This window comes from Mesorhizobium sp. LSHC420B00, from assembly GCF_000503055.1.
Classification (GTDB): domain Bacteria; phylum Pseudomonadota; class Alphaproteobacteria; order Rhizobiales; family Rhizobiaceae; genus Mesorhizobium.
Map to the genome: position 1 here is coordinate 1 of NZ_AYVY01000005.1, position 55747 is coordinate 55747.

Genomic DNA, 55747 nt, shown 5'->3' on the forward strand with positions numbered 1-55747 from the left:
GTTTCCGGTGCGCGCGCCGCCGACGCCGTCGTCGTCGCCGAGCCGGAACCCGCTGAATACGTCAAGATTTGCGACGTCTACGGCGCTGGCTACTTCTACATCCCAGGCACCGAAACCTGCCTGCGCATCGGTGGCTATGTCCGCTATGACATCGGCATCGGCGACGTCGGCTCCTTCGACGGTGCGAAGACCACGGACCAGATGGACGGCGGCTCGCAGGATACCTACTACAAGCACGCCCGATTCACGTTGAAGACCTGGACCGGCCAGGAAACCGAGCTCGGCACCTTGAAGACCTACACCGAGACCCGTTTCAACTGGGGTAACCACAACGATTATCTTGATGACAACTTTAACGGCGGTACGAGTGTTTCGCTGAACTTTGCCTGGGTCCAACTCGGTGGTTTGCGCGTCGGCAAAGACGAATCGGCCTTCGACACGTTCATCGGCTACGCCGGCAACGTCATCCAGGATACGCTAGTCCCCTATGGCGGCTTCGACACCAATGTCGTCCAGTACTACTTCGACGCCGGCAACGGCTTCTCGGCCGTGGCTTCGTTGGAAACCGGTTCGGGCAGTGCCGATGCGGATCCTGGCATTTTCCAAGACAGCAACAGCGGCAATGATTCGATCGACAGCTATGTTCCGTATGTGGTCGGCGGTATTAAATACACGCAGGGTTGGGGCTCGATCACCGGTGTTGCCGCCTATGACAGCACTTGGGAAGAGTGGGCCGGCAAGGTTCGCGTCGACGTTACGCCGATACAGAACCTGACACTGTTCGTCATGGCCGGTTACGGTTCGGACGACAACATCGACCGCAACTTCTATAAGCAGTGGGGCGGCAACTGGGCAGTTTGGGGTGGTGGCACCTACACCATCAACGAGAAGACCTCGTTCAACCTCCAAGCATCGGTTGACGACGACAAGAACTACGGCGTCGCCGCGAACATCGCCTACGATATCGTTCCCGGCTTCACGATCACTGCCGAAGTCGATTGGGCTCGCGACGGTCAGTTTGATAAAGCCTACGATCGCAACTGGACCAATGCCGACGACAAGGACAGCGTCGGCGGGATGCTGCGCTTCCAGCGCTCATTCTAACAATCCGAACCTGATTGAGATCGAACCCGGCGGGCCAACCGCCGGGTTTTTCGTATCGGGCGACGCAGCTAACAACTCTCGGTGCATGAATACAGGCTGCCACTGAATACCTATCGCAGGGCTGAGCTGGTCAATTGTAATGCTCGCCGCGCCCGCTTGTCCGAACGTGCAAAAAATGAAGATCTTGGCACGATCTGAAGGGCTGGCCTACAGGATCAACGGATCTCGACAGCAAGTCACCGTCGACCTCGGCCTGCCGAACGCCACCCACTCGTTCAAAGTTCGGCTAGATCTCCCAAGGCGTGAATCAGCGGCTGAATTGTGCTCTCATATTTTTTCCAGCGCTTGACCGATGATGTATAGATCGGCTGCCGCACCTGCCAGCGGCTGGGGGTATTGACCGACCTGTCCTTCTCGAAAAAGCGCAGGCAGGAATCGTCCCAAGGCAAGCCGAGATGATCGATGAGACGGCGCGACTGCGCCTCCTGATCCGCAATCAGCGTCTCGTAGCGGCTTTCGAAAATACGTCCGGGAAAGACCTTATTCCAATGCCGCATCAAGCGATCATATTCACGGTAGTATAGGCCGAGTGTCTCAAGGTCGGCGTTGTAGCCGTGGTCCTTGGTGAAATGCAAGACGAAGCAGGACACGCAATTGTCGATGGCATCGCGCCGGCAATGAATGATGCGCGCGTGGGGAAAAAGAATTCCAATCACTCCGATAAACTCGAAATTGTGCGGCATCTTGTCGACTATGCGGAGCGCGGCAGGCGCGTGCTGGCGCAGATAAGACAGGTATTCTTCGGCCAGCGCCCTCGACTGATCCCTCGTCATCGACATGATCGAACTGCGCAGGTCCTCATCCGATTGTGTTCTAAAGCCCATCGAGTTCGCGATTCGGCGCAGCTTCGTAAGCTCCCCGGCGCCATGGACGTCCGGATGGCTCGCGCAGATCTGCTCGGTCAGCGTCGTCCCCGACCGGGGCATGCCCAGCACAAACACAGGCACTTCGGATGGACTGCCGTGGCCAGCCTTGGCTTCCAATAGTGACGGGCTGAATATCTCGATCATGGAATCGACACTTCGGCGGTAGTACTCCAGGTCGAAATCGTGACCAGCGGCCTTTTTTGCCTTCTGGAAGTGATCCATCGCCTCATCGTAGCGCTCGAGATCGTTCAGCACTTTGCCTGCAGCGTGATGGAGCTGGGATGCAGCAACCGGTTCGAGCCTGGGATTGGAGAGTTCGCGCAGGATAGAGTCGAGCTCGGCAGGTTTTTCGGTGAACTTTTGCGTGTCGACCAGGTAGTTGTAGGCTGCCCCAACATCGACGCGACGTTCTATTGCCTGATTGAGATAGGCTCTGGCTTCGTCCATGCGACCGAGGCTGGCGAGCGCACCAGCCAGACCAATTCGGACCATGGGATGGTCGCCGTTGATCTTCAGTGCCTTCTCGTAAAGGGGCAAAGCCATCTCGGCCTTGTCGAAGTTGACGTAGGCACGCGCCAGTCCGCAAAGCGCTTCCACCAGATCGGGCTTCAATTCGCAGGCGCGCTGCAGGTGCCTGATCGCAAGCAAGCTGTCGCCAAGCTTCAGACCGGCCTCTCCCAGGCTAAGGTGGAAATACGGATTTTGAGGCGTCTGGCTTACTGCTCGTGCAAAATATTTGAGAGCCAACTCATCGTCGATACCGAGCCCCAGCGTGCCGAGGATGTACAGCGAAAGCGGGTGGTTTGGCGTGCGGGCGAGAACGCGATGGCATAACTCCTCGGCCTCTGGAAGCCGCTTGGCTTGCTGGAGTTCGAGCGCCTGTCGCAACAGCATGTCGTCAGCTTGCGCGCGCGACGGCGGTTTCGCTTTCGGCGGCTGCACTTTCGGCGCCGGGCGGGACTTTATGTGTTTGGACCAAGCGGGCGGCAGTCGGTTGCTCATCATGTCTCGCTAGCAAAATGATCTGGGAGAATCCAGCCTGACGTGCCCGCCCGCCGCAGAACTTGGCAGCCAGGCCGGCAGCTTAGTCTAGCAACCGGTGCCCCGCCGCAATTGCAGCCCCAGCCCACAAACCTGGCGATTCAGATCTCGTGGCCCACACAAATGCAAATTGCCGACTGCAATTCCCGAGTCAAATCTCGGCGAGATCACCGAGCGACTGGATCAGCGGCTGGATTGCGCTCTCATAGTTTTTCCAGCGCTTGACAGATGAACTGTAGATCGGTTGCCGAACCTGCCAGCGACTGGCCGTGTTGACCGATCCCTCCTTGTCGAAGAAGCGCAGGCAGGTATCGTCCCAGGGCAATCCAAGATGATCGATCAGACGGCGCGATTGTGCCTCCTGATCCGCAACCAGCGTCTCGTAGCGACTTTCGAAGATGCGTCCGGGAAAAACCTTGTCCCAATGTCGCATCAGGCGATCATATTCACGGTAGTACAGCCCGAGTGTCTGCAGGTCGGCGATGTAGCTGTGTCCCTTGGAGAAATTCTGGAAAAAACACGAGAGGCAATTGTCGATGGCATCGCGACGACAGTGAATAATCCGCACATTGGGGAAGAGAAGCCCTATGAGACCGATCAGTTCGAAATTCCGGGGCATCTTGTCGACGATGCGAAGCGCGGTCGGCGCACGCTCACGAAGATAGGACAGGTGCTCCTCGGCCAGCATTTTGGATAGGTCGGGGGTGATCGGAACGATCGATTGGTCCAAGGTCCGTGCCGAAACCTTCGTGAGGCCGATAGCATTTGCGGCTCGCCTTATCTTTTTCAGCTCTCCGGCGCCATGAACATTCGGGTGGCTCGCGCAAATCTGCTCGGTCAGGGTGGTGCCCGATCGGGGCATGCCCAATACAAACACGGGCACTTCCGACGGGCTTCCATAACCCGCCTTGGCGGCCAACATGTCCGGGTTGAAGAACTCAATCGTGGAGTCGATCCAGCGGCGATAGGTCTCCAGATCGAACTTATAGCCGGCGGCCCGCTTGCCTTTCTTGAAATGATCTATCGCGTCTTCGTAGCGCCCAAGGTCGTTCAGCACTTTGCCGGCAGCGTGATGAAGTGTCGTCACACTGTCCGGGTCAAGCTTTGGCTCACCAAGCTCGCGCAGGATGGACCTAAGTTCGGCCGGCTCCTCGGTGAACTTGCGCGTACGCACAAGCTCATTATAGGCGGCGGGCATAGCGATGCGACGTTCGATCGCCTCCTTCAGATAGATTTTGGCTTCATCCATGCGACCAAGACCGGTGAGTGCGCTGGCAAGCCCCGTCCGAACGCGGGGATGATCGCGGTTGATCTTGAGCGCTCTCTCGTAAACCGGCACAGCCATGTCAGCCTTGTCGAATTCGACGTAGGCGCGCCCCAATGCGCAAAGCGCCTCCACCAAATCGGGCTTCAACTCCAGAGCGTGCTGGATGTGCGTGATTGCGGGCGAATATTCGCTTACCCTCAGATAAGCTTCACCCAGACTAAGGTGATAATAGGGGTTTCGGGGCTCCACGCCGACGGCTCGCGCCAAATATCGCAGGGCCATTTCATCGTCGAGCCCGATGAATAGCGTGCCCATGATATACAAAGCCAAGGGATGGTTGGGCGTGCGCTCCAGCACGCGACGGCACAGTTCCCGAGCCTCGGCCAACCGCTTGGCCTGCTGCAAGCCATACGCCTGTTTCAGCAGCGCATCGTCGGCCTGCACGCGCGTCAATGGTTTCGCCTTCGGCGGTTCCACTTTCGGCGCCGGGTGGGACTTTATATGCTTGGACCAGGCGGGCGGCAGTCGGTTCCTCATCATGTCTCGCTAGCAAAATGATCCGCGAGAATCCAGCCTGACCGTCGCCGCCGTTCGTGGAACTTGCGCAGGCCCAGCCGGCAGGCTAGCAAAGAAGGCCCTTTTTGAACGAGCCTTTGCCATGCGCCCTCCCCTTACGCCGCTCATCGACGCGCTTCCCTCTACGGTGCCGTTTGTCGGCCCTGAGGCGCAGGAGCGTGATCGCGGCCGCGGCTTTCGCGCCCGCATCGGCGCCAATGAGAGCAGCTTTGGCCCCTCGCCGCGGGTCGTTGCCCGCATGGCCGAGATTGCCGGCGACATGTGGATGTATTGCGACCCCGACAATCACGATTTGAAGGTAGCCGTGGCCCGACATCTCGGTGTCGGCGCCGAAAACGTCGTCGTCGGCGAAGGCATAGACGGGCTGCTCAGCCTGGTGGCGCGCATGTATGTGGCGCCCGGCGACGCGGTGGTGACCTCGCTCGGCGCCTACCCGACCTTCAACTTTCACGTCGCCGGCGTCGGCGGCCGGCTGGTCGCAGTGCCCTACGAGAACGACCGAGAAAACCTCGACGGCCTGCTGGCGGCAGTGGCCAGGGACAAGGCGCCGCTGGTCTATCTGTCCAACCCGGACAATCCGATGGGCAGTTGGTGGGAAGCGGCCGAGCTCAGCCGCTTCCTCGAGGCCTTGCCGGAGACCACAATGCTGGTGCTCGACGAGGCGTATGGCGAATTAGGGCCAGCCTCAGCGATGCCGCCGATCGATGTGGCGCGGCCGAACGTCATCCGCATGCGCACCTTCTCCAAGGCCTATGGGCTAGCCGGCATACGCTGCGGCTACGCGGTGGCCGAAGCCCAGGTGATTCGCGACTTTGAGAAGATACGCAACCATTACGGCGTCAGCCGCATGGCGCAGATCGCCGGCGTCGAGGCGCTTGCCGATCAGGCATGGCTGGAGAGCGTGGTGGCGCGGGTCGCCGCCGGCCGCCGGCGCATCGCCGGAATAGCCGAGGCGAACGGGCTGAAGCCGCTGGCTTCGGCGACCAATTTCGTCACCATCGAGTGCGGCCGCGACGGCGCTTTCGCGCTGAAGGTGCTGCAGGCGCTGTTGTCGCGCGACGTGTTCATCCGCAAGCCGATGGTGCCAGTGCTCGATCGCTGCATCCGGGTCAGCGTCGGCCTCGATCACGAGCTCGACATTTTTGCCGAGGAACTGCCGGGCGCACTGGCCGCAGCGCGGGGGAATTGAGGCGCCAAAAGGGGCGACGGAGCACCACGACCTCCAGTACCGCCGCTACTTCTCCCCACCACCAAGCAGGCGCGTGACCCGTTTCAAGGCGTCCGATAATTCGGCAGCCGCGTCATCGGCGAGGCTGGCCGTCAGCCGGGCGAGATCGCGATCCGTCGCAGCCTGAAGCCTGGCGAGTTCCGCACTTCCGCGAGCGGTTAGCGACAGGATGCGTCTGCGCCGATCGGCTGGGTCAGTGCGTATCTCGGTCAGGCCAGCGGCGGCGAATCTCCTCAGTATGCGTGTGACATAGGCCGGATCGAGCCGGAGTTCGGCGGCGATTTCGGAGGCTGCCGGTCCGAGACCGAGGTGGAACGCCCGTGCCAGAAACCCAGCCTCACCGCCGCTATTGGCGGCAGCGCGGAATCGGTCGCCCAATTCGAACAGCAGCCGCGCCTCGCCCAGCGTATAGGCGCTGTGCGTCAAGGTCAGGTCGAGCAGCCCGATCAGGCGCGTGTAGAAGCGATTGAAGCAACGTATCTCCGCGACAAGGGCATTCCGATCGGCCGGCATGTCGACCTCCTTCGGGGGAAGACCGCTCCCGTCGAACTATGATCGCCTATTATTTGACTTACTCAATCATTTGATGGAGCACGCCGCCTGTCTCGCAATGCGAAGCTGGCGAACCGCGACCGGGAGAGACCTTCGATCCACGCTGCGCGGTTGAATTTGCATGGCGATGCGCCAGACTCGACTCAAAGGATGGAGAGCGCGATGAACGACCGGACGGTGCAGGTACGCATATATGGCAAGGTGCAAGGCGTCAGCTATCGGGTCTGGGCGCGGCGCGAGGCGTCTGGACTTGGCCTTGCCGGTTGGGTGCGCAACGAAATTGACGGCTCGGTGACAGCCTTGATTGCAGGGGCCGATGCGGCGGTCTCGACAATGATCGAACGGCTTCGGCAAGGGCCGCCAGGGGCAGCGGTTTCGAAAGTTGACGTCGAGGAGATCGAGGCACGCGACATGTCCGCGGGTTTCAGGATTGTTGCCTAGAAAGGCATGATCCTGCTCATTCGCTTCCATCGCACAAAATCTCCAGGGTGCAGATAGAGCAAACCTGAAGCCATTGCCTTACCCGAACACACTCCTTGAATTAATTGAACGTTTGTTTTATTGTTCTGAAAAGGCGGCTTGTCATGGCGCGTACGACCGGTTCCGACGGAGAGAAGACCGAAGCTGCGGTCCGCGAGGCGGCGGTCAGCCTGATTGCGCGTCTCGGCTACGAGGCGATGTCGATGCGCCAGCTGGCGGCCGAGGTCGGCGTCCAGGCAGCGGCGCTTTACCGCTATTTCCCGACCAAGCAGGACCTTCTGTTCACGCTGATGCGCGAGCATATGGAAGGCCTGATCGAGGCGTGGCGCACAACACGCCCTGTCGGCGCCGATCCGGCAGCGCGGCTCGCCGCCTATGTCGAAAACCACATCGCTTTCCACGTCGAACGCCGCCATTCCACCCATGTCTCGAACATGGAGCTGCGCAGCCTGTCGCACGAAAGACTCACGCAGATCCTGCGCATGCGCACCGCTTACGAGAAGGAGCTGCGCGCCATTCTGCGCGACGGCGTCGAAGCGGGCTTGTTCAGCGTCGAGGACACCGGGCTCACCGCCATGGCGCTGATCCAGATGATGACCGGCGTCATCGTGTGGTTCCGGCCGGGCGAACGGCTGTCGATCGCCGAAGTCACCGCTACATATCTAGCAATGACAATGCGCCTTGCTGGAGCAAAGAGCGATGGCGCGAGGACGAGCCACGGCACCGTGCGTCCATTCGAGCGCGCAAAGGACGCTGTAGCACTTTGATTTCGCGCATGATCCCGATTTCGGGGTCGTGCGCCGGGAGGAACGGCATGTACACGCAGACGCTCAACTTCGGGCTTGACGAAGACATCGAGGCGCTGCGCGATCTGGTGCGGCGCTTCGCCCAGGAGAAAATCGCGCCGATAGCCGCCGAGATCGACCGCTCGAACGAATTCCCGGCACATCTGTGGGCGGAGCTCGGCGGGCTCGGCCTGCTCGGCATCACCGCCGATCCCGATTTCGGCGGCAGCGGCATGGGCTACCTCGCCCATGTCGTGGCGATGGAGGAGATTTCGCGCGCCTCGGCCTCGGTCGGCCTCTCTTACGGCGCCCATTCCAACCTCTGCGTCAATCAGATCAACCGCTGGGCGACGCAGGCGCAGAAAGAAAAATATCTGCCTTCGCTCTGCAGCGGCGAAAAGGTCGGGGCACTGGCGATGTCGGAATCGGGTGCCGGCTCAGATGTCGTGTCGCTGCGCCTGCGCGCCGAAAAGCGCAATGATCGCTACGTGCTCAACGGCACCAAAATGTGGATCACCAACGGGCCGGATGCCGAGACGCTGGTCGTCTACGCCAAGACCGATCCGGAACTCCATTCGCGCGGCATCACCGCTTTCATCGTCGAAAAGGCTTTTGCCGGTTTTTCCGTTGCGCAAAAGCTCGACAAGCTCGGCATGCGCGGCTCGAACACCGGCGAGCTGGTGTTCGAGGATGTCGAAGTGCCGTTCGACAATGTGCTGCACGAGGAAGGGCGCGGCGTCGAGGTGCTGATGTCGGGCCTCGACTACGAACGCGCCGTGCTGGCCGGCGGCCCGATCGGGCTGATGGCTGCGTGCCTCGACGTGGCGATACCTTACGTGCACGAACGCAAGCAGTTCGGCCAGCCGATCGGCGAATTCCAGCTGGTGCAAGGCAAGCTCGCCGACATGTATGCGACGATGAATGCGGCGCGTGCTTACGTCTATGCCGTAGCCGCCGCCTGCGATCGCGGTGAGACGACGCGCAAGGACGCCGCCGGGTGCGTGCTGTTCGCCGCCGAAAAGGCGACGCTGATGGCGCTCGACGCCATCCAGCTTTTGGGCGGCAACGGCTACATCAACGATTACCCTACCGGCCGGCTGCTGCGCGACGCCAAGCTCTACGAGATCGGCGCCGGCACCAGCGAAATCCGTCGCTGGCTGATCGGGCGGGAAATCATGGCGGAGGGCGCCTAATGGCATTCTTTTGAGATTTGCCAGAAGCCGCACGATATGGCATACTTCTGGACATATGCCATAAATACAAGCGAGACGGACCATGGCGGGCAGAACGGGAAAGTCCGGATTTGATGAAGATCCGCAAGCACAGTTCGATGCTGGCGCTCGCAAAACGCGGCTTCGGGTTCCGGCGAAACGCGAGCGCGTCAAGCTTGGCGAGGGCGGGCGCTTCGTCATCCCTGCTGCGATGCGCGAGGAGATGGGCGTGAAGCCTGGCGAGGACATGATCCTTCATGTCGAAAACGGCGAGTTGCGGGTAAGATCGTGGCTGCAGAATCTGCGACGCGTTCAGGCCGAATTGTCGGCGCTGAAACAGCCCGGTGAAAGCGTCGTCGACGAATTTCTGAAGGAGCGGCGGGAAGAGCAGCGTCGAAGCGACAAGCGTCTCGACCGGCTTCACGCCGAAGGGACGACAGGAAAGCGGGTGAAATGAAGCCCTACGTCATGGACAGTTCGGCGGCGCTCGCAATCCTGCTCAACGAGCAAGGCACCGAGAATGCTTTGGGGTTCGCGCCGGATGCACAATGCAGTTCAGTCAATGCGGCCGAGATCATTGCCAAGCTGATCGACAAGGGACGCAGCTTGGAACAGGCTGCCGACGACCTCGGAAGTCTCGGCATGCCGATCGCCGTTTTCGACCAAGCGATGGGCATCGCCGCCGGCCAGCTTCGCCAACTGACGCGGCATCGCGGCTTGTCGCTGGGCGATCGGGCCTGCCTGGCGCTGGCGATTCGCGAGAACGCCATTGCCGTCACCGCCGATCGCGACTGGGGCGACCTGGATGTCGGCTGCAAGATCGAGCTGATCCGGTAGCGCCATGGCCCCCCTCACCTCGCAGATCTCGCCCGTCTCCGATATTTTCCGCGCCAATGCCGAGCGCATGCGGGCGCTGGTCGCCGATATTGCGGAAAAGGCTGCTACGGTCGAACACGGCGGCTCGGAGGAAGCGCGTGAGCGGCATGTTTCGCGCGGCAAGCTCCTGCCGCGGCAACGTCTTGCCCAATTGCTCGATACCGGCTCGCCCTTCCTCGAGATCGGCCAGTTCGCGGCGTGGTCGATGTATGGCGAGGACATCTCCTCGGCCGGCCTCATCGCCGGCGTCGGCCGCGTCGAAGGCACCGAAGTCATGGTCGTCGTCAATGACGCCACGGTGAAGGGCGGCACCTATTATCCACTGACGGTGAAGAAGCATCTGCGTGCACAGGAGATCGCATTGCAGAACAATCTGCCTTGCGTCTATCTGGTCGACAGCGGCGGCGCCAATCTGCCCAATCAGGACGAGGTGTTTCCCGACCGCGATCATTTCGGCCGCATCTTCTACAACCAGGCCAACATGTCGGCCGCCGGCATTCCGCAGATCGCCTGCGTCATGGGTTCATGCACGGCCGGCGGCGCCTATGTGCCTGCGATGTCGGACGAGACAATCATGGTGCGCAACCAGGCGACCATCTTTCTCGGCGGGCCGCCGCTGGTGAAAGCGGCCACCGGCGAGGACGTCACCGCCGAGGACCTCGGTGGTGCCGACGTGCACACAAGGCTTTCCGGCGTTGCCGATCACTATGCGCTCGACGACGAGCATGCGCTGGCAATATGCCGGCGTATCGTCAAAAACCTGAATCGGAACAAGACTGTAAGCCTGGCCCTGAAGAAATCGATCCCACCGCTTCACGATCCACATGAACTCTACGGCATCGTACCGACGGATCTGCGCCAGCCTTACGACGTGCGCGAGGTGATCGCCCGCATCGTCGACGGCTCCGAGTTCGATGAGTTCAAGCAGAATTACGGCACCACGCTGGTCACCGGTTTTGCCCATCTCAACGGCATGCCGGTCGGCATCGTCGCCAACAATGGCGTGCTGTTTTCGGAAAGCGCGCTGAAGGGCGCGCACTTCATCGAACTGTGCTGCCAGCGCAAGATCCCGCTGGTCTTCCTGCAAAACATCACCGGTTTCATGGTCGGGCGAAAATACGAGGCCGGCGGCATCGCCAAGGATGGCGCCAAGCTGGTCATGGCGGTCGCAACGGCCAAGGTGCCGAAGGTGACCGTGATCATCGGCGGCTCGTTCGGCGCCGGCAATTACGGTATGTGCGGACGCGCCTATTCGCCACGCTTCCTGTGGATGTGGCCGAATGCCCGCATCTCGGTGATGGGCGGCGAACAGGCAGCAACGGTGCTGGCCGTGGTCAAGCGCGAAGGCATCGAGCGCAAGGGTGGCGAGTGGAGCGCCGAAGAGGAAGCAAAATTCAAGAAGCCGATCCTGATGAAGTACGAGCATGAAGGTCACCCGTTCTATTCGTCGGCAAGGCTCTGGGACGACGGCATCATCGATCCGGCGAAGACCCGCGAGGTGCTGGCGCTAAGCCTGTCGGCCGCGCTGAACGCCGGGATCGAGGAGACCCGGTTCGGCGTGTTCAGGATGTGAGATGAGCGAAATCGACCAGAGGATTCGCGTTCACACCGGCGACATCACGAAGCTGGCGGTCGATGCAATCGTCAACGCCGCCAACACCTCGCTTCTCGGCGGCGGCGGCGTGGACGGCGCCATCCACCGGGCGGCCGGCCCCGAGCTTGAGTTCGAATGCCGGATGCTGAATGGCTGCAAGGTTGGCGAGGCAAAACTCACCAAGGGCTACAGGCTGCCGGCACACTACATCATCCACACGGTCGGACCGGTCTGGCAAGGCGGCAGCAAAGGAGAGGCCGAGCTGCTCGCCTCCTGCTATCGCCGGTCACTCGAAATCGCCGCCGCAAAGGACTGCCGGACGGTGGCGTTTCCAGCGATCTCGACCGGTGTCTACCGCTATCCTAAGGATCAGGCGACGCAAATTGCTGTCGGTGCCGTGAGTGCCTTCATCGGCCAGAACATCGTTCCGGAAACCGTCATTTTCTGCTGCTTCGACGAGCCGACGGCCGAACTGTATCAGCGGGTCGTTGCTGCACTCGGCAGGGTGTGACCCTGCGCGGGCGACGAACCCGTCCACACCTCCAGACCATTTTTTTGCTTCTTCATCTGGCCAGCCGAAAGAATTACGGCTATTGGTCATCGCAAATACCAATGGGGATTGGGCGAAGATGAAACGGCGGCTTTTCAAGGAAACAACTGCGTCTATACTTGCGGGGTTGCTTATATTAGCGACGCCTGGCGTCAGTGCAGCGGCGTCGCTGGCTGGGAAAGTCGGCGACAAGCGTTCCTTCGTGTATCTCCCTCAGCAAGGCTCGGAAGGCAATTGCAGGCAGGCCTACAACGCCTATGTGGCTGCGGCCGGTCATTCCGCCTACGCATCGACCATCACCGGAGCAAGGGTCCTGTATTTCGTCTGCGGCGTGCACATTAACGCACCGTCCCAGAAGGCTGCCGAAGCGCTCGCGCTTAAGTCATGCGAATCCGGTCGCAAGAAGTTCAAAGTGGACATGGTCGGCGGCTGCGGCGTAGTCGCTTCCAAGTAGCTTTCGGCATCAAAGGGCCAGATAGCAATGGGGGATAGGGCGAAGATGAGACTTCAGCTTTTTCAGAAAACAACTGTATCCATATTTGCAGGGTTGCTCGTGTTGGGGGCGCCCGGTATCGGAGCAGCGGAGTCGCTGGCGGGAAGCAAGGGCGACAGCCGCTATCCCGTCTATTTCGCACCTGGCTCGACGGGAGGCTGTCAGAAGGCATACAGGGCCTATGTGGCGACCGGCAGCCATTCCGCTTATGCGTCGACTCCATTCAATTGGGCGACCGAGTTCATGATTTGCGCGCGTGCAAATGCAACGTCGCAAAAGGCTGCAGAGGCGCAGGCGCTGAAATCCTGCCAGTCAGCCAAGAGGAGCTACAAGGTCACAACCGCGGGAGCTTGCAGCATCGCTGCCTCCAAGTAGGAGATGCTGTTGGCGTTCGCTCTTCCAGGGGGAAAAATGACACCGAGACACGTCAAAAGTACAATCGCTTCGATACTTGCCGGCTTTCTTGTATTCACGGCACCTGGCATAGGAACGGCGGAATCGCTGGCGGGAAGCAAGGGCGAGACCCGTTTCTACCCCTATTTGCCGAAGAATCCGAAGGATCCATGCACCATGGCTTACAAGGCCTATGTAGCGGCCGGTGGCCATTCGGCCTATGCAAGCACTCCGTATTCCCGGGTGCGTTCGCTGTACATCATATGCGGCTCGCGCTTGAATGCACCATCACAGCAAGCTGCCGAAGAGTTGGCGTTAAAATCCTGTCAGGCCACCCGCAACAGTTATAAGGTTACGACAGGCGGAGGCTGCGAAATAGCCGCCTCCAAATAGCTGAATATCTGCCAGTCTTGGGTTTTTCAAATGGGTTGGGCAATGAAATCTTTATCCATCAGGCGAGCAACCATATTGGTACTTGCACTGTTCGTGGCCTCTGCACCGAATATTGGCGCCGCCGAATCGCTAGCTGGAAGCAAGGGCGACGTCCGTTTCTACCCGTATTTGCCGGCAACCGCGGATCGGCCGTGTACCAAGGCATATAAGGCGTATGTGGCGGCCAGCGGCCATTCAGCCTATGCGACCACTCCGTATTCCAGAGTGCGTTCGTTGTACATCATGTGCGGCTCGCGCTTGAATGCGCCCTCGCAAAAGGCTGCCGAGGATATGGCTATGAAATCCTGCCAGGCCACCCGCAGCCATTACAAGGTCACGACCGGTGGAGCTTGCGAAATCGCGGCCTCCAAGTAGGCAGGCCTCGCTTGCCTATCCTTTGACGGCCAGATTACAAAGCGGGGTATTGCCGCAGCTCGCGTGAAGAGAATTCGCGCCGTTGGCGGCGAGCTCTGCCTGTGGAGGCCCGATGTTCGCCAAGATCCTGATCGCCAACCGTGGCGAGATCGCCTGCCGGGTGGTCCGCACGGCACGCAGGATGGGTGTGCGCAGCGTCGCCGTCTATTCTGACGCCGACGCTCGCGCCTTGCATGTCGAGACGGCGGACGAGGCGGTGCATATCGGTCCCTCGCCTGCCGGCGAAAGCTATCTGCGGGGTAACAAGATCATCGCGGCGGCCTTGGCCACGGGTGCCGAGGCCATTCATCCGGGCTACGGCTTTCTCTCGGAAAATCCCGACTTCGTCGACCAGGTGGTCGCGGCGGGGCTGATCTTCATCGGGCCGTCGGCGGCCTCGATCCGCGCCATGGGATTGAAGGACGCGGCTAAGCGGCTGATGGAAAAGGCCGGCGTGCCGGTGGTGCCGGGCTATCATGGCGAGGCGCAGGAGATCGTGTTGCTCGCCTCCAAGGCGCGCGAGATCGGCTACCCCGTATTGATCAAGGCGCGCGCCGGTGGCGGCGGCAAGGGCATGCGGCGCGTCGAGCATCCCGATGATTTTTCGGAAGCACTGTCTGGCGCGCGGCGCGAGGCGAAGGCCGCCTTCGGTGACGACCGCGTTTTGGTGGAAAAATATGTCGACAAGCCGCGCCACATCGAAGTGCAGATATTCGGCGACAGTTTCGGCAATGTCGTGCACCTCTACGAGCGCGACTGCTCGGCGCAACGCCGCCACCAGAAGGTGATCGAGGAGGCGCCTGCCCCCGGCATGACGCCGGCGTTGCGCAAGGCGATGACCGAGGCGGCGGTGAAGGCCGCCAAGGCAATCCACTATTCCGGCGCCGGCACCATCGAGTTCATCGTCGATGCCTCGCAAGGTCTGAAGGCCGACCGTTTCTGGTTCATGGAAATGAACACCCGCCTGCAGGTCGAGCACCCGGTCACCGAAATGGTCACCGGCATCGACCTGGTCGAGTGGCAGTTGCGGGTGGCCTCCGGCGAAAAACTGCCGAAGACGCAGAGCGAGGTCGCGCTCTCCGGCCACGCCTTCGAGGCGCGCATCTATGCCGAGGACGCAGCAAGAGGGTTTTTGCCGGCGACCGGCACCTTGCACCATTTAAAATTTCCGCAACCGGCGCCCGAAGGTGCGAGCATGCGCATCGAAACCGGTGTGCGCGCCGGCGATGCGATCTCGCCGTTTTACGATCCGATGATCGCCAAGCTGGTCATCCATGGCAAGGACAGGCGGACGGCGCTCACGGCACTCGGCGCGGCGCTGTCGCAGACCGAAATCGCCGGCTCGACGGTCAACACCGCCTTTCTTGCCGCGCTGGCCGCTGATGCGGATTTTGCGGCGGGCGATGTCGATACCGACCTGATCGCCAGGCATCAGCAGGCGCTGACGGCGGTTCCGCCGCCGAGCGGTGAGACGATTGCCGCTGCGGCACTTGCCGCGTCTGGTGCGGGCGACTTGCCGTCCTCCGACGATCCCTGGTCGTCACTGGCCGGCTATGCGCATTTCCACGCGGTGGCGCGGCGCACGCTGCTGAGATTTGGCGAGCAGGGGATCGTCGCGCGCGTATCGGTGCGGCCGGACGGGCGGTTCGAGGTGGCGCTGGATGCCCCCTATGACAGCGCCAATTCGCATGATCTCCGCGCCGCGCCTCGCCTCGCCCGCTGGCCGGGCCACGTCACGGTCTTCGAAGGCGCCATCGGCTACGGTTTTGCCGTGCCGGATCCGCTGGCGCGGGCCGACGAAGCCGCAGCCGCTTCCGGCAGCCTGCGCGCGCCAATGCCGGGACTGGTCAAATTGGTTCGTGCTGGCAAAGGCGAGGCCGTGATCAAGGGGCAGCCGCTGCTGATCCTGGAGGCGATGAAGATGGAGCACACCATTGCCGCCCCCCATGACGGGGTAATCGCCGAAATCGCTGCCGAAGGCGCGCAGGTCACCGACGGAACCGTGCTGGTTCGCTTTGCCGAGGAACCACAGCTGACTGCTGTTTCCCTATCCACGAAGTGACCTCGAACGCGTCACAAAGGCATCGCCAAGAACAACATGGCCGGGTTTGACCCCGGCCATGTTCGATTACACCAGCGCAGCTTGCGGCGCCGCGGCCATTACGGCTGGATCGGGGCGTATTTGCCGTCGTGCCACTGGTTGATGTCGTAGCTGGCGTTCTTGAGGTCGCCTTTCTCGTCGAAGGTGACCGGACCGACAACCGTGCTGATCGGCTGGCCGTTCTTCAACGCTTCAGCGACCTTGGCCGGGTCGTCGCTGCCGGCGCGCTTGATGCCTTCGGCGAAGGCCTGGATCACCGCATAGGAAAACAGCGTGAAGCCCTCCGGCACGAAGCCGCCGGCCTTGATCTTGGCGATGGCTTCCCTGGCTTCGGGCTTCGCCTGCGGATCCGATGGGAAGACGAACATGGTGCCTTCACCGGCCGGACCGGCAACCTGCCAGAATTCCGGCGAAGCGATCGAGTCCGGCATGATCAGCTGGAACTTGAGGTTCTGCTCCGCCGACTGGCGCAGGATGAGGCCCGCTTCGGGATGATAGCCGCCGAAATAGACGACATCAGCTTTCAGCTCCTTGAGCTTGGTAACAAGCGCGGAGTAGTCCTTCTCGCCGGCGTTGATGCCCTCGTAGAGGATCTCCTTGAGACCGTTCTGGTTCATCGTTGCCTTGACGGCATCGGCCACACCCTGCCCATAGGCGCTCTTGTCGTGCATGATGACGACGTTCTTGCCGGCATATTTCTTGGCGATCCATGGACCGATGAAAGCGCCCTGCGCATCGTCGCGCGTATAGAGGCGCATGATCGTCGGCCAGCCGGCCTTCGCCGCTGCGTCGGTCAGCACCGGGTTCGAGGAAGCCGGACTCATCATCAGCGCACCGGCTTCGGCGTAGACAGCGGAGGCCGGGATGCTGGAGCCCGAGCAGGCATGGCCATCGATGAACTTGACACCATTGGCGATGATGCGGTTCGCGACCGAAACTGCCTGCTTCGGATCGCACTGGTCATCCTCGATGTCGAGCTTGATCTGGCGGCCGTCGACGCCGCCCGCCGCGTTGATCGCGTCGGTGGCGGCTTGCGCGCCCTGCTTGAACTGGTCGCCGATGGTGGCAAGCTGACCGGTCATCGGTCCGACCACCGAAAAGGTGATGTCGTCGGCGAAGGCGACCGGCGCGGTCATCATCAGGCCAAATATGGCGGCGCTCAAAATACTGAATTTCTTCATGGTGACACAACTCCTCCACTCTCGCGCGACCGTCCCGGCCGCGCCTCTTCCAGAGTGGCGGGAGAATTTCATCCTTCACCGGAGCTGTCTAGGCGCATCGTCGGCACTCGATTGGGCCTGCAACACGCGGTCCCAAAGACAAAGCCGCGCCAGCCTTGTTCCGGCCGGTCGCGGCTTTTGCCATCGAGCTTCCCAACGCATCGGCGCCAGGAACCGCTCGCCTTCCCTGTCTATTGCACAGCTCGCTGCCGTGTTCTTGATCTTGTTAGCCCAGCCGTCTTGCGCGGCCTTGATTTTTCGGGCCTAACCGTCTGCGCGGCTTTGACCCGAAGCGTCCCTGTCGTGAACTCAGTACCCCGTGAAGTCGACGTTGACGAATTCAGTGCATCGTCATCCATTCGCGGGCTTCGCGGAGCGCCTTGGCGATCTCGACCTTCGACATGGCGGCCGACAATTCAGAGCGCAGTTCCGCGGCGCGGGCCGAACCCTTGATCGCGGCGATATTGAACCATTTGTGGGCGGCGACGACATCGGTCTCGCAATCGCGGCCGGTCGCATACATCATGCCCAACTCGAAAAGAATATCGGCCTGGGCAGTTGCCCCCATGGCGCCGAAGCCGGCTTCAAGCATTTCAAAACGTGCCATTTCAAATCCCCTGTTCTGGCTCCCGAGAGGTGTCTCCGTCTGTCCCTCGGTGTCCTTGACTACCTTCGGGGCGGCTCTCTTTCGATGCTTTCGAGAATGCCGCGGAGGCTTGAATCCGTCGTTAAATGGCGTGCTTAATTTGAGGAAAACAAAGCTAAAACAAGAGGTAAACGCGAAAATTCGTTAAGGATACAAAGCCAGCAATCGCGCCGGTTTGCACAAAATTTGAAGAAAACTTGCGAGGCGCGGATCAAGACTCCGCTAACCACGGAACACAAAGACGTGTGCGGCCCGTTTCATTTTTCGCCGGCGCGGCCGTTCGGGAGCGGGCAAAAACCCGCAACCCTTCCGTCGCGGCACCGCTTTTGTTTTTCCGAGAGCTGGACTAGCTTACGTTTGCGTAAGGGGCAGACGGCCGGGGCGGAGCCCGATTGACTTGCCTGAGGGAGGAGAGACATGTTTCGACAAGTGAGCCTGGCCCTCGCGGCCGCAATAACGATGACCGGCGCGGCATGGGCCGATCCGATCGAAGGCAATTGGAAAACGCAAGCCGGATCGACTGCCGCCATTTCGGGTGGCGGCGGGGCATTTTCGATTACGCTCAAATCCGGCAAATTTGCCGGCAAGAACATCGGTTCACTGAAGGTGGCCGGCGACAACAAATATGCCGGCACGATAACCGACCCGGAAACCGACAAGACCTATTCGGGCAAGGCGTCGCTTTCCGGCAGTTCGCTCAAGATGAGCGGCTGCGTGCTCGGCGGGCTGATCTGCAAGAGCCAGACCTGGCACAAGCTCTGATCGTGCCCTTCCTGCCGTGGTGAGCGGGACCAGTCGGCCCCGTTTTCATTTTATCGGTCTCGCAGCCACGGCGTCGCCATCGGTCGCTGCTTTTCAAGGCAGCCCGCCCAGAGATCATCAACCATTTTGAACCCCAGATGAACGCCGGCATCAGAGCCGGTTCAGCCGGGGCAAGGCATTGTCATGCGTGTTGAAGGAGACACCGCGCAATGCTTGCCCGCCGCTTCACCATCGTCTGCCTGCTGATGAGCCTGTTCGGCATGTTGTTCGCTGTCCTTGTCGCCGAAGCCGGCCGTCCGGCCCGCGCCTGGGATGTCGCCATCTCCTGCCGGCTCGGTTGCCCGAACCAGCTTCGCCACTGAACCCGACAGCGAGAATCTAGAAAACCACGCCATGACCCACCTCACCGCCAACTTCCTCAAGACCCTTCGGCTTCTGCCGCGGACGGCGCTCATCCTGATGCTTCTGGCGGCCCCGGTCCTGGCCGTGCCGACGATGCGCGCCGATGCCGGTTCGACCATCGAGGCGCCTGCGCTGAGGAAGTCCGGCGTCGGCTTTGTGCTGCTGGTCAGCCTGCGGCGCGGTTAAATCGCTGGAAAGAAAACGCCAACAGGCGTTCTGAGATCGCCTTACCCCCTCCCAACTGCGCGCCCAACTCTCTATATTGGGTCATGGAAAAGCGAATCTATCCCCAAGCCATTGAATCGGTCGTCACGCCGGAGCCGTTTGGCCGACAGAGCTTCAACGACGCCAGGAAGGCGGTCGCCGCCCTGCAGGTGCTTTACGACCGCAATACCAAGTTCCTGCGCGATTCATTTGCCGCGCTCGCCGCGGGCGGCGACAACAACAAACGCTACCGGGCCTTCTATCCGGAGATCGGCGTCACCACGAGTTCGTTCACCCAGATCGACTCGCGGCAGGCCTATGGCCACATGCCGACGCCGGGGCATTTCTCGACCACCGTCACCCAGCCTGCCCTTTTCGAAAGCTATCTCACCGAACAGCTTCGGCTGATCATGCGCAACCACGGCGTTCCGGTCACGGTTTCGGAATCGACCACTCCCGTCCCGCTGCATTTCGCCTTTCTCGAAGGCACGCATGTCGACGGCACTGCTGCCGAGCGCATTAAACGGCCGATCCGTGACCTGTTCGACGTGCCGGATCTCGACGGCACCGACGACCAGATCGCCAACGGCACGTTCGAAGTGGCATTGGGCGAGGCACGGCCGCTGGCACCGTTCACCGCGCAACGGATCGACTATTCGCTGCATCGGATGTCGCATTACACCGCGACCAGTCCCCAGCATTTCCAGAACTTCGTGCTGTTCACCAATTACCAGTTCTATATCGACGAATTCGTCGCCCGTGCACGCGATTTGATGGCCAATGGCGGTGACGGATACGTCGAGTTCGTCGAGCCGGGCAATATTGTGACCAAAGTCGGGGACAGCGCGCCCGGTGAGGGTGCCGCGCCGCCTCGCCTGCCGCAGATGCCGGCCTATCATCTGAAGAAGCCGAACCATGGCGGCATCACCATGGTCAATATTGGCGTTGGCCCTTCCAACGCCAAGACGATCACCGACCATATCGCGGTGCTCCGGCCGCATGCCTGGGTGATGCTCGGCCATTGCGCCGGTCTGCGCAACACGCAGGCGCTGGGGGATTATGTGCTGGCGCATGCGTATGTACGGGAAGACCATGTCCTCGACGACGACCTTCCGGTCTGGGTGCCGATTCCGCCGTTGGCTGAAATCCAGGTGGCGCTGCAGGAAGCGGTCGCCGAGGTCACCGGGCTTTCCGGCTACGACCTCAAGCGCATCATGCGCACCGGCACCGTCGCCACCATCGACAACCGCAATTGGGAGCTGCGCGACCAGCGCGGGCCGGTGCAGCGGCTGTCGCAGTCGCGGGCGATCGCGCTCGATATGGAATCGGCGACGATCGCCGCCAACGGCTTTCGCTTCCGGGTGCCCTATGGCACGCTGCTTTGCGTCTCCGACAAGCCCCTGCATGGCGAATTGAAGCTGCCTGGCATGGCGACCGAATTCTACAAGCGGCAAGTGGCGCAGCATTTGACCATCGGCATCAGGGCGATGGAGAAGCTGGCCGAAATGCCGATGGAGCGGCTGCATTCGCGCAAGCTCAGGAGCTTTTCGGAAACTGCCTTCCAGTAGCTGCCGATCGCATGTGTCGGTCCACGGCAGGACGTTTCGTCATCTTGATTGAGCCGCATTTCTGCCGATAGACAAAGCGATGGCACGTGTTCGAGACATGACGGTTGCACTGGCGTTCGTCGCAATGCTTGCACTCTCGGTCGCGCTGGTGGCCGGGTTCTTCGGATCGCTGCATCCGGCCTTCGATTCTTTTGCTCATTTCCGCGTTCATTTTGCCTTCTTGATGGCGCTTTGCGCGCTGCCGCTGCTCGCCACCTCGTTTCGCCTGCAGGCCGCCGCCGGATTGCTGTTTGCGGTGGCCGCCTTTGCCACCACGTCGAATGCCTTGCCGCTTTCGCGGCTATGGCAGGTGCAGGCCGCCTACGACGCCAGGCCCGGCGGCGAGGCGGTCTACCGCCTGCTGCAGATAAACCTCAGGTTCAACAATCCAACGCCTGAGAAGGTGCTGTCGCTGATCGGCCGGACCCAGCCTGATGTGATCACCCTCGATGAGGTGTCCGAAATGTGGAAGGCAAAGCTTGGGCTGCTGTCCGGCGCTTATCCCTACCGGATCCTCTGCCCGTATCCCAATGGCGTGTTCGGCGTTGCGCTGCTGTCCAGACGACCGTTTGCCGCGGGCACAGAGCCGCACTGCGACAGCCGCGGCGCGATGGCAATCGCTACGGTCGATTTCGGCGGAACCGACGTCGATGTCGCCGCCATCCACCTCACCTGGCCATGGCCGCACAACCAATCACGGCAGATTGACGGACTGTCGAACGAAATCGTCTCGCTTGGCGAGACGTCGATCCTGGCGGGCGACTGCAACGCAGCGCCATGGAGCGCCGCTGTCCGGCGCGTCGCATCGCTTGGCAAGCTGACTGTAATGCCATCGGTCGGGCCGACCTGGCTCTACAGAAAGCTGCCGGATTTCCTGCGCTTCGCCGGACTGCCGATCGACCAGGTTTTCAGCAAGGGCGCTATCGCCATCCGTTCGGCGTCGACCCTTGGGGACACCGGCTCAGACCATCTGCCGGTGCTGGTGGAATTTTCGCTGCGCTCGGGTGGACAAGAGCCGCTCGACGAGCACCAGACGGCGACCGCATTTGCGGCGCTGCCTGGCGGGGCCCGAAGCTGAAAATCCGCAGTCCAATCTCTACCCTGGCTTATTATTGGCCCACAAAAGCGCGGATGAGGTGCTCGACGGGGCCGCCGTCGCGATGCTCGCGCGCATCGAAGGCCTTCTGCTTTGCTTCATATTCGGCATAGATGGCATTGATCCGGCGCTTTGCCTCGCGACGTGCCTCGAAACAGTGCGGGTCATCACCGACTGTCGACCCTCGAACCGACTTTTCGGTGGCCCGCATCATCTGTCTGGCGATGCGGCCATGGGTCTCTTCATGGGCGCGGACGCCAGCGAAGAACCGCTTCCACCGCTTCTGCAGTGCCGGCGACGTGGCTGAGGCTAGTTTGGGATAGGTATAGAAGAGATTGAGCGTCCCGTTGGCCTGGCGCAGGCGGCAGACGCCGTTTTCCGTATAGGCGTCGAAGGTCCAATCATCGACGCTGTAGCCGGTCTGCGCGATGGCGTGGGTCATGAAGCCGTGCTTCGGCCCACTGCGATCCATGGCCTCGATCAGGGCCGCGCCGGTGGTTCCGGCAATGTTATAAGTTCGTGTCTTGACCAATACTTTAGTGTCGGCCAAGGCTAAAGGGGTGCACAACGCCCCGATCGCCACAGCGCTCGTCAGAACTGCCAGACGCATTTTCCTTCCTCCCTGTCGTCACAGAAAGGAAACACAGGCAGGCGGTCTATTCAACAATCCTATGGTTGCGCTGCTCCTCATCTTGTTTGGTCCGGAGCAAACCTTGTGACTTACATGTTCTGGTAGACCGGGCCCTCGCCGCCCTGTGGCGGCACCCAATTTATGTTCTGGTTCGGGTCCTTGATATCGCAAGTCTTGCAGTGCACACAGTTCTGCGCGTTGATGACGAAGCGCACATCCTTGGCCGCAGGATCGGCGGCGGCATTGCCGTCCTTGTCGACCCATTCGTAGACGCTAGCCGGGCAGTAACGCGTCGAGGGCCCGGCATAGACGTCATGTTCGGAGCGCTTCTGCAGGTCCATGTCGGCGACGAGCAGATGCACCGGCTCGTTTTCCTCGTGGTTGGTGTTGGACAGGAACACCGACGACAGCCGGTCGAAGGTCAGCACCCCGTCCGGCTTCGGATAGGCGATCTTCTGGTGCGCGGCGGCCGGTTCCAGCGTCGCGTAGTCGGCCTTGCCGTGCTTNTCGGCATCGTCACCTCACTCATTGGCATCCCGTTCTTCATCTAGTCGGCCTTGCCGTGCTTCATCGTGCCGAAGGGCGAGAAGCCGAACAGCGTGTTCAGCCACATGTCGAGCCCGCCAAGGCCGACGCCGACAATGGTGCCGAAGCGCGTCCATAGCGGCTTGACGTTGCGCACTTTCTTCAGATCCTTGCCGATGTCGGTGGCGCGCCAGGCGGCCTCGTAGGAGGCCAGCTCGTCATTGGCGCGGCCGGCGGCTATCGCATCACAGACATGCTCGGCGGCCAGCATTCCGGAGAGCACGGCATTGTGCGAGCCCTTGATGCGCGGCACGTTGACGAAGCCGGCCGCGCAGCCGATCAGCGCACCGCCGGGGAAGGACAGTTTCGGCACCGACTGCCAGCCACCTTCGGTGATGGCGCGGGCACCATAGCCCAGCCGCTTGGCGCCCTCGAAGGTGCCGCGGATCGCCGGATGGGTCTTGAAGCGTTGGAACTCGTCAAAGGGCGACAGATAGGGGTTCTTGTAGTTCAGGTGAACGACGAAGCCGACTGCCACCTGATTGTCCTCGAGATGGTAGAGAAAGGAGCCGCCGCCGGTCTTCATATCGAGCGGCCAGCCGAAGGAATGCTGGACAAGGCCCGGCCGGTGGTTTTCCGGTTTGACCTGCCAGAGTTCCTTGAGGCCGATGCCGTATTTTCCGGGCTCACGACCGTCGGAAAGGTGATATTTGGCGATCAGTTGCTTGGCCAGCGAGCCGCGCGCGCCCTCGCCGATCAAGACATATTTGCCCATCAGCGCCATGCCCGGCGCAAAGCCCGGGCCGTGCGTGCCGTCCTTCTCGACGCCCATGTCGCCGGTGACGACGCCGGTGACCGCACCGGCCTCGTTGTAGAGCAGGCCGACCGCGGCAAAGCCCGGATAGATCTCGACGCCCAGCGCCTCGGCCTTTGTCGCCAGCCAGCGGCAGACATTGCCGAGCGAGACGACATAGTTGCCGTGATTGTTCATCAGCGGCGGCATCAGGATATTGGGCAGACGGAACGAACCGGCGGGGCCGAGAACCAAGAAATGGTCGTCGGTGACCGGTGTCCTGAAGGGATGACCCTCCTCTTCGCGCCAACCCGGCAACAGCCGGTCGATGCCGATCGGATCGACGACGGCGCCGGACAGGATGTGCGCGCCGACTTCGCCGCCCTTTTCCAGCACGACAACGGAAAGCTCGGGATTGACCTGCTTGAGACGGATCGCGGCGGCGAGGCCGGCCGGGCCGGCGCCGACGATGACCACGTCGAATTCCATGCTTTCGCGTTCGATATCGCTCATCGACCCCTCACTGGCTCGCTATTCCCGGCATCTTGCTGGCTCACGCGCTGCATAGCGCATCAAATAGCGACGGGAAACCGGCGCGGACGTGACAATACCGATTTCGTCAAAAAGTCGCGTCCTGCCGCACAGATTCGCGGTGGCGAGCACCAATCTTCAATCCTATTCCGTTTGTAGAGATATGTCGCACTGATGTTTTTAATTGTTCGACGGCTTGCTTATCGGCCATACTTCCCGCCATGCGCATATTCGGGCCGGCTGGCTTTTCATCGACGCGCTTTTTTTTCACGCCCGGCCGGATTTGCCGTGCGGCGTTCTTGGCGCTTCTGCCGCTGGCGGCCGTTGATGCCCGCGCCGACCCACGACTGGTCTGGGCGACCGGCGCCTACTCCTTTTCCGACGAGCGCGGCGGCTTCCGCATCACCGGGGCTTCGGGCGTCGGCACGAAGGAGGATCCGCTCGTCATCACCGAAGAGCTGAATTCAGCGACGCCGGTAACGCTAGCCATTCGCACGACCAAGCCGATCCAGCCGTTCGGCAAGGCTGGAGACTTCGCCAATGGGCTGATGTACATGCGCATCGACGTGCTCAACAATAGCGGCCAGGCCTGGGTCGAGTTCCAGTTCGAACTCCAGGAGATCCTCGACCAGCCGAGCGTGTTCGGCGACGGCCTGTCGTTCGACCAGCGCAACAAAACGCCCGAAAATATCTGGTCGAGCAGCTACGCCGATTTCGACCGCAATTTCGAACCGTATGACCGCCTGCTGTTCAAGAACGGCAAGATCGACCCGCTGAAGACCGCCAGCTTCTATTTCCTGATCACCGACTACACGCCGCGCTGGACGTTCTATCTGGTGCAGGATCCGCGCATACCGTCGAGCTGAACTTGCAAATTCAAGCTCCGCGGCCGAATGTGAAACCATGACTGCCGCCCCCCACAATAACCGAGCCGATCTCGCCGAGCTGCTGGCCTTCTACGCCAGCGCTGGCGTCGATGAGGCACTTGAAGAACAGCCGGTAAACAGGTTTGCAGAAGCCAGGCCGCCGGAGCGGGTACCCGCGGCGGCCGCTCTGCCGGCCGGTGAAAATGCGGCGCCGCAACGCTCGACGAGCGTGTCGCGCGCCGAAATGGGCGAGAGACCGAACACGGCACCGGTAGTGCGAACGCCTCCGGCCACCGCAACGGTGCCCGACGAGGCGCAGGCGGCGTTGGCGCGGCAACTGGCGAGGTCGGCGGCAAACCTCGACGAGCTTCGCCAGCACATGGCGGCATTCGACGGCTGCAATCTCAAATTCACGGCCAAGAACCTGGTGTTCGCCGACGGCAATCCGACTGCCGAGGTGATGCTGGTCGGCGAAGCGCCGGGCCGCGACGAGGACATAGAGGGCCTGCCGTTCGTCGGCCGCTCTGGCCGGCTGCTCGACCACATCCTGGCCGCGATCGGTCTTGATCGAAATTCAGTCTACATCGCCAATGTCATTCCCTGGCGGCCACCGGGCAATCGCACGCCGACGCCGCACGAGACCGAGATATGCCGGCCGTTCATCGAACGGCAGATCGAGTTGGTTGCTCCGAAAGTGCTGGTCAATCTCGGCGGCCCGTCGGCAAAGACCCTGCTCAACACCTCCGAAGGCATATTGCGGCTGCGCGGCAACTGGCGCGTCCACACGACCCCATCCGGCGTCGCAATTCCCGCCATGCCGACCCTGCATCCGGCCTATCTCCTGAGGACGCCGGCGCACAAGAAGCTGGCGTGGCGGGATTTCCTCGAAGTGAAGGCGAAGTTGCGGGCGCTGAGTTGAGGTTCGCGCGCCTCTTCCTTCTCTCTGTGGTGGAGAAGGGAAAGACAGTGCCGATGACTTCCCAGGTAATTGAAATCCCTCTCCCACCGGCCTAGTCATCTCGTCATGACAGCAGTCCAGATTTCCGCCGGCAGTCTCATTCGCGAATGGCGTACACGCCGGCGCATGAGCCAGCTCGACCTCGCCATGGAGGCCGAGATCTCGCAGCGGCATCTGAGCTTCGTCGAAAGCGGCCGCGCCGCACCCTCGCGCGATATGGTGCTGCATCTGGCCGAGCAGCTTTCGATCCCGCTCAGGCAGCGCAACCAGCTGCTGCTGGCCGCCGGCTTTGCCCCGAGCTTCAGTGAGCGGCCGCTTGACGATGCCTCGATGGCGCCGGCGATGGCGGCGGTCGAGACCGTGCTCAAGGCGCACGAGCCGTTCCCGGCGCTTGCCGTCGACCGGCACTGGAACCTGGTGTCGGCGAACGCCGCCATAGGCCCGTTCCTCCGCAATGTCGCCGATGCCTCATTGCTGACGCCGCCGGTCAACGTGCTGCGCCTCAGCCTGCATCCCGGCGGCATCGCGCCGCGCATCGTCAACCTTGCGGAATGGCGGACGCATCTTCTGGAGCGGCTGAAGCAGCAGAACGATGCTACCGCCGATCCGGTGCTGGTCGAGCTCGAGCGCGAGCTTCGGGCCTATCCGTCCGGCCTCAAAGGCAGCCGGCCGGCGCCGGTCGAACCGAATGCGATTGTCCATCCGCTCAAGCTTGCCCATGGCGACGCGATGCTGTCGTTCATCAGCACCATCACCGTATTCGGCACGCCGCTCGACGTGACGTTGTCGGAGCTGGCGATCGAATCCTTTTTCCCGGCCGACGAGCAGACGCGGGCGGTGCTGGTGCGGCTGGCGAAAGGGCGGGCCGACGCGGCGAAAGGCTGATCACCCCTGTGGCGCGATCGCCTTGCGCGTGCGGGTGCGTTCGAGGCCGAGCTGGCGCTCACGCCAGATAATGAAAATGCCCGCTGCGACGACGATAATGCCGCCGACCAGCATGTTGATCGTGGCGACGTCGCCAAAGACCAGATAGCCGACCACGACGCCGAGGATCATCGAGGTGTATTCGAACGGTGCCACGACCGAAGCTTCGGCATGGCGATAGGCCGAGGTCATCAGGATCTGGCCGAGCCCGCCGCAAAAACCCGCGGCAATCAGAAGCCCCGCCTGCACTGGCGTCAGCGCCTGCCAGCCGAATGGCAGCGAAAGCAGCGCCATGACGCTCGCCGTCACAGAGAACCACAGCACGATGGTCGCCGTCCGCTCGCTCTGGACGAGGTTGCGCACCAGGAGCATGGCGATGGCCGAGATCGCCGCGGCCATGAGGGCGGCGATGACGCCGAGCACCTCCTGGTCGCCAAGGGCAGCGCCCGAGCCCAGCAGCGTCAGTTCCGGCCACGAGATGATCAGCACCCCGACCAGGCCGACGGCAACCGCGCTCCAGCGATAGATGCGGATGGCTTCGCCGAGGAAGATCGAACTGAACACCGCGACCAGCAGCGGCTGCGCGTAGTTCAGCGTAATCGCCTCGGGCAGCGGCAGCCGCGTCAGCGCGAAGAAGCCGAGCCCCATGGCGCAAACCCCGACAACACCGCGCGCAATGTGGTTGAGCGGGCGCTTTGTCGAAAAGGCGGTGCCGAGTTTCCCCTGGAAGGCGAGGAAGGCGATGATCGGAAAGATGGCAAAGAAGGAGCGGAAAAAGACGATCTGGCCCGCCGGCACCGTGCCTGCCGCCTTGATGCAGGACGACATGCCGACGAAGACCGCCACCGATACGATCTTGAGCACGATCCCGGTTAGCGTGCTGTGGTCGCCGGCAGCAAGCACTGGCAAGTCCCGTTCGGCTGTCACGCCCCTTTTGCTTCCTGGATCGCCGCCAAAATGCGCGCCGGCGTTGCGGGCATGTCGATATGTCTGATGCCGTAGGCGCTATAGAGAGCGTCGGTCACCTCATTGAGCGCGGCACGCGTCGACCCGATCGTACTCGCCTCCCCGGCGCCCTTGAAGGCCTCGCGACGCAGCACCGAGGCGCCCATCCCGAATTTCGGCGTGACGACGGTCATGGAAGCCTCGCGATGATGCTTGGGAAATGATCGCCTGAAATAGACGTCGCTGCAGTTTTGTCGAGGGAGTGTTTCGTGTAAAGAGCGCAGACTTCAATTTATTTGGACCAGCGGACCCGCCCGCCACTCCCGGATCGACAGGAAAAATCAAGGAATGCGCACCGATACCGGCCAGGTCTTCAAGCTCGAAGACTATCGCCCCAGCGATTATCTCATTCCGGAAACCAGCCTGACTTTCCGCCTTTCACCTGAAGCAACGCATGTCACCGCCGTGCTGGCGGTCGAACGCCGCGACGGGATTGCGGCATCAGTGCCGCTGGTGCTCGATGGCGACGGGCTGACGCTCAGCAGCATCGCCATCGACGGCCAGGAAACGAGCCCTGCGGATTTTCTCGCCACGCCCGATCAACTGACAATCGTCAGCCCCCCTGCGGCAAGGCGCTTCCAACTGAGAATCGAAACCGTGCTGGCGCCGGCGCGGAACGAAGCGCTTATGGGCCTCTATCGCTCCAGCGACGTCTATTGCACGCAGTGCGAGGCCGAAGGCTTTCGCCGCATCACTTATTTCCTCGACCGCCCCGACATCCTGTCGGTCTATACGGTGCGCATCGAAGCTCAGCGCCGTGAGGCGCCGCTGCTTTTGTCCAACGGCAACCCGGCCGGCAGCGGCGAACTTGCCGGCGGCAGGCACTATGCGGTCTGGCACGACCCGTTCCCCAAGCCGTCCTATTTGTTTGCGCTGGTGGCGGGCGACCTCGGCAAGATCTCGGACAGTTTCGTTACCCTGTCTGGCCGCAACGTCGAGCTCGGAATCTATGTCGAACCGGGCAAGGAGAGGCTCGCCGGCTACGCCATGGATGCCTTGAAACGCTCGATGAAATGGGACGAGGAGGCGTTCGGCCGCGAATACGACCTCGATGTCTTCAACATCGTCGCCGTATCCGACTTCAATATGGGCGCGATGGAGAACAAGGGTCTCAACATCTTCAACGACAAGTATGTGCTGGCCGACCAGGAAACCGCGACGGACGCCGATTTCGCCAATATCGAAGCCATCATTGCCCATGAGTATTTCCACAATTGGACAGGTAACAGAATCACTTGCCGCGACTGGTTCCAGCTTTGCCTGAAGGAAGGCCTGACCGTTTTCCGCGACCACGAATTCTCCGCCGATCAGCGCTCGCGCGCCGTCAAGCGCATCGCCGAGGTGCGTACGCTGCGCGCCCATCAGTTTCCCGAGGACCAGGGGCCGCTGGCGCATCCCGTGCGGCCGCGCCGCTACCGCGAGATCAACAATTTCTACACGGCGACGGTCTACGAAAAGGGCTCGGAAGTCGTGCGCATGATCCATACCATCCTCGGCGCCGAGACGTTCCGCGCCGGCATGGACCTGTACTTCGAACGTCACGACGGCCAGGCGGCGACGATGGAAGACTTCATCAAGGTGTTCGAAGACGTCTCCGGTCGCGACCTGTCGCAGTTTTCGCTGTGGTACCATCAGGCCGGTACGCCGAACCTGACCGTCAGTTCAGCATATAATCCGGCGGCGCGAGAATTCACGCTCGAAATCGAGCAGTCGGTGCCGCCAACACCGGCGGAAAGCCGCAAGCGGCTGATGCACATTCCGCTTGCCTTCGGCCTGGTTGGCGCCGGTGGCGAGGCGATAGCGCATAGCGGCGTCGAAGGGGCGAACGTCGAGGACAGTGTCATCCATATCCGCAAACGTCGCCATGTCGTCAGGTTTTCCGGGATTGCCGAGCGTCCGGCCATGTCGCTCAACCGTGGCTTTTCGGCGCCGGTGACGCTTTCGGTCGAGCAACGGCCCGACGACCAGTTTTTTCTGGCTGGCCATGACAGCGACGCCTTCTCGCGCTGGCAGGCGTTCAACACGCTTTTGACCGATGCCCTGATTGCAGCCTTCCGTCAGATCCTGGACCACAGGCAACCCGAGTTCAGCGCCCGGCTGACCGAGCTTGCGGGCAAGATAGCCGGCGACGAAGCACTCGAACCCGCCTATCGGGCATTGGCGCTGGCGCTGCCCGGCGAGGCCGATATCGCCCGCGACATTGGCAAGAACATCGACCCCGACGCCATTTTCGCGGCGCGCGAGGCGCTAGTGGTTGCGATCGCCGAGACCAACAGCGAGATATTCTCCAAACTTTACGATCGGCTCGCCGACAATGGTCCGTTCAGCCCGGATGCGACCAGTGCCGGGCGGCGTGCACTGCGCAATGTCCTGCTGGATTATCTCTGCTTGCTGCCGGGAGGCGCGGAACTCGCTGCCCGGCACTTCCAGTCGGCGACCAACATGACCGACCGGGCCGCGGCGTTGACCGTGCTTGCGCACCGTCACCACGGCTCACCGGAGGCGACCAAGGCGCTGGCCGATTTCGAGGCGAGATATGCAACCGATGCGCTGGTCATGGACAAATGGTTCCAGATCCAGGCCAGTGTGCCCGGCCCGCAAACCGTCGATGCGGTGCGCGCTTTGACCGGCCACCCGACGTTCTCGATGGCCAACCCGAACCGGGTGCGCTCACTCATCGGTACGTTTTCCAGCGCCAACCAGACCGGCTTCCATAGCGCCGACGGCGAGGGCTACCGGCTTTTCGTCGAAACGGTGCTGCAGGTGGAAAAGCGCAACCCGCAGGTGGCCGCCAGGCTGGCGACGGCGCTCAGGTCTTGGCGGTCGCTCGAACCGGTGCGGCAGGCCAAGGCAAGGGAGGCGCTGCTTTCGATCGCCAATGCAGAGAAGCTGTCGGCCGATTTGCGAGACATCGTCGAGCGCACGCTGGCCTGACAACGCGCCGGCTCACCACCACAATGGCGTCTCGCCCGAAAACCGCATTATTTTAGTCGATTTTTAATCTTTTTTCGCCGCGCCTCTGGACAAGGCGAATCACCTTTGATTCTTTACAGACGATTCGGAAGTGCGGCGTTGCCGGATCGTCAAGCAGATTGAAAATCGGGGAGTGCCATTTATGGCGAAGGCGGACGCGTGGGGCGCGCCCGGTGGGACGGCTTTTGAGCGACGCGAGGCGCGAAGCGACGGTCTCGCCGGCAATACGCGGCTCATCGCCGAACCTGCCTACCGACGGCTGCTGGCAGCCGAGCCGCTGTTGCGGCGATCGATACCGGCCCTCATCATCATCTTTCTGTTGATCATTGCAGTATTGCGCTTTCTGTCGCTGATGAACGAGCGCGACGAGATCGAGCGCGACGCCAAGGCGATCCTTGCGCTGGCCGCGGGCCAACTGGCCAGTTCGATCGCTGCCGACGCGACCATGGTTTCGACGCCCGGCGCGATCCAGGACCTGCTGGAGGGAACCGGCCGTCAGGGCGCGATGGGCCGAAGCCACGTACTGGCGATCACCGACAGCGCCTTCAAGATCATTGCCGTATCGCCGCAGTCGACGCACTGGGAGGGGCGATCGCTCGATGGCGTCGTGCAGGGCGGGCAGCCGCTGTTCATGTTCGGCGACCGCGCCGGGGTGATGGAGGTCAGCATCGGCGGACAGGACTGGTACGCGGCGGTGAGCCTGGCGAATGGCCGAAGGGGTGCCGCGGCAGCCTTTGTGCCGCAGGAGGCAGTTTTTGACACCTGGCGCAAGACGGTCTCGCTCAACGTCACGCTGTTTGTGCTGACGGCCGGCGTGCTGATCATCATCCTCTACGCCTATTTCGGCCAGGCGGCGCGCGCCCAGGCCGCCGACCGCATCTATCTCGAAGCCCACCAGCGCATCGACATGGCGCTGGTGCGCGGCCGCTGCGGCCTGTGGGACTGGGACATGGTGCGCGGCAAGATGTACTGGTCGCGCTCGATGTACGACATGCTGGGCTACGAGCCTTGCGACACGATGCTGTCGTTCGGCGAAGTCGACGAAATCATCCATCCCGAGGACGGCGATTTGTTTGAACTCGCCAACAGGATCGTCGGGCGCGAGATCGACCACATCGACCAGGTGTTCCGGATGCGTCATGCCGACGGGCAATGGGTCTGGATGCGGGCAAGAGCACAGGTTATCGACCCGGAAGCCCCGGAGATCCAGCTGATCGGCATCGCCGTCGACGTCACCGAGCAGCGGCACCTGGCGCTGCGCTCCGAAGCCGCGGACCTGCGCCTGAGGACAGCCATCGAAAACATCAACGAATCCTTCGTGCTGTGGGATTCGTCCGAGCGCCTGATCATGTGCAATTCCAAATACCAGCAGGATAACGGCCTGTCGGATCGCGACGTGATGCCGGGCGCCCCGCGCGCCGTGCTGGATGAACGCATGTTGGCGTTCGCCTCGGAGCGGCGGCTTGCGAATACCAACGGACCGCAGGGGGGCGTGACCTTCGAGCGCCAGCTTGCCGACGGCCGCTGGCTTCAGGTGAACGAATTGCGGACAAGGGACGGCGGCACCGTCTCGGTCGGCTCCGACATCACCCAGATCAAGCTGCACCAGGAGAAGCTGGTCGACAGCGAGCGCCGTTTGATGGCAACGATCCACGACCTCAGCCTTGCCCGTCGGGCGGAAGAAGAACGGGCCCGCGAACTCGTCGAGCTCAATCGCAAATACATGAAGGAAACCGAGCGGGCGGAAGCGGCGAACCGGGCCAAATCTGAATTCCTGGCCAATATGTCGCACGAGTTGCGCACGCCGCTCAACGCGATCATCGGCTTTTCGGAACTGATGGAACGGGGCCTGTTCGGGCCGCTGGGTTCGCCGCGCTACGAAGAGTATGCCACCGACATCAACGGCAGCGGCAAATATCTTCTCGGCGTCATCAACGATATCCTCGACATGTCGAAGATCGAGGCCGGCCAGTTCGCGCTGGATCAGGAACAAATCGATCTCTGCCCGCTGATCAGGGAAACGGTTCGCGTCGTTTCGCTGCAGGCGGCCGAAAAATCGATCACCGTCGAAACCCGCATCGCCGATTCGCTGACGCTGTTCGCCGACCGCAGGGCGATCAAGCAGATCCTCATCAATTTGTTATCGAATGCCGTGAAGTTCACCGGGCAAGGCGGCCACATCTCGGTCAGGGCCCGCAGCATTTCCAGCGCGCTGATCCTGACGATCGAGGACAATGGCTGCGGCATCCCGAAGGCGGCGCTGAGCAAGCTCGGGCGGCCGTTCGAACAGGTGCAAAACCAGTTCTCCAAGAGCCATGCCGGCTCCGGCCTCGGCCTCGCCATCTCGCGCTCGCTGGCCGAGCTTCAGGGTGGCGCGTTGAAGATCCGCTCGACCGAAAGCGTCGGCACGATCGTCTCGGTACGCATCCCGATCAAGAAAGCCACGCAGGCGGTCAAGGCCGCTGCCTGAAACGACAAAATAAGTCTCCGGCGGCTCGCGCCGCCGGAGAGGTTATTAATTCTCACTGCATGCCGTCATTGCCGTCGCCGCCCCATGGGTGGTGACGGCCGGGACCCTTCGGCAGTTCGTTCTTCTCGATCTTGCCGTCATTGTCGCGGTCGAGCATGGCGAACACCTTCTTCTGGCGGCTGGTGATGTCGTCGGCGGTCAGCGTGCCGTCGCCCTTGGTGTCGTAGCGGGCGATGATGCGCCTGGCCATCTGCTCGAAGCGTGCCTTCTCCAGCGCGTCGGCGAGCTGTGCCACGGTCAGCTTGCCGCCATTGTCGGCGACCATCTTCTTCAGCCGCGCGTTCATGGCGTCGGAGAACTGGTCGAAGGTGATGGTGCCGTCATTGTCCTTCATGACCTTACCGAGGCGCATCATCATGCCCTCGCGCGGCCCGGCGCCGGAGTGCTCGTCTGCATAGGCAGCGGTGCCGACGGCGCCGGCCAGGGCTGCGAAAACGAGTGCAAGTCTGGTCGTCTTTCTCATGGTCTTCTCCTGTTGCATCGTCACCCCCGATGCTAGAGCGGCAGATCTTCAATCCCCGCTCTATCTCCTTGTTTGAGCATCGGAAGCTCCCAAAGCAGGCCGCCACTTTTGGCTCCGATGCTCTCGCCCGTTCGGCCGATTGCCGTCACGGTTGTTTCGCACGAAGCAAAAGGTCAAAATCCTTTCTGACCTTCTGCGACGTCTCCTTGAGGTGCGCTTCAAGCACACCGAAATCCGGCAGGTCGGTGACCGCCAGAAGCAGATCCGAAAGCCCTGGCGGAACGTCGTCGCGTTCGAACGCGCCGGTAAGGCAAAGCCGTATTATCTGGGTCAGCGCCAGATAGAGCGAATAGGCATCCACCAGTTCCTGCCTGACCTGGGCGCTGGCGAAATCCGGCGCCAGGCGCGACAGGATGTCAGCCGTGCCGGTGGCCCTGCGGCCTGCCTCGATCTTTCCGGTAATCACCGCAACCTGGGCGATGAATTCGAGATCGATGAGGCCGCCCGGGATCAGCTTGATGTCCCAGGTATCGCGCGGCGGCTTCTCCTTGTCGACCATGGCGCGCATCTCGGATGCCTCGGCCATCACCTTGACTGGATCGCGCGGCAGAGCGAGCACTGCGGCAACTTCCCCTTCGACCTCGCGGCAGAGCTCGGCATCGCCGCCGATCGCGCGGGCTCGCGCCAGCGCCATGTGCTCCCATGTCCAGGCGTCCTGGCGCTGATACTTCTTGAAGGCGTCGACATGCGTGGCCACCGGCCCCTTGTTGCCGGACGGCCGAAGGCGAAGGTCGAGCTCGTAGAGCACGCCCTCGGCGGTCGGCGCGGAAACGGCGGCGATCAGCCGCTGCGTCAGCCGGCTGTAGTAATGCGACGGGGCAAGCGGCTTGTCGCCGTCGGACTCCTCGGCATCGGCGTCGTGATCGTAGAGCAGGATGAGGTCGACGTCGGAACCTGCCGTCAGTTCGCGGCTGCCGAGCTTGCCCATGCCGAGCAGTGCGACCCTGCCGCCGGCAATATAGCCATGACGCAGCGCGAATTCGGCCATCACCGCCTGCAATGCCGCTTCGATAGTCAGATCGGCGAGATCGGAAAAAGCGCGGCCGGCGCGCGGCGGATCGATCGACCCGGCAAGCAGCCTGACGCCGATCAGGAACTTTTGCTCCGAAGCAAAGATGCGCAGTCGGTCGAGCACGTCCTCATAGGCCCTGTCGCCTTCGAGGAAGGCGGCAAGACGCGCCGACAGATAGGCACGGTTGGGCAGTTCACTGAGCAGCGCCGGATCGAGCAGGCCGTCGAAGACATGTGGCCGGCGCGTGATGATGGCGGCCAGCCGCGGTGCCGCGCCCATGATCGTCGCCATCAGCTTCAGCAAAGCCGGGTTCGACTGCAGCAGGGAAAACAGCTGGATGCCGGCAGGCAGGCCGGCAAGGAATTCGTCGAAGCGGATCACTGCCTCGTCCGCCCGCCGCGTCTGGCCGAAGGCTTGCAGCAGCGCCGGCGTCAGTTCGGTCAGCCGCTCGCGCGCTTCCGCCGACCGGGTGACGCGATACCGGCCGAAGTGCCAGCCGCGGATAACCCGGCAGATGTCGCTCGGCCGCTGGAAGCCGAGCCGCTTCAGGGTCTGCAAGGTGTCGGGATCGTCGACGTCGCCGGTAAAGACCAGATTGCCGATGCCTGCCGAAAGCTCCGGCGCGGTTTCGAACAGCGCTGCATAGTGGCGCTCGACCTGGTGCAGGGCCGCGCGAAACGCTTCGGCAAAGCCTGCCGCATCGGCAAAGCCCAGCATGCGGGCGACGCGCTCCAGCCCCTCTTCGTCCTCCGGCAGGATGTGCGTCTGCTGGTCGGCAACCATCTGGATGGCGTGCTCGACGCGGCGCAGGAACCAGTATTGCCTGGTGAGCGCATCGCGCGCATCGGCAGTGATCCAGCCACGCGCGGAGAGTTCGCCAAGCATCGGCACGGTCTCGCGGCCGCGCAGTTCGGGAAAGCGACCGCCGGCGATGAGCTGCTGGGTCTGGACGAAGAACTCGATCTCGCGGATGCCGCCGCGGCCGAGCTTGACGTTGTGGCCCTTGACCGCGACCTCGCCATGGCCCTTGTGGGCGTGGATCTGGCGCTTGATCGAATGGACGTCGGCGATCGCCGCATAGTCCATGTATTTGCGCCAGATATAGGGCTGCAGTTCCTTCAGGAACGCGGCGCCGGCGGCAAGATCGCCAGCCACCGGGCGCGCCTTGATCATGGCGGCGCGCTCCCAGTTCTGGCCGCGCGCCTCATAGTAGCGCAGCGCCGCCTCGACCGGGATCGCCAGCGGCGTCGAGCCGGGGTCGGGACGAAGCCTGAGATCGGTGCGGAAGACGTAACCGTGCTCGGTGCGGTCCTGGAGAATGCGGACCAGCCGGCGGGTCAGGCGCGAAAACAGCTCGGTGGCATCGAGCGGATCGACGACGGCAGGCGCATCGGGGTCGAAGAAGACGACGAGGTCGATGTCGGAGGAGAAGTTCAGCTCATGCGCACCGAGCTTGCCCATGCCGAGCAGGATCCAGCCCGAGCGTTGCGCCGGATTTTTCGGATCCGGCAAACTGAGCTTGCCTTGCTCATGCGCGTCGCGGAGCAGGAAATCGACGGCTGCACGCGTGCAGGCGTCGGCAAGGTCGCTCAGTCGCCGCACCGTCAGCGAAGTCTCGGCCTCGCCGGCGAGATCGGCCAAGGCGATCAGGAAATGCGCCTCCGCCTTGCATCGGCGCAGCTCCATCATCAGGCTGCCTTCGGAGACGGCCTCTGCGCGCGCTGCCTTGTCGACCGCGGCGCCGATCGATGACAGCCGCGCCTCGATGATCTCGTCAAAAAGCGCATCGAGGATTCGCGGCCGGCGGCGCGCGGTATCGCGCAGGAACGGCGACAGGTCGAAAACGGCGGCGAGGAAATCCTGGACGACCCCCTTGCCGGCGAGAAATTTCGCCAGTCGCGGCAGTTCTTCCTGCCGCGCGGCGTCGGCGATCTCCGCCAATTCCTGCCTGGCGCGGCTTGCATCCAGCGGAACGAGCTTTACCGCCGGCTTCAAAAGCCAGTCCGTCTCGCGGCGTCGCGCTGCCATCCTCGCCACCATCAGCGATCCTCCCGCCCGGGAAAACTCATGACGACGGACAATCCGGGATTGCCGGGCAGAAGCGCAAGCCGTCCATTGTGGAACGTCATGATCGCCTTGGCGAGGCTCAAGCCAAGGCCGGAACCCGGCTGCGAGCGGCTCTTTTCCAGCCGCACGAAACGCTCGGTCACCCTGGCGCGGTCGACATCGTCGGGAATGCCCTGGCCGTTGTCGGAAACAGCAAGCCTGATCTCGCCATCGATACGCTCCAGCGTCACGCGAACCGTAGGCCTGGAGGTCGAGTCGGTCGAATATTTGATCGCGTTGTCGACGATATTGGACAGCGCCTGGCCGATCAGCTCGCGATTGCCGTTGACGGCGAAGGCACCCTGTACCGAGGTTTCGAGCGTCACACCCGCCTCTTCCGCCACAGGCTCGTAGAGTTCGACGACGTCGTGCACGGCAGCGGCCAGGTCGACCCTGGTGGTGCTTTCGGAGGAATAGCCGGCCTCCAGCCGTGAGATCATCAGGATGGCGTTGAAGGTCTTTATCAGCTGATCGGATTCGGCGATCGTTCCTTCCAGCGCCTGTCGGTAGTCGCTGGTGTTGTGCTTGCCGGAAAGCGTCGCTTCGGCGCGATTGCGCAGCCTGGTCAGCGGCGTTTTCAGGTCGTGGGCGATGTTGTCGGAGACCTGCTTCAGTCCCTCGTTCAGCGTGGCGATCCTGGCCAGCATGGAATTGAGGTTTTCCGACAGCCGGTCGAACTCGTCGCCGGCGCCGGTGACCGGCAGCCGGCCGGAAAGATCGCCGCCCATGATGCGGCGGCTCGCCTCCGACACACTGTCGATGCGCTTCAGCGCAGCGCGCCCGACGAAGAACCAGATCAGCAGCCCGCCGACGCCCATCATGCCGAGCGCCAGCATCAAGGCGCGGCGAATGACGGCGCGGAAGCGCTCCGGCTCGCCGAGGTCGCGGCCAACCAGCATGATCATCTGGTTGGGCAGGCGCAGCACCAGGGCGATGGCGTTGTGGCCTTTCTCGCCTTCGGCCTGGACCTCGTTCTGCGCGGGCTCGTTCGGGTCGGAGACCGGGTTGCGCTGCCGCTCGAGCTCGCCCTCGCCGAAGCGGCGGTAGGAGAACGGTTCGGTGGTCCAGCCCTCGGCCTCAATCACGCCCGGCTCCAGGCTCTGCACGTTGCCGGTCAGGATCTGGCCGTTGGCATCGGCGATCAGATAGAGATTGGCGCCGGGCTGGCGGGAGCGCTGCTCGACGACGCGGACCAGCACCGGTAGGCCGCCGCGCTGATAGGCGCGGGCAAGGCCGAGTACCTCGTCGTTGATCGTCTCCTGCGTCTGGGCAGTCAGCATGCGCGCCGAGAGCGAGGTCATGTACAAGACCAGCAGCACAGCGCACAGCGCAAAAAGCAGAAGATAAAGCGCTGAAAGCCGCGCTGCCGTCGTCCTCATGATGGCCGGCACGGAAAGGGCCATGGGGTTCTAGCCGCTTTTCAGCATATAGCCGGCGCCGCGAACCGTGTGCAGGATCGGCTTGTCGAAGCCCTTCTCAATCTTGCCGCGCAGCCGCGAGATATGAACGTCGATGACGTTGGTCTGCGGATCGAAATGGTAGTCCCAGACGTTCTCGAGCAGCATGGTGCGCGTCACTACCTGGCCGGCGTGTCGCATCAAATATTCGAGCAGGCGGAACTCGCGCGGCTGCAGCGTCATCTCGCGCCCGGCGCGCCGCACCGAATGCGACAGCCGGTCGAGTTCGAGATCACCGACCCGGTAGACGGTTTCTGCCTCCCTGGCGCTGGCGCGGCGGTTCAGCACCTCGACGCGGGCGAGCAGTTCGGAAAACGCGTAGGGCTTGGTCAGATAGTCGTCGCCGCCGGCACGCAGACCGGTGACCCGGTCGTCGACTTCGCCGAGCGCCGACAGGATCAGCACGGGCGTCGTATTGCCTCTGGACCTGAGCCCGGCAATGACGGACAGGCCGTCGCGGCGCGGCATCATGCGGTCGACGACCATGACGTCATAGTCGCCGGAATCAGCGAGTGCGAAGCCGGTTTCGCCGTCTCCGGCGACATGGGCGGTATGGCCGGCCTCGGCGAACGCCTTCTGCAGGTAGTCGGCCGCCTCGCGATCGTCTTCTATGACGAGAATCTTCATAGAACCGTTATACGCGATTTCGCTGGAAGATTGAGTGGCCGGCATATGCATCGTGGCCGTCTCCATGGCGTATCGCGAACAAAGTGATTCAGGAATACGCGGTAAGTCTTTGTTTTAGCATGTCGTAGCCTAAAACCGCTTCACGCTTTGACCGACACGTTCGAGCGGCAGCGGGCGATCGGAAGCCCGCTGCCGCTGGGGCGGAACACGATGACTGACTAACGTATTCAGGCCCCGTGCTTTCCCGTGCGGCGGCTCGGGGGTGTGAAAACCGCCGCACCGGAAAAGTCGAACCGGTCGTCAGCCCTTGGCGACAGGCAGCGCGACGAAGCGGTTGCTGTCGTCGCGGGTGATCTGCATCAGCACCGCCTTGCGTCCGGACTTCACCGCGTCGGCCATCGCCTTGTCGATGTCGCCGGTGCCGGTCACTTCCGTCGAATTGACGGAGGTGATGACGTCACCGGGCTGGATGCCGCGATCGGCGGCATCGCTGTCGGGGTCGACATCGGTCACCACAAGACCCTTGCCGTTGTCGGACTTGGTGACGGTCAGGCCGAGATCGGCCAGCGTATCGGTCTTCGGCGCGGGTGCAGGCTGCTGGTCGGCCGAGGCCTGCTTGTCGCTCGACGGCAGCTTGCCGAGATCGACCTTGACCGCCTCGCTCTTGCCGTTGCGCCACACCGTGACATCGACCGATTTGCCGGGCGGGTAAGCGCCGATCAGACGGGCGAGTTCCTTCGGCGAAGCAACGTCCTTGCCGTCCACCTGAGTGATCACGTCACCTGCGGTGATGCCGGCCTTCTTGCCGGGACTGTTGTCCTGCGCGCTGGCAACGAGCGCGCCCTTGCCGGACCCAAGGCCAAGCGACTCGGCGATTTCGGGCGTGACCGGCTGGATTTCGACGCCGAGCCAGCCGCGCTGGACTGTGCCGTTTTTCATCAGATCCTGCACGACCTGCTTGGCGGTCGAAGCGGGAATGTCGAAGGCAATGCCGACGCTACCGCCCGACGGCGAGAAGATCGCGGTGTTGATGCCGACGACCTGGCCGTTGAGGTTGAAGGTCGGGCCGCCCGAATTGCCGCGGTTCACCGAGGCGTCGATCTGGATGAAGTCGTCATAGGGGCCGGCGCCGATATCGCGGCCGCGGGCCGAAACGATGCCTGCGGTAACCGTGCCGCCGAGGCCGAACGGATTGCCGACAGCCACCACCCAGTCGCCGACGCGAACCTTGGAATCATCGGCGAAGTCGACATAGGTGAACTTGTTGCCGTCATCGACCTTGAGCACGGCAAGGTCGGTGCGCGGATCGGTGCCGATCAGCTTGGCGTCAAGCTCCTTGCCGTCATTGGTCACCACGGTGAAGGCGGTGCCTTCCTCGACGACATGGTTGTTGGTGACGAGATAGCCGTCATCGGAGATGAAGAAGCCCGACCCTTGCGCCACCGGCCGCGGCTGGTCGTTGTTGCGGTCACGGTGTCCAAAACGGCGCATTCCGTTCGGACCCTGGTCGCCGCCTTGATCGCCAAAGCCGCGGAATTCGCGGAAGAACCGGCGCAGCTGCGGATTGTCGGGAAGATTGCCTAGGCCGTCCTCGTCGTCCATCTGGCCGGAACCGTCATCGGCCGTCGACTGGATCTTGGCCTTGACGCGCACGCTGACGACCGCCGGCGAAACGCGCTCGACCACATCGGCGAAGCTCGGGACCTGCGGTGCCTCGACACGCACGGCATCGGCCAGAACCGGGGCTGTCCCGGTGGCAACAGCACCAAAGCCGATCGCGCCGGCAATGGCTAGGGATGCGGCTGCGGCCAGCAGGCGTTTGCGGGTGCGAAGATATGAATTGGGGGCAACATTCATGGTTCTCGTATCCTCTTTTCAAGGGACGCCCCTTGATTGGCATCCTCGACAAAGGAAATAGAGAGCCGCACATTACGGCGCCATTTCCGGTACATGAAACTTTCGTAATGTTAGGATCAATCGCGGCGGAGTATCGCGTCCAACGCCGCCTTCTCGTCCGAGGTCAGGGCAGCGGTCGCTGTCGAGCGGCGCGAGCGAGCGGCCAGCAGGATGAACGTCCCGCCAACGAGCAGCAGAAGAACTGGCGTGCCCCAGAGCAAGGCATTGCGCAGATTGAAGCGCGGCTTCAGCAGCACAAATTCGCCGTAGCGCGAAACGACATAGTCCATCACCTGCTGATCGGTATCGCCGGCGACCAGGCGCTGGCGCACAAGGATGCGCAGGTCACGGGCAAGGTCGGCATCGGACTCGTCGATCGACTGATTCTGGCAGACCATGCAGCGCAAGCCTTCCGACAAAGCGCGCGCCCTCGCCTCGAGCGCCGGGTCGGCGAGCACCTCGTCGGGCTTGACCGCCTGCGCGGCGCCGGCGAACAACAGCGCCAGCAAGAGGACCAGCGAGGCCAGCGTGACCCTTTGGCTCATGGCGGGCTCGCCGATGGCACGGCGCCCGCCGGCTTGCGGGACGACGGCGCGCCGACACGCAGGCGGCGGTCGAGCAGCGACATCGCCGCACCCGCCATCATCACCAGGCCGCCACCCCAGATCAGCGTCACCAGCGGCTTCCACCACAGACGAACGACTACAGAGCCGTCGCTGGCCTCGTCGCCAAGCGAGAGATAGAGCTGGCTGAAGCCGATCGTGCTGATGCCGGATTCGGTCGTTGTCATCTGGCGCACCGGGTATGAGCGCTTGGCTGAGGTGATCTCGCCAGCGATGCTGCCGTCAGCGCCAAGCAGGGCGAAGCGGCCGCGATCCTCGCTGTAGTTAGGCCCCTGGGCCGGGTAGAGCCCCTCGAAGCGCAGGGTGTGGCCGGACAGTTCGACTGTATCGCCGGCATGCATCGACAGGATTTTTTCGGTGCCGAAGCAAAGCGTGCCGACAATGCCGAGCGTCGTCAGGCCGAGGCCGAGATGCGCAAGCGCTGTGCCGAAGACCGAGCGCGGCAGGCCGGCGAAGCGCCTGAGCACGGTGGCGGGCGCGACGGTGCCGAAGCCGGATTTGACGGCGAGATCGGTGAACGCGCCGCAGATCAGCCAGAAGGCAAGGCCGACACCGAGTGCCGCCAACACCGAAGCGCCATCGATGAACAGGGCGGTCACCAGCACGGCGAGCAGCGCCGCCGCGAAAGCCGCCATCAGGCGTTGGGCGACCGCGAAAATGTCGCCGCGCTTCCAGGCGAGCAGTGGCCCGAACGGCACGACGACCAGCAGCGGCACCATCAGCGGGCCGAATGTCAGGTTGAAGAACGGCGCGCCGACAGAAATCTTGTCGGCCGAAAGCGCTTCGACTACGAGCGGGTAGAGCGTGCCGACCAGCACGGTGGCGGTGGCGGTGGTCAGGAACAGATTGTTGAGGACCAGCGCGCCTTCGCGCGAGATCGGGTGAAACAGGCCGCCGGCCGTCAGCCGGGAGGCGCGCAAGGCAAACAGCGCCAGCGAGCCGCCAATGAACAGCGTCAGGATGCAGAGGATGAAAACGCCGCGCGTCGGATCGGTGGCGAAGGCGTGGACTGAGGTCAGCACGCCGGAGCGCACCAGGAAGGTGCCGAGCAGCGACAGCGAGAAGGTCAGGATCGCCAGCAGCAGCGTCCAGATCTTCAGCGCCGAGCGCTTTTCCATGACAATCGCCGAATGCAGCAGCGCCGTGCCCGCCAGCCACGGCATGAAGGACGCGTTCTCGACCGGATCCCAGAACCAGAAGCCGCCCCAGCCGAGCTCGTAGTAGGCCCAGTAGGAGCCCATGGCGATGCCGCCGGTGAGGAACATCCAGGCGACCAGCGTCCACGGCCGCACCCAGCGCGCCCACGATGCGTCGATGCGGCCCTCGATGAGGGCGGCGACCGAGAAGGAAAAGCATATCGAAAAGCCGACATAGCCGAGATAGAGCAGCGGCGGATGGATGGCGAGGCCGAGATCCTGCAGGATCGGATTGAGATCGCGGCCCTCGATGGGCGCCGGATTGAGCCTGACGAACGGGTTCGACGTCGTCAGGATGAACAGCAAGAAAGTAGCGCCGATCGCTCCCTGCACCGCAAGCACATTGGCCCGGAGCGTCGCCGGAAGATTGCCGCCGAAGACGGCGACAAGCGCGCCGAAGAAGGTCAGGATCAGCACCCAGAGCAGCATCGAACCTTCGTGATTGCCCCAAGTGCCGGTGATCTTGTAGATCAGCGGCTGCAGCGAATGCGAGTTCTCCCAGACGCTCTCCACCGAAAAGTCGGAGCCTGCATACGCGGTCGCCAGCGCCACGAAGGACAGCGCTGTCAAGGCAAAGCCGGTCAGCGCGGCGGGTGCGCCGACGGCCATCATCTTGTGGTTGCCGGTGCGCGCACCGAACAGCGGCACCACCGTCTGCACCAGGGCCAGCGCAAACGCCAGGACCAGGGCGAAATGTCCGGTTTCAACCATTGTCGCCCCGCTCGCCAGGTTTTGCCGCAGGTTCTTGCCGCAAAACCGTGGAACACTTTTGCGGAACCTCTCTAGTCACTCTTGCTCTCCTGCCAGACGCCCTTGGCCTTGAGGCCGTCGGCCACTTCCTTGGGCATATAGGTCTCATCATGCTTGGCGAGCACGCTGTCGGCGACAAAGATTCCGTCAGGGCCGAACGAGCCTTCGGTGATCACGCCCTGCCCTTCCCGGAAAAGGTCGGGAAGAATGCCGGTATAGGTAACCTTGACGTCCTTCTGGTTGTCGGTCACCGAAAAGGCGACGGTGGCGCCCTGGCTACGCTCTACTGTGCCTTTTTCGACGAGGCCGCCGAGCCTGATACGCTGGCCCGGCTGAAGGCTGGCGGTGGCCAGATCGGCCGGCATGTAGAAGTAGGAGGCCTTCTGGCCGAGCGCATAGAAGGTCAGCCCGGTGGCAACCCCGAGGAAGGCCAGCCCCGCAGCGATCACCGACAGTCGTTTCTGCTTGCGCGTCATCGTCTACTCCGTCGCCGTCACGCCGAGCGAGGCGGCAAAGGCGGTGAATTTCCTGGCCTGGTCGCTGTCCGCGCCAAAGACGGCGATACCGCGATTGAGTGCGTCACGCGCCTGATCTGTCTTGCCCAGCACGGCATAGGAACGAACGAGCTGCATCCACCCTTCCTCGTCGCGCGGATTTTGCCGAAGCTTTTCGTCGAGGCCGGCAACCATGGTGCTGATCATGGCTTGCCGGTCCTGCGGCGACATCGAGGAGGCAGCATCGATATCGTCGGCGCTCGGCCCTTTCGCGGGCGCCTCCGAAGCGACGTTGCGGGCGGCGGATTCAGCGAGCGCCTGCTCGACGGCACCGCGCCACGGCGAGCCCTGCGGCAAGGCGGCAAGCATCTTTTGCCAAGCCGCCGTCGCTTCAGCTGTGCGGCCTTCCTGCGCCAAGCCCATGGCGAGATAGAACGAGGCCTTCGGGTTTGCCGGATCGAGCTTCAGCGCCGCCTCGAAAGCAGCCTGGGCGTCGGCTGAAACGATGCCGCCGGCCGCATTGGCGATCGCCTCGCCGAGGCCGGCTTGACGGGCGGCACTGTCGCCGTCAAGGCGAATGGCATTGCGGTAGGCGGTTACCGCATCGGCGTATCGCTGCATGCGCAGATAGACCGGCGCCAGCACGTCCCAGCCGCGGCCATCGGACGGGTTGGCCGCAAGGTGCGCTTCGGCGCGTGCCACCAGCTCGTCCACCGAGCTGTCGGCGGGGTTCTTGGCCAGGCGTTCGCTGAGCGGCTGCGACGGCAGGTCGGGTGAGCCGAGCTGGCCGTAAAGGCCCCAGCTAACCAGCGGAACCACCAGCACGGCAGCGGTCGCCACCAGCCTTGTCGACCGCTGTGTCGCCGTCGTGCCGGCCGGGCCGGCATTGCTCAGGCGAAGGATGCGGCGGGCGATCTCGGCGCGCGCCTCTTCGGCCTCCATTGGCCGGATCAGGCCACGCGCCACGTCGCGGTCAAGCTCGGCCAATTGGTCGCGATAGACTTCAAGGTCGTGATCGCCGGCAGCGGACGTGTTCTTTGTTTCGCCCGCCAACGGCAGCAGCACCGCCAGGCTTGCGCCCAGCGTCAGGATTGCGGCTATGACCCAGAACAGCATGGCTCTTCCAATAGAACGAGACCCTTGCCCTGCCAACACAAGCGTGCTGCGACGCTTTGACGGGACCGCTCCGATCGATAGTGCCGGACCGGGATCGGTGTATCAACGGCCGGCGAGCTACGTCAGCGGGGTCCAGCTGCCGTCGGCATTGCGACAGGCGGTTCCGCGCGCGGTGGCGCCGGCAGCGCCGGTAAACACCGTATGGGTGTATTGCCGGCAGTCCTGCGAGCCGACGCGATAGGGCTGGGCGGCGACAACTTCGCCGCGATGGGCCGAACTGTCGCTCTTCCACGCCACCTTCTGGCCGCTCGCCGTATATTCAAGCGCCTTGTATTCCGCCTCGAGCGCGCTGCGCTTCTCGGTCTCGCTCAAGCCGGTGCCGATCGAGCCACCGACGAGGCCGCCGCCCATGGCGGCGATGATCGTCGTCGCGACCTTGGCGCCACTGGGAGGCGTGGCGGCCGGTGTCACCGTAACGGCTGGGCCCTTGCCGAGCGTCGTACAGCCGGAGACGGCGAGCAGGGCGGAAACGAGCGCGACGCGAATCTTCATGCCAATACCGGCTTTCTTGAGCTGGACCGCCGCGCTGTCAGCAGGCTGGCGCGGCCATAATGTCGATGTTTATCGGAAATTTGGCCGCAGCCAGCCGCCCGGAAAAGCATTACTGAAGGCTCCGCAATCGAACCACCGCCTTCAATCCACCCATGACGGATCGTTCCAGCGCCAGAACGCCTCCATACTCGTTGATAAGGTCGGCGACAATGGCAAGTCCGAGCCCGCTGCCGGGTTTTGTCTCGTCGAGACGCCGTCCGCGCTGCAATGCCTCGCGCGCCTTGTCTTCGGGAATGCCGGGGCCGTCATCCTCGATGGCTATCTCGAACAGATTGGCCGCCCCTTCCCTGCCGGCGATGGGCTTGACGGAAACGGCGACCGCGCTCCTTGCCCATTTCATCGCATTGTCGAGCAGATTGCCGAGCAGCTCCTCAAGGTCCTCACGTTCGCCGGCAAAGACGATGTCGGTGGCCGGCAGCGAGAGCGAGAGCGCGGTCCGCGGGTTGAGCTTCTGCAGCACGCGCACCATGCGCTGGACCAGCGGCGCCACCGGCGTGCGGTAAACGACGCTGTCGCGCTGCGCGGCAACGCGGGCACGTTGCAGATAGTGGTCGACCTGCTTCTGCATGGAAGCGGCCTGCTCGGCGATGAGCTGGCCCTTGGCGCCACCCAGCGCCCGCCCCTCGTTGAGCAGCACGGCCAGCGGCGTCTTCAGCGAGTGCGCGAGGTTGCCGACCTGCGTGCGCGACCGCTCGACGATACGCCTGTTGTTCTCGATCAGCGCATTCGTCTCGTTGGCGAGCGGCTCGATCTCGGCCGGGAAGCGGCCGTCGAGCCGTTGCGCAGTTCCTTCGCGCACCATGGCAAGGGCATTCCTGACCCGGCGCAGCGGCTGCAGGCCGAGCAGGATGGCGATTGCATTGATGGCGATCATGCCGACGCCGAACAGCGACAGATAGGTCAAAAGGCGCCGCTGGAAGGTGGCGATTTCCTGCTCGAGCTCGGTCTGGTTGCCCATGACACGGAAGCGCGCGGCGCGGTTTTTCGCATCGAGGACGAACTCGCTCTCGAACACCTCCAGTTGCTCGCCTTCGATGCCGTCCGCCGAATAACTGCGCTGGAAGCTGGCATTGAATGGCACCTCGGCAACGCTTGGCGACGGGATCGCCTTGGTCATCGACGACGAATGGAGATCGCCGTGCACGCCTTCCGAGGCGGGCTCGACCGACCAGTACCAGCCGGAATTCGGCTCCGAGAACCTCAAATCGCCAAGGTCGGGAGCGCCGGTCAATTGGCCGCTTTCGGAAACGCCGACCGAGCCGATCAGGTTGAACAGATGCGCCGAGAGCAGGCTGTCGAAACCGCGCTCGCTGGCCTGGCGATAGAGCGTGGTGATCAAGGTGAAGATGACGACCAGAGTGAGGATCGCCCAGACCGTGGAAAAGGCGATGACGCGAAACGCCAGCGAACGCGGCCATGACCGCAGCGACGGCGTGTTCGAGACGGCGGGTTTTGTAGGCAGCGGTTCCGCGTTACGCCTCCGGCTTACGCATGCGGTAGCCCATGCCGCGAACGGTTTCGATCATGTCGATGCCCATCTTCTTGCGAAGCCGTCCGACGAAGACCTCGATCGTATTGGAATCGCGGTCGAAATCCTGATCGTAGAGATGCTCGACCAGTTCGGTCCGGGACACGACCTCGCCCATATGGTGCATCAAATAGGCAAGCAGGCGGAATTCATGCGATGTCAGCTTCAGCGGTACACCATCGACGTCGGCCTTGGAGGCCTTGGTGTCGAGGCGCAGCGGTCCGCAGGTCAGCTCCGACGAGGCATGCCCGGCGGCACGCCGGATCAAGGCCCGCACCCTGGCCAGGATTTCCTCGATGTGGAAAGGTTTGGTGACGTAGTCGTCGGCGCCTGCGTCGATACCGGCAACCTTGTCGCTCCAGCGGTCGCGTGCCGTCAGGATCAGCACCGGCATCTTGCGGCCGCCACGCCGCCAGCGCTCGACCACGCTGATGCCGTCCATCTGCGGCAGGCCGATGTCGAGCACGACGGCATCGTAGGGCTCGGTGTCGCCGAGAAAGTGCCCTTCCTCGCCGTCGAAAGCGCGATCGACGACATAGCCGGCATCGACCAGCGCGTCGCCGATCTGCCGGTTGAGATCCTTGTCATCTTCGACGACGAGTACGCGCATGCGGGAGGCCTGTTGAAGCTGTTCAGATATAGGCCGATTCCGGCAGACTGGGAAACGGCACGGTTCAGTTCAGCGGAACGACGATCTCCGAGCGACGCGGACGCTGCCCTTCTTTGCCCGGAACCAGCACGACGATGACGCAGACCGGCTGGCCGCCGCGTGTCGACTGCGAGGCCTTGGCCAGGGTGCCGCCATTCTGCTCGGCCACCTGCTGGCCGATCGCATAGCAGTCCGAGGCGGCGAGGACGACCGGTTGGGGCTGCTCGGGCACGACAACGGGGATCGCCATCGCCTGCGACGCAAGCAGACCGGCGGCTGAGAGCGCCAGTGCCGCGGTCCGGAAGTGGGAGCAAAGGATGTTCATGGTCAGCGTTCTAACGCGCTGGTGCTGAACGTGATATGAACGGTGAACGCTCGAATGCATGCCCGCCACACCCCTGAAGCGCGAGATTACCGGATTGCCATCTCGCCGCCCGTCTCGCGAAATCGCCAAAGTTTAACCTAGCCCTCCGATCCTTCGCCGACAACCGGCATCATTTGGCGGAGAAGGCAATCGCTTCAGGTGTGCGCCGACTTCGACAATCGATCCGGGACAATCGATCCGGCAACCGAAGGCAGGTTCAGGCGAACCGACCTGAAACAAAAAAACCCGCTCGGCGGCGGGTCGTTGGCGCCAATCAGCACCATAGTGAAATTAGTAGCATAGCTGCCGGCACAAAGCAAGAACAAAATTGCCCGATTCTTACGGAAAGTGCCCGGCGGTCAGCCCTCATCCTCGATCATGGCGCGGAAACGCAGCAGCCCGTGATGGGCCGAAAGGTCCTCGTCGTAGCGGGCTTCGGCGAATTCGAGCTTGAGATAGGCGCGGCGATGTTCGCCAAGCGAGAGTGCCGCATCTCGCAAGCGGGCGCTGACCAGGTCCATGATGTCGAGCGTTTCCTTGCTGGCCTCGGACTTCGACCAGACATGCAGCGTCAGCAACTGCTCGGCGTTGTTCTCCGTGCCCGTAGCCCAGTCGTAAACGCTGGTGCGGCCGAAGGTCATGTGGGGAAACGCAACATTTTCCGGCGCACGGTCGAACAATCTTGCGTCGCCCAGTGCCGCCGATAAATCGGGATCGCCATTCACTGCCTCGAATATGGCCTTCTGCAATTCGACGGGTGGCGCGGTCATTGTCTTTCCCCTCGCCCGTCGCGTCGACCTCCCTGCTGCGTAGCTGCGTTGCATGGCGGCATCCCGGCAAAGCGCGAATCAGCGCGTCTCATACGGATTATGAACCTTCATGATCTCGGGAATAAGCCCTGCTACTGGAACCCGCGACGCCGCGGCCTTTCGCGTCACGGACGCCCTTGAGGGTGACGCGAATTCATTTGGCGTGCAGGGCGTTCGAAGAACGATGCTATGAAGATTCTGGTTTCCAAACATTCGAGGTCGTTTTCGTGCGCGAGCCATCGCTGCTGCCTGTTTTCGGAAAGCTTGGGGTCAGGGCGCGGCCGGTCGCGATTGCGGCGCCGACCATGTCGATGACCATCAAGAATTTGGTCAACCGCACTCGGGAGCTGCTCTCGGCGCACGGTAGCCTGGCCCTGAAGCTGTTCGTCGTTTTGTGGACGGTGCTTGTCCTGGCGGCAATATTCTTCGTCGCCCAGCGACATTCATCGATCGGGCGGAAACTAAAGGATGCCAAGATGGCAAACCGCTACGCGCTGCGTATGGAACGTCCTCACAGCTGGACCGTCTTCTACGTCTTCACCGGCCAGCCTGTCGAGCTCAAGCAGCAATCCATGGTCGGCATGAACACGTGCGATGCGCACGCGATGGTCGATCGGCTGAACAGTCGTGACATCGCGGCGGATGCAGGCGGACCGGAAGCCCCGAGAAAGCGTCTTGTGGACGGATCGCGACGGATCTAGCGAAAATCGGCCGCAGTCAGCACATATATGCTCCTGCGGGTGCGGGCATAGGCATTCCTGGCGACATCGTGGATCGAGCTGGAAGCCGTGTCGAAGGCCGCCAGATAGGTAGCTTCCGAGGCCGCCGTTCCCGGCTGCACTTTGGAGATGGCATCGGTTGCGACAGAGAAGGAAATCTGGAACATGCCGTCATGGCCGACGAAGCGGATGCGTTTGCTTGCCTCGTCGTAGCTGCGGCTGGGATTGGGAAATGTCAGGCTCATGATTTGGCCTCCGTCGATGCGGATACGGCCTGCTTGACTGTCCGCGCCGCCCGCTTCTTCTTTGGGGCGACCGGATTCAGAGCTGCCGCCGCGCGATCCGCCTCTTCCTTGGCCAGTCGCAATTCCCTCAGTCTTGCCGTTTTGATCGCCCTGGCCTTGGCCTCCGAGAGATATTCGGCAGTTGCCTTGTTCCGCTCCGCCGTTTTCTTTTGATTTTCCATGAAGCGAGCCTGAGCTTTTTCCATGATGTTCTGATTGCCTTCGGCCATCGGTAAAATCTCCCTTGCAGCGAAAGTCGTGAGTGTGAACTTCACCATAAAATAGGTGTTCAAAGACAGAAATTCAATTTCATTAATATTCGGCAATGCCCGAACACCAAGGGATAGCCAGGCAAAATAATTCATTCAATATTTGACATACCCCATGAATATTTTTTGGCACTCCTATCAATCGAGTGCCAAGGCGCCTATAGAGAGGGGCGGCCGCCTAAGCCGGCCCCAGAAAGAGTCCCCATGAAATTCCGGCCACTCCACGATCGCGTCGTCATTCGGCGCGCCGAAAGCGACACCAAATCCAAGGGCGGCATCATCATCCCCGACAATGCCAAGGAAAAACCGCAGGAAGGCGAAGTGATCGCCGTCGGGCCGGGCGCGCGGGACGAAAGCGGCGTGCTGATGGCGCTCGACGTCAAGGCCGGCGACCTCATCCTGTTCGGCAAATGGTCCGGCACCGAGGTCAAGATAGACGGCGAGGACCTTGTGATCATGAAGGAGGCCGACATCATGGGCATCATCGACAAGAGCGAGATGGGTATCATCGACAAGAGCGTGGCTACCAAGAAGGCCGCCTGATTGGAATGCCGCGCGCCCTGCCGGGCGCGCAAAGGATGCTCCAAGCTTTGATTCAGGCGCGCTGCAAGCGTCTTGCCACAACCAACCGAACTGGAAAAAATCATGTCTGCCAAGGAAATCAAATTTTCCACCGACGCGCGTGACCGCATGCTGCGCGGTGTCGAAATCCTCAACAACGCCGTCAAGGTGACGCTCGGCCCTAAGGGCCGCAACGTCATCATCGACAAGGCCTATGGCGCGCCGCGCATCACCAAGGACGGGGTGACGGTGGCCAAGGAAATCGAACTTTCCGACAAGTTCGAGAACATGGGCGCACAGATGGTGCGCGAAGTGGCCTCGAAGACCAACGACCTCGCCGGCGACGGCACCACCACCGCCACGGTGCTTGCCGCTTCCATCCTGCGCGAGGGCGCCAAATTCGTTGCCGCCGGCATGAACCCGATGGACCTCAAGCGCGGCATCGACCTTGCCGTCACCGCCGTCGTCAAGGAAATCCAGGCTCGAGCCAAGAAGGTCAAGTCCTCAGGCGAGATCGCGCAGGTCGGCACCATTGCCGCCAATGGCGACACCAGCGTCGGTGCCATGATCGCCAAGGCGATGGACAAGGTCGGCAATGACGGCGTCATCACCGTTGAGGAGGCCAAGACCGCCGAAACCGAACTCGACGTCGTCGAAGGCATGCAGTTCGATCGCGGCTATCTCTCGCCCTATTTCGTCACCAATGCCGAGAAGATGCGCGCCGAGCTGGAGGAGCCTTACGTGCTCATCCACGAAAAGAAGCTCGGCAATCTGCAGGCGCTGCTGCCCATCCTCGAAGCCGTGGTGCAAAGCGGCAGGCCGCTGTTGATCATCTCCGAGGACGTCGAGGGCGAAGCGCTGGCGACGCTGGTCGTCAACAAGCTGCGCGGCGGCCTCAAGGTCGCGGCCGTCAAGGCGCCTGGCTTCGGTGACCGCCGCAAGGCGATGCTGGAAGACATCGCCGTGCTCACCGCCGGACAGATGATTTCCGAGGATCTCGGCATCAAGCTGGAGAACATCACCATAGAGATGCTCGGCCGCGCCAAGCGCGTGCTGATCGAGAAGGACACCACCACGATCATCGACGGCGCCGGCGAGAAGGCCACCATCCAGGCGCGCGTCCAGCAGATCAAGGGGCAGATCGAGGAAACCACTTCCGACTACGACAAGGAGAAGCTGCAGGAACGTCTCGCCAAGCTGGCGGGCGGCGTTGCCGTCATCCGCGTCGGCGGNCTACGACAAGGAGAAGCTGCAGGAACGTCTCGCCAAGCTGGCGGGCGGCGTTGCCGTCATCCGCGTCGGCGGCGCCACCGAATCCGAGGTCAAGGAAAAGAAGGACCGCATCGACGATGCGCTGAACGCCACCCGCGCGGCCGTCGAGGAAGGCATCGTTCCCGGCGGCGGCGTCGCGTTGCTGCGCGCCAAGGCTGTGCTGAACGGGCTGACCGGAGCCAATGCCGATGTAACGGCGGGCATTTCGATCGTGTCGAGAGCGCTCGAAGCGCCGATCCGGCAGATCGCCGAGAATTCCGGCGTCGAAGGTTCGATTGTCGTCGGCAAACTCGCCGACAGCAAGGACCACAATCAGGGCTTCGATGCCCAGAACGAGGTCTATGTCGACATGATCAAGGCCGGCATCGTCGACCCCGCGAAGGTGGTGCGGACGGCGCTGCAGGACGCGGGCTCGATTGCGGCGCTACTGATCACTGCTGAGGCCATGATCACAGACGTTTCAGCCAAGGAAGCCGCTGCTTCGCCCGGCGGCATGGGCTATTGACCAGCCGCTGCCGGAAACAAGCCTGAAAGACAGCCGCCGGGGGATATTCCCCGGCGCGCGCCATCGGCAAGGAGATCGATCCATGATCGCATTCGTCCCGAAGCCAAATGCAGCCACGAAGACCAAAGTGGCAGAGGAAAGCCGCTTCGATCGCATTCGCAGGCTTGCCGACAAGCACAGGAAAGCCGACGCCGGCACGATAGGCCGCGACCCGAAAAAGATCGCGGACAAGCGTCCCATGTGACGATTGCCAATCCTCGGCACCCCGCGCAAGCGCGGCACCAGACCCTTATCGCGTCTCGTCGCTGATCAGCGCCAGCTGAATGCGATTCTTGCCCGAACGCACAAGCGCCGTCAGTGCCTGCATGGTGCGGTCAAGCTTATCTCCGAGCGGCGGCAACTGGGGCCGCTACTTGGCGGCGTCATCGTACCGTTGGTTCTGCGCCATGAGGTGGCGGACCACGAGGTGAAGGAAAGCCTGATCGTTCAATCCAGGCTCGACTGGACCATCGTGGAGCCGCCCAGGTTGAGCAATGGAGCGGCAACGGGCGAATTCCGCCACGGCAACGGCATCCGGTCGGCGTCGCTGCTGCCGACGCTGGCGCGTGCCGACGTGGCGGCCTTCATGCTCGCCCAACTCGACGGCACCACCTACTCGCGCAGGGTAGCCAACATCCTGCGCTGACGCCTCGCAGGAGCCGTCTTCCCCTCGACGAACCGCCCGCTATATCTTCATCGTCCTTACCTTCATCGCCCTTGTCGGCAGCACCAAAATGGACGAATAGTCTTGCAAGGTGCGCCGCCGTGAAATTGCCGGCATGCGGTTTCTCAGTTGGCGGCATCGCCGCAGCCGGATCCTGGAATGGCTAGTCCTTTGGAACCACGCAAGAGAAGAGGTCCGATCGCCGCAAGGCTGCTGGCGGTGGATGCGTGGATCGATTCCTCGGTCTACGAAATCGGCTTCAGGGCGCGTCAGTTCTGGGAAGCGGCGACCATCTTCTCGCGGCGTTTCCGCGTCGGCGGCTGGCGCCGCGGCATGATTGAACTGTTGAGTGAAGGATTTACGCTCGGTGCGGGCGGCATCGTTGTGCTTTTGGCGCTGGCCTTGCCGGCCTTTCAGATAACCGCCGGCGACTGGCGCACGCAGGGCGACTTCGCCGTCACCTTCCTCGACCGCTACGGCAACGAGATCGGCCAGCGCGGCATTATCCAGCGCGATTCGGTGCCGGTCGACGAGATGCCCGACCATGTCATCAAGGCGGTGCTGGCCACCGAGGACCGGCGCTTCTTCGACCATTACGGCATCGACGTGCTCGGCCTGTCGCGGGCGATATTCGAGAACGTACGGGCGAATTCTGTCGTCCAGGGCGGCTCGAGCATCACCCAGCAGCTGGCCAAGAACCTGTTCCTGACCAATGAGCGGACATTCGAGCGCAAGATCAAGGAAGCCTTCCTGTCGCTATGGCTCGAAGCCAATCTGTCGAAGAAGGAAATCCTGCAGCTTTACCTCGACCGCGCCTATATGGGCGGCGGCACCTTCGGCATCGAGGCGGCGGCAGATTTCTATTTCGGCAAGAGCGTCAAGGACCTGAACCTTGCCGAGGCGGCGATGCTGGCCGGCCTGTTCAAGGCACCGACCAAATATGCGCCGCACATAAACCTGCCCGCCGCCCGGGCGCGCGCCAATGTCGTGCTGTCCAACCTGGTCGATTCCGGCTTCATGACCGAAGGCCAGGTGCTGCAGGCAAGATTACACCCGGCCGAAATCGTTGATCGCGGCGAGCAGAAAAGCCCCGACTACTATCTCGATTGGGCCTTCGAAGAGGTCAAGAAGATCGCCGCCAAAGGCGGCCCGCACTCGCTTGTCGCCCACACCACCTTCGACGCCAACATCCAGAAGGCGGCCGAAGAATCGATGGAGTTCCACCTCCGCCAGTTCGGCAAGGAATACAACGTCACCGAGGGCGCCATCGTCGTCATCGAGACCAACGGCGCGGTCCGGGCGATCGTCGGCGGCCGCGACTACGGCGCCAGCCAGTTCAACCGCGCCACCAAGGCACTTCGCCAGACCGGCTCCTCGTTCAAGCCCTATGTCTATGCGACGGCGATGGAGCATGGCTTCACGCCGGATTCGGTGGTTTCCGGCGGACCCATCTCCTGGGGCAGTTGGTCGCCCCACAATTACAATGGCGGGTCGGCCGGCAAGGTGACGCTGATCACGGCGATGGCCAAATCGATCAACACCGTGCCGGTGCGGCTGGCCAAGGATTATCTCGGCATCAAGCCGATCAAGGCGATGGCCGAGGCGATGGGCGTCGAGTCGCCGCTGGAATCACACAAGACCATGGTGCTCGGCACGTCGGGCATGACCGTGATGGACCAGGCGACGGGCTACAGCGTGTTCGCCCAGAACGGCTTTGCCGGAACCCGGCACGGCGTCAGCCAACTCTTCACCCGCACCGGCGAGGTGGTCTACGACTTCGCCAAGGATGCGCCGCCGCCGCACCGGGTGCTGTCGGAGCAGGCGCTCAAATACATGAACACCATGCTGGCCGCCGTTCCGGTGATCGGTACGGCCCGGCGCGCGGCCCTTCCAAACATCGTCGTCGCCGGCAAGACCGGCACGACCCAGTCCTACCGCGATGCCTGGTTTGTCGGCTTTACCGGCAACTACACGGC

The 55747-nt window shown here is 62.6% G+C and carries 54 protein-coding genes and 2 pseudogenes (1 of these 56 cut by a window edge); 30 read left to right on the plus strand and 26 right to left on the minus strand.

Annotated elements, in window-relative coordinates; all coding sequences use genetic code 11:
- Nucleotides 1-1104 (plus strand): porin (locus X760_RS50440; protein ID WP_023718348.1); only part of this gene is annotated, 1104 nt, incomplete at its 5' end.
- A gap of 275 nt (nt 1105-1379) precedes the next feature.
- On the opposite strand, the gene X760_RS50445 is transcribed toward X760_RS50440, so the two are convergent.
- Together X760_RS50445 and X760_RS50450 are read right to left on the minus strand one after the other, a co-directional pair.
- Complete coding sequence (locus X760_RS50445) at nt 1380-3032, minus strand: sulfotransferase (protein ID WP_023718349.1); 1653 nt, start codon at nt 3030-3032, stop codon at nt 1380-1382.
- 190 nt (nt 3033-3222) lie between these two features.
- Nucleotides 3223-4875: a sulfotransferase gene (locus X760_RS50450; protein WP_023718350.1), complete on the minus strand. Its 1653-nt coding sequence runs from the start codon at nt 4873-4875 to the stop codon at nt 3223-3225.
- Between the two features lie 121 nt (nt 4876-4996).
- Between X760_RS50450 and X760_RS50455 the strand changes: the two genes are divergently transcribed.
- Entirely contained in the window at nt 4997-6103 is a 1107-nt protein-coding gene (locus X760_RS50455; RefSeq protein ID WP_023718351.1) for a pyridoxal phosphate-dependent aminotransferase, read from the plus strand.
- Nucleotides 6104-6148: 45 nt separating this feature from the next.
- On the opposite strand, the gene X760_RS50460 is transcribed toward X760_RS50455, so the two are convergent.
- Entirely contained in the window at nt 6149-6655 is a 507-nt protein-coding gene (locus X760_RS50460; RefSeq protein WP_023718352.1) for a MarR family transcriptional regulator, read from the minus strand.
- A gap of 201 nt (nt 6656-6856) precedes the next feature.
- Here X760_RS50460 and X760_RS50465 point away from each other — a divergent pair, with 201 nt between their 5' ends.
- The 12 genes from X760_RS50465 to X760_RS50520 all read left to right on the plus strand — a co-directional run bounded on the left by X760_RS50465 (nt 6857) and on the right by X760_RS50520 (nt 15984).
- Entirely contained in the window at nt 6857-7135 is a 279-nt protein-coding gene (locus X760_RS50465; RefSeq protein ID WP_023718353.1) for an acylphosphatase, read from the plus strand.
- Between the two features lie 143 nt (nt 7136-7278).
- Nucleotides 7279-7941, plus strand: coding sequence for a TetR/AcrR family transcriptional regulator (locus tag X760_RS50470; protein WP_023718354.1), 663 nt, complete (start codon nt 7279-7281; stop codon nt 7939-7941).
- A 47-nt stretch (nt 7942-7988) separates the two neighbouring features.
- A complete protein-coding gene (locus X760_RS50475) occupies nt 7989-9152 on the plus strand; it encodes an isovaleryl-CoA dehydrogenase (protein WP_023718355.1) in 1164 nt (387 codons plus the stop codon).
- An 82-nt stretch (nt 9153-9234) separates the two neighbouring features.
- The gene (locus tag X760_RS50480) at nt 9235-9627 is read left to right on the plus strand and encodes an AbrB/MazE/SpoVT family DNA-binding domain-containing protein (RefSeq protein ID WP_023718356.1); all 393 of its coding nucleotides are present in this window, start codon (nt 9235-9237) and stop codon (nt 9625-9627) included.
- Nucleotides 9624-10007, plus strand: coding sequence for a type II toxin-antitoxin system VapC family toxin (locus X760_RS50485; protein ID WP_023718357.1), 384 nt, complete (start codon nt 9624-9626; stop codon nt 10005-10007). Before X760_RS50480 ends, X760_RS50485 begins: the two co-directional genes overlap by 4 nt.
- Before the next feature lie 4 nt (nt 10008-10011).
- Nucleotides 10012-11619, plus strand: coding sequence for a carboxyl transferase domain-containing protein (locus tag X760_RS50490; protein WP_023718358.1), 1608 nt, complete (start codon nt 10012-10014; stop codon nt 11617-11619).
- 1 nt (nt 11620) lies between these two features.
- Nucleotides 11621-12151, plus strand: coding sequence for an O-acetyl-ADP-ribose deacetylase (locus X760_RS50495; protein WP_023718359.1), 531 nt, complete (start codon nt 11621-11623; stop codon nt 12149-12151).
- A gap of 118 nt (nt 12152-12269) precedes the next feature.
- Nucleotides 12270-12644 carry a hypothetical protein gene (locus X760_RS50500; RefSeq protein ID WP_023718360.1) on the plus strand — a complete coding sequence of 125 codons (375 nt, stop codon included), beginning with the start codon at nt 12270-12272 and terminating at the stop codon, nt 12642-12644.
- Nucleotides 12645-12689: 45 nt separating this feature from the next.
- The gene (locus X760_RS50505) at nt 12690-13058 is read left to right on the plus strand and encodes a hypothetical protein (protein WP_023718361.1); all 369 of its coding nucleotides are present in this window, start codon (nt 12690-12692) and stop codon (nt 13056-13058) included.
- A gap of 36 nt (nt 13059-13094) precedes the next feature.
- The gene (locus X760_RS50510; RefSeq protein WP_023718362.1) at nt 13095-13469 is read left to right on the plus strand and encodes a hypothetical protein; all 375 of its coding nucleotides are present in this window, start codon (nt 13095-13097) and stop codon (nt 13467-13469) included.
- Nucleotides 13470-13511: 42 nt separating this feature from the next.
- Nucleotides 13512-13883, plus strand: a complete 372-nt coding sequence (locus X760_RS50515; RefSeq protein WP_023718363.1) for a hypothetical protein — start codon at nt 13512-13514, stop codon at nt 13881-13883.
- Nucleotides 13884-13995: 112 nt separating this feature from the next.
- The gene (locus tag X760_RS50520; RefSeq protein ID WP_023718364.1) at nt 13996-15984 is read left to right on the plus strand and encodes an acetyl/propionyl/methylcrotonyl-CoA carboxylase subunit alpha; all 1989 of its coding nucleotides are present in this window, start codon (nt 13996-13998) and stop codon (nt 15982-15984) included.
- 98 nt (nt 15985-16082) lie between these two features.
- Here the strand turns inward: X760_RS50520 and X760_RS50525 are convergent, their stop codons facing one another.
- The gene (locus X760_RS50525; RefSeq protein WP_023718365.1) at nt 16083-17204 is read right to left on the minus strand and encodes a branched-chain amino acid ABC transporter substrate-binding protein; all 1122 of its coding nucleotides are present in this window, start codon (nt 17202-17204) and stop codon (nt 16083-16085) included.
- Between the two features lie 379 nt (nt 17205-17583).
- Nucleotides 17584-17850, minus strand: a complete 267-nt coding sequence (locus tag X760_RS50530) for a sel1 repeat family protein (RefSeq protein WP_010915070.1) — start codon at nt 17848-17850, stop codon at nt 17584-17586.
- Between the two features lie 456 nt (nt 17851-18306).
- On the opposite strand from X760_RS50530, the gene X760_RS50535 reads away from it, so the two are divergent.
- From X760_RS50535 to X760_RS50550, 5 genes are all read left to right on the plus strand, one after another.
- Nucleotides 18307-18651, plus strand: coding sequence for a DUF2147 domain-containing protein (locus tag X760_RS50535; protein WP_023718366.1), 345 nt, complete (start codon nt 18307-18309; stop codon nt 18649-18651).
- 209 nt (nt 18652-18860) lie between these two features.
- Nucleotides 18861-19013 (plus strand): hypothetical protein, encoded by a 153-nt coding sequence (locus X760_RS77160; protein ID WP_023718367.1) that lies wholly within the window; start codon nt 18861-18863, stop codon nt 19011-19013.
- A 31-nt stretch (nt 19014-19044) separates the two neighbouring features.
- Nucleotides 19045-19239: a hypothetical protein gene (locus X760_RS50540; protein ID WP_023718368.1), complete on the plus strand. Its 195-nt coding sequence runs from the start codon at nt 19045-19047 to the stop codon at nt 19237-19239.
- Nucleotides 19240-19322: 83 nt separating this feature from the next.
- Nucleotides 19323-20825, plus strand: a complete 1503-nt coding sequence (locus X760_RS50545) for an AMP nucleosidase (RefSeq protein WP_023718369.1) — start codon at nt 19323-19325, stop codon at nt 20823-20825.
- Nucleotides 20826-20904: 79 nt separating this feature from the next.
- Nucleotides 20905-21942, plus strand: a complete 1038-nt coding sequence (locus X760_RS50550) for an endonuclease/exonuclease/phosphatase family protein (protein WP_023718370.1) — start codon at nt 20905-20907, stop codon at nt 21940-21942.
- Between the two features lie 31 nt (nt 21943-21973).
- Here the strand turns inward: X760_RS50550 and X760_RS50555 are convergent, their stop codons facing one another.
- The 3 genes and pseudogenes from X760_RS50555 to X760_RS77165 form a co-directional block, all read right to left on the minus strand.
- Nucleotides 21974-22570: a DUF922 domain-containing protein gene (locus tag X760_RS50555; RefSeq protein ID WP_023718371.1), complete on the minus strand. Its 597-nt coding sequence runs from the start codon at nt 22568-22570 to the stop codon at nt 21974-21976.
- Between the two features lie 110 nt (nt 22571-22680).
- A pseudogene (locus tag X760_RS50560) lies at nt 22681-24422 on the minus strand (electron transfer flavoprotein-ubiquinone oxidoreductase).
- Nucleotides 24423-24528: 106 nt separating this feature from the next.
- Nucleotides 24529-24711 (minus strand): hypothetical protein, encoded by a 183-nt coding sequence (locus X760_RS77165; RefSeq protein WP_198030476.1) that lies wholly within the window; start codon nt 24709-24711, stop codon nt 24529-24531.
- Between X760_RS77165 and X760_RS50565 the strand changes: the two genes are divergently transcribed.
- The 3 genes from X760_RS50565 (at nt 24662) to X760_RS50575 (ending at nt 27149) form a co-directional block, all read left to right on the plus strand.
- The gene (locus tag X760_RS50565) at nt 24662-25306 is read left to right on the plus strand and encodes a hypothetical protein (RefSeq protein ID WP_023718372.1); all 645 of its coding nucleotides are present in this window, start codon (nt 24662-24664) and stop codon (nt 25304-25306) included. The two genes, X760_RS77165 and X760_RS50565, sit on opposite strands and share 50 nt — an antisense overlap.
- A 37-nt stretch (nt 25307-25343) precedes the next feature.
- On the plus strand, nt 25344-26225 hold the full coding sequence (locus tag X760_RS50570; protein ID WP_023718373.1) for a uracil-DNA glycosylase: 882 nt from the start codon (nt 25344-25346) through the stop codon (nt 26223-26225).
- Nucleotides 26226-26330: 105 nt separating this feature from the next.
- A complete protein-coding gene (locus X760_RS50575) occupies nt 26331-27149 on the plus strand; it encodes a helix-turn-helix transcriptional regulator (protein WP_023718374.1) in 819 nt (272 codons plus the stop codon).
- Here X760_RS50575 and X760_RS50580 read toward each other — a convergent pair whose 3' ends face one another.
- Both X760_RS50580 and X760_RS50585 read right to left on the minus strand, forming a co-directional pair.
- A complete protein-coding gene (locus X760_RS50580) occupies nt 27150-28115 on the minus strand; it encodes a DMT family transporter (RefSeq protein ID WP_023718375.1) in 966 nt (321 codons plus the stop codon).
- Nucleotides 28112-28327: a hypothetical protein gene (locus X760_RS50585; protein WP_023718376.1), complete on the minus strand. Its 216-nt coding sequence runs from the start codon at nt 28325-28327 to the stop codon at nt 28112-28114. The genes X760_RS50580 and X760_RS50585 overlap by 4 nt, the downstream gene beginning before the upstream one ends.
- Nucleotides 28328-28481: 154 nt before the next feature.
- On the opposite strand from X760_RS50585, the gene pepN reads away from it, so the two are divergent.
- Nucleotides 28482-31127 (plus strand): aminopeptidase N, encoded by a 2646-nt coding sequence (gene pepN, locus X760_RS50590; protein ID WP_023718377.1) that lies wholly within the window; start codon nt 28482-28484, stop codon nt 31125-31127.
- 181 nt (nt 31128-31308) lie between these two features.
- Nucleotides 31309-33636, plus strand: a complete 2328-nt coding sequence (locus X760_RS50595) for a PAS domain-containing sensor histidine kinase (protein WP_023718378.1) — start codon at nt 31309-31311, stop codon at nt 33634-33636.
- A 52-nt stretch (nt 33637-33688) separates the two neighbouring features.
- Here X760_RS50595 and X760_RS50600 read toward each other — a convergent pair whose 3' ends face one another.
- The 14 genes from X760_RS50600 to X760_RS50665 form a co-directional block, all read right to left on the minus strand.
- Nucleotides 33689-34159, minus strand: coding sequence for a hypothetical protein (locus X760_RS50600; RefSeq protein WP_023718379.1), 471 nt, complete (start codon nt 34157-34159; stop codon nt 33689-33691).
- Nucleotides 34160-34304: 145 nt separating this feature from the next.
- Nucleotides 34305-37271, minus strand: coding sequence for a bifunctional [glutamine synthetase] adenylyltransferase/[glutamine synthetase]-adenylyl-L-tyrosine phosphorylase (locus X760_RS50605; protein WP_031193789.1), 2967 nt, complete (start codon nt 37269-37271; stop codon nt 34305-34307).
- Nucleotides 37271-38740 (minus strand): ATP-binding protein, encoded by a 1470-nt coding sequence (locus tag X760_RS50610; RefSeq protein ID WP_023718381.1) that lies wholly within the window; start codon nt 38738-38740, stop codon nt 37271-37273. The genes X760_RS50605 and X760_RS50610 overlap by 1 nt, the downstream gene beginning before the upstream one ends.
- A gap of 6 nt (nt 38741-38746) precedes the next feature.
- Complete coding sequence (locus X760_RS50615) at nt 38747-39421, minus strand: response regulator transcription factor (RefSeq protein ID WP_023718382.1); 675 nt, start codon at nt 39419-39421, stop codon at nt 38747-38749.
- Between the two features lie 300 nt (nt 39422-39721).
- On the minus strand, nt 39722-41278 hold the full coding sequence (locus X760_RS50620) for a Do family serine endopeptidase (RefSeq protein ID WP_023718383.1): 1557 nt from the start codon (nt 41276-41278) through the stop codon (nt 39722-39724).
- Between the two features lie 116 nt (nt 41279-41394).
- Nucleotides 41395-41862, minus strand: a complete 468-nt coding sequence (locus X760_RS50625) for a cytochrome c-type biogenesis protein (protein ID WP_023718384.1) — start codon at nt 41860-41862, stop codon at nt 41395-41397.
- On the minus strand, nt 41859-43847 hold the full coding sequence (locus X760_RS50630; protein WP_023718385.1) for a heme lyase CcmF/NrfE family subunit: 1989 nt from the start codon (nt 43845-43847) through the stop codon (nt 41859-41861). Before X760_RS50630 ends, X760_RS50625 begins: the two co-directional genes overlap by 4 nt.
- A 71-nt stretch (nt 43848-43918) precedes the next feature.
- Nucleotides 43919-44362: a cytochrome c maturation protein CcmE gene (gene ccmE / locus X760_RS50635; protein ID WP_023718386.1), complete on the minus strand. Its 444-nt coding sequence runs from the start codon at nt 44360-44362 to the stop codon at nt 43919-43921.
- A gap of 3 nt (nt 44363-44365) precedes the next feature.
- Nucleotides 44366-45496: a c-type cytochrome biogenesis protein CcmI gene (ccmI, locus tag X760_RS50640; protein WP_023718387.1), complete on the minus strand. Its 1131-nt coding sequence runs from the start codon at nt 45494-45496 to the stop codon at nt 44366-44368.
- Between the two features lie 117 nt (nt 45497-45613).
- Complete coding sequence (locus X760_RS50645) at nt 45614-46048, minus strand: hypothetical protein (RefSeq protein ID WP_023718388.1); 435 nt, start codon at nt 46046-46048, stop codon at nt 45614-45616.
- A gap of 109 nt (nt 46049-46157) precedes the next feature.
- Nucleotides 46158-47570, minus strand: a complete 1413-nt coding sequence (locus tag X760_RS50650; protein WP_051409642.1) for an ATP-binding protein — start codon at nt 47568-47570, stop codon at nt 46158-46160.
- Nucleotides 47571-47580: 10 nt separating this feature from the next.
- The gene (locus X760_RS50655; protein ID WP_023718390.1) at nt 47581-48246 is read right to left on the minus strand and encodes a response regulator transcription factor; all 666 of its coding nucleotides are present in this window, start codon (nt 48244-48246) and stop codon (nt 47581-47583) included.
- A 64-nt stretch (nt 48247-48310) separates the two neighbouring features.
- Nucleotides 48311-48610, minus strand: coding sequence for a hypothetical protein (locus X760_RS50660; protein WP_023718391.1), 300 nt, complete (start codon nt 48608-48610; stop codon nt 48311-48313).
- A gap of 398 nt (nt 48611-49008) precedes the next feature.
- A complete protein-coding gene (locus tag X760_RS50665) occupies nt 49009-49419 on the minus strand; it encodes a DUF3168 domain-containing protein (RefSeq protein WP_023718393.1) in 411 nt (136 codons plus the stop codon).
- Between the two features lie 266 nt (nt 49420-49685).
- On the opposite strand from X760_RS50665, the gene X760_RS77865 reads away from it, so the two are divergent.
- Nucleotides 49686-50159, plus strand: coding sequence for a hypothetical protein (locus X760_RS77865; RefSeq protein WP_245278553.1), 474 nt, complete (start codon nt 49686-49688; stop codon nt 50157-50159).
- On the opposite strand, the gene X760_RS50670 is transcribed toward X760_RS77865, so the two are convergent.
- Nucleotides 50156-50422 carry a DUF1488 domain-containing protein gene (locus tag X760_RS50670; protein ID WP_023718394.1) on the minus strand — a complete coding sequence of 89 codons (267 nt, stop codon included), beginning with the start codon at nt 50420-50422 and terminating at the stop codon, nt 50156-50158. The two genes, X760_RS77865 and X760_RS50670, sit on opposite strands and share 4 nt — an antisense overlap.
- Nucleotides 50419-50691, minus strand: a complete 273-nt coding sequence (locus X760_RS50675; RefSeq protein ID WP_023718395.1) for a hypothetical protein — start codon at nt 50689-50691, stop codon at nt 50419-50421. The genes X760_RS50670 and X760_RS50675 overlap by 4 nt, the downstream gene beginning before the upstream one ends.
- Before the next feature lie 243 nt (nt 50692-50934).
- Between X760_RS50675 and X760_RS50680 the strand changes: the two genes are divergently transcribed.
- The 5 genes and pseudogenes from X760_RS50680 to X760_RS50690 all read left to right on the plus strand — a co-directional run.
- Nucleotides 50935-51273, plus strand: coding sequence for a co-chaperone GroES (locus X760_RS50680; protein WP_023718396.1), 339 nt, complete (start codon nt 50935-50937; stop codon nt 51271-51273).
- Nucleotides 51274-51375: 102 nt separating this feature from the next.
- Nucleotides 51376-53068: pseudogene (gene groL, locus X760_RS50685) on the plus strand (chaperonin GroEL).
- 82 nt (nt 53069-53150) lie between these two features.
- Nucleotides 53151-53312, plus strand: a complete 162-nt coding sequence (locus X760_RS77170) for a hypothetical protein (protein ID WP_023718397.1) — start codon at nt 53151-53153, stop codon at nt 53310-53312.
- A gap of 3 nt (nt 53313-53315) precedes the next feature.
- Nucleotides 53316-53753: an NAD(P)H-binding protein gene (locus tag X760_RS74535; RefSeq protein WP_023718398.1), complete on the plus strand. Its 438-nt coding sequence runs from the start codon at nt 53316-53318 to the stop codon at nt 53751-53753.
- A gap of 177 nt (nt 53754-53930) precedes the next feature.
- Nucleotides 53931-55747 carry the 5' portion of a penicillin-binding protein 1A gene (locus X760_RS50690; RefSeq protein ID WP_023718399.1) on the plus strand. 343 nt of this gene lie beyond the right edge of the window, so only the first 1817 of its 2160 coding nucleotides appear in the window; its start codon is at nt 53931-53933; its stop codon lies beyond the right edge, outside the window.

What these genes read in the sequence shown, in the direction of transcription:
- X760_RS50445 (WP_023718349.1), bottom strand. Translation starts at nt 3,032, where the DNA reads ATGAGCAACCGACTGCCGCCCGCTTGGTCCAAACACATAAAGTCCCGC.
- X760_RS50450 (WP_023718350.1), bottom strand. Translation starts at nt 4,875, where the DNA reads ATGAGGAACCGACTGCCGCCCGCCTGGTCCAAGCATATAAAGTCCCAC.
- X760_RS50455 (WP_023718351.1), top strand. Translation starts at nt 4,997, where the DNA reads ATGCGCCCTCCCCTTACGCCGCTCATCGACGCGCTTCCCTCTACGGTG.
- X760_RS50460 (WP_023718352.1), bottom strand. Translation starts at nt 6,655, where the DNA reads ATGCCGGCCGATCGGAATGCCCTTGTCGCGGAGATACGTTGCTTCAAT.
- X760_RS50465 (WP_023718353.1), top strand. Translation starts at nt 6,857, where the DNA reads ATGAACGACCGGACGGTGCAGGTACGCATATATGGCAAGGTGCAAGGC.
- X760_RS50470 (WP_023718354.1), top strand. Translation starts at nt 7,279, where the DNA reads ATGGCGCGTACGACCGGTTCCGACGGAGAGAAGACCGAAGCTGCGGTC.
- X760_RS50475 (WP_023718355.1), top strand. Translation starts at nt 7,989, where the DNA reads ATGTACACGCAGACGCTCAACTTCGGGCTTGACGAAGACATCGAGGCG.
- X760_RS50480 (WP_023718356.1), top strand. Translation starts at nt 9,235, where the DNA reads ATGGCGGGCAGAACGGGAAAGTCCGGATTTGATGAAGATCCGCAAGCA.
- X760_RS50485 (WP_023718357.1), top strand. Translation starts at nt 9,624, where the DNA reads ATGAAGCCCTACGTCATGGACAGTTCGGCGGCGCTCGCAATCCTGCTC.
- X760_RS50490 (WP_023718358.1), top strand. Translation starts at nt 10,012, where the DNA reads ATGGCCCCCCTCACCTCGCAGATCTCGCCCGTCTCCGATATTTTCCGC.
- X760_RS50495 (WP_023718359.1), top strand. Translation starts at nt 11,621, where the DNA reads ATGAGCGAAATCGACCAGAGGATTCGCGTTCACACCGGCGACATCACG.
- X760_RS50500 (WP_023718360.1), top strand. Translation starts at nt 12,270, where the DNA reads ATGAAACGGCGGCTTTTCAAGGAAACAACTGCGTCTATACTTGCGGGG.
- X760_RS50505 (WP_023718361.1), top strand. Translation starts at nt 12,690, where the DNA reads ATGAGACTTCAGCTTTTTCAGAAAACAACTGTATCCATATTTGCAGGG.
- X760_RS50510 (WP_023718362.1), top strand. Translation starts at nt 13,095, where the DNA reads ATGACACCGAGACACGTCAAAAGTACAATCGCTTCGATACTTGCCGGC.
- X760_RS50515 (WP_023718363.1), top strand. Translation starts at nt 13,512, where the DNA reads ATGAAATCTTTATCCATCAGGCGAGCAACCATATTGGTACTTGCACTG.
- X760_RS50520 (WP_023718364.1), top strand. Translation starts at nt 13,996, where the DNA reads ATGTTCGCCAAGATCCTGATCGCCAACCGTGGCGAGATCGCCTGCCGG.
- X760_RS50525 (WP_023718365.1), bottom strand. Translation starts at nt 17,204, where the DNA reads ATGAAGAAATTCAGTATTTTGAGCGCCGCCATATTTGGCCTGATGATG.
- X760_RS50530 (WP_010915070.1), bottom strand. Translation starts at nt 17,850, where the DNA reads ATGGCACGTTTTGAAATGCTTGAAGCCGGCTTCGGCGCCATGGGGGCA.
- X760_RS50535 (WP_023718366.1), top strand. Translation starts at nt 18,307, where the DNA reads ATGTTTCGACAAGTGAGCCTGGCCCTCGCGGCCGCAATAACGATGACC.
- X760_RS77160 (WP_023718367.1), top strand. Translation starts at nt 18,861, where the DNA reads ATGCTTGCCCGCCGCTTCACCATCGTCTGCCTGCTGATGAGCCTGTTC.
- X760_RS50540 (WP_023718368.1), top strand. Translation starts at nt 19,045, where the DNA reads ATGACCCACCTCACCGCCAACTTCCTCAAGACCCTTCGGCTTCTGCCG.
- X760_RS50545 (WP_023718369.1), top strand. Translation starts at nt 19,323, where the DNA reads ATGGAAAAGCGAATCTATCCCCAAGCCATTGAATCGGTCGTCACGCCG.
- X760_RS50550 (WP_023718370.1), top strand. Translation starts at nt 20,905, where the DNA reads ATGGCACGTGTTCGAGACATGACGGTTGCACTGGCGTTCGTCGCAATG.
- X760_RS50555 (WP_023718371.1), bottom strand. Translation starts at nt 22,570, where the DNA reads ATGCGTCTGGCAGTTCTGACGAGCGCTGTGGCGATCGGGGCGTTGTGC.
- X760_RS50565 (WP_023718372.1), top strand. Translation starts at nt 24,662, where the DNA reads ATGCGCATATTCGGGCCGGCTGGCTTTTCATCGACGCGCTTTTTTTTC.
- X760_RS50570 (WP_023718373.1), top strand. Translation starts at nt 25,344, where the DNA reads ATGACTGCCGCCCCCCACAATAACCGAGCCGATCTCGCCGAGCTGCTG.
- X760_RS50575 (WP_023718374.1), top strand. Translation starts at nt 26,331, where the DNA reads ATGACAGCAGTCCAGATTTCCGCCGGCAGTCTCATTCGCGAATGGCGT.
- X760_RS50585 (WP_023718376.1), bottom strand. Translation starts at nt 28,327, where the DNA reads ATGACCGTCGTCACGCCGAAATTCGGGATGGGCGCCTCGGTGCTGCGT.
- pepN (WP_023718377.1), top strand. Translation starts at nt 28,482, where the DNA reads ATGCGCACCGATACCGGCCAGGTCTTCAAGCTCGAAGACTATCGCCCC.
- X760_RS50595 (WP_023718378.1), top strand. Translation starts at nt 31,309, where the DNA reads ATGGCGAAGGCGGACGCGTGGGGCGCGCCCGGTGGGACGGCTTTTGAG.
- X760_RS50600 (WP_023718379.1), bottom strand. Translation starts at nt 34,159, where the DNA reads ATGAGAAAGACGACCAGACTTGCACTCGTTTTCGCAGCCCTGGCCGGC.
- X760_RS50605 (WP_031193789.1), bottom strand. Translation starts at nt 37,271, where the DNA reads ATGGTGGCGAGGATGGCAGCGCGACGCCGCGAGACGGACTGGCTTTTG.
- X760_RS50610 (WP_023718381.1), bottom strand. Translation starts at nt 38,740, where the DNA reads ATGGCCCTTTCCGTGCCGGCCATCATGAGGACGACGGCAGCGCGGCTT.
- X760_RS50615 (WP_023718382.1), bottom strand. Translation starts at nt 39,421, where the DNA reads ATGAAGATTCTCGTCATAGAAGACGATCGCGAGGCGGCCGACTACCTG.
- X760_RS50620 (WP_023718383.1), bottom strand. Translation starts at nt 41,278, where the DNA reads ATGAATGTTGCCCCCAATTCATATCTTCGCACCCGCAAACGCCTGCTG.
- X760_RS50625 (WP_023718384.1), bottom strand. Translation starts at nt 41,862, where the DNA reads ATGAGCCAAAGGGTCACGCTGGCCTCGCTGGTCCTCTTGCTGGCGCTG.
- X760_RS50630 (WP_023718385.1), bottom strand. Translation starts at nt 43,847, where the DNA reads ATGGTTGAAACCGGACATTTCGCCCTGGTCCTGGCGTTTGCGCTGGCC.
- ccmE (WP_023718386.1), bottom strand. Translation starts at nt 44,362, where the DNA reads ATGACGCGCAAGCAGAAACGACTGTCGGTGATCGCTGCGGGGCTGGCC.
- ccmI (WP_023718387.1), bottom strand. Translation starts at nt 45,496, where the DNA reads ATGCTGTTCTGGGTCATAGCCGCAATCCTGACGCTGGGCGCAAGCCTG.
- X760_RS50645 (WP_023718388.1), bottom strand. Translation starts at nt 46,048, where the DNA reads ATGAAGATTCGCGTCGCGCTCGTTTCCGCCCTGCTCGCCGTCTCCGGC.
- X760_RS50655 (WP_023718390.1), bottom strand. Translation starts at nt 48,246, where the DNA reads ATGCGCGTACTCGTCGTCGAAGATGACAAGGATCTCAACCGGCAGATC.
- X760_RS50660 (WP_023718391.1), bottom strand. Translation starts at nt 48,610, where the DNA reads ATGAACATCCTTTGCTCCCACTTCCGGACCGCGGCACTGGCGCTCTCA.
- X760_RS50665 (WP_023718393.1), bottom strand. Translation starts at nt 49,419, where the DNA reads ATGACCGCGCCACCCGTCGAATTGCAGAAGGCCATATTCGAGGCAGTG.
- X760_RS50670 (WP_023718394.1), bottom strand. Translation starts at nt 50,422, where the DNA reads ATGAGCCTGACATTTCCCAATCCCAGCCGCAGCTACGACGAGGCAAGC.
- X760_RS50675 (WP_023718395.1), bottom strand. Translation starts at nt 50,691, where the DNA reads ATGGCCGAAGGCAATCAGAACATCATGGAAAAAGCTCAGGCTCGCTTC.
- X760_RS50680 (WP_023718396.1), top strand. Translation starts at nt 50,935, where the DNA reads ATGAAATTCCGGCCACTCCACGATCGCGTCGTCATTCGGCGCGCCGAA.
- X760_RS77170 (WP_023718397.1), top strand. Translation starts at nt 53,151, where the DNA reads ATGATCGCATTCGTCCCGAAGCCAAATGCAGCCACGAAGACCAAAGTG.